At 71.7% G+C, this 56,071-nt stretch carries 47 protein-coding genes and 5 pseudogenes (1 of these 52 cut by a window edge); 30 read left to right on the plus strand and 22 right to left on the minus strand.

Annotation, left to right across the window (positions count from 1 at the left end):
* Together ACIBBH_RS25595 and ACIBBH_RS25600 are read left to right on the plus strand one after the other, a co-directional pair.
* A pseudogene (locus ACIBBH_RS25595) lies at positions 1 to 85 on the plus strand (IS5/IS1182 family transposase); the annotation flags it as partial.
* A gap of 39 nt (positions 86 to 124) precedes the next feature.
* Positions 125 to 661, plus strand: a complete 537-nt coding sequence (locus tag ACIBBH_RS25600; RefSeq protein WP_399408336.1) for a hypothetical protein — start codon at positions 125 to 127, stop codon at positions 659 to 661.
* A 505-nt stretch (positions 662 to 1,166) separates the two neighbouring features.
* On the opposite strand, the gene ACIBBH_RS25605 is transcribed toward ACIBBH_RS25600, so the two are convergent.
* Positions 1,167 to 1,361 carry a hypothetical protein gene (locus ACIBBH_RS25605; RefSeq protein ID WP_133921152.1) on the minus strand — a complete coding sequence of 65 codons (195 nt, stop codon included), beginning with the start codon at positions 1,359 to 1,361 and terminating at the stop codon, positions 1,167 to 1,169.
* A 515-nt stretch (positions 1,362 to 1,876) separates the two neighbouring features.
* Between ACIBBH_RS25605 and ACIBBH_RS25610 the strand changes: the two genes are divergently transcribed.
* On the plus strand, positions 1,877 to 3,004 hold the full coding sequence (locus ACIBBH_RS25610) for an acyltransferase family protein (protein WP_399408338.1): 1,128 nt from the start codon (positions 1,877 to 1,879) through the stop codon (positions 3,002 to 3,004).
* A 6-nt stretch (positions 3,005 to 3,010) separates the two neighbouring features.
* Here the strand turns inward: ACIBBH_RS25610 and ACIBBH_RS25615 are convergent, their stop codons facing one another.
* Together ACIBBH_RS25615 and ACIBBH_RS25620 are read right to left on the minus strand one after the other, a co-directional pair.
* Entirely contained in the window at positions 3,011 to 3,484 is a 474-nt protein-coding gene (locus tag ACIBBH_RS25615) for an HD domain-containing protein (protein WP_399408340.1), read from the minus strand.
* 65 nt (positions 3,485 to 3,549) lie between these two features.
* A complete protein-coding gene (locus ACIBBH_RS25620) occupies positions 3,550 to 4,728 on the minus strand; it encodes a PP2C family protein-serine/threonine phosphatase (protein ID WP_399408342.1) in 1,179 nt (392 codons plus the stop codon).
* 162 nt (positions 4,729 to 4,890) lie between these two features.
* On the opposite strand from ACIBBH_RS25620, the gene ACIBBH_RS25625 reads away from it, so the two are divergent.
* A complete protein-coding gene (locus ACIBBH_RS25625; RefSeq protein WP_399408343.1) occupies positions 4,891 to 6,147 on the plus strand; it encodes a GNAT family N-acetyltransferase in 1,257 nt (418 codons plus the stop codon).
* Between the two features lie 3 nt (positions 6,148 to 6,150).
* Here the strand turns inward: ACIBBH_RS25625 and ACIBBH_RS25630 are convergent, their stop codons facing one another.
* Together ACIBBH_RS25630 and ACIBBH_RS25635 are read right to left on the minus strand one after the other, a co-directional pair.
* Positions 6,151 to 6,960 carry an Fpg/Nei family DNA glycosylase gene (locus ACIBBH_RS25630; RefSeq protein ID WP_399408345.1) on the minus strand — a complete coding sequence of 270 codons (810 nt, stop codon included), beginning with the start codon at positions 6,958 to 6,960 and terminating at the stop codon, positions 6,151 to 6,153.
* Between the two features lie 160 nt (positions 6,961 to 7,120).
* Positions 7,121 to 7,609, minus strand: a complete 489-nt coding sequence (locus ACIBBH_RS25635) for a ribose-5-phosphate isomerase (protein WP_399408346.1) — start codon at positions 7,607 to 7,609, stop codon at positions 7,121 to 7,123.
* 224 nt (positions 7,610 to 7,833) lie between these two features.
* On the opposite strand from ACIBBH_RS25635, the gene ACIBBH_RS25640 reads away from it, so the two are divergent.
* The gene (locus ACIBBH_RS25640) at positions 7,834 to 9,258 is read left to right on the plus strand and encodes an amino acid permease (protein WP_399408348.1); all 1,425 of its coding nucleotides are present in this window, start codon (positions 7,834 to 7,836) and stop codon (positions 9,256 to 9,258) included.
* Between the two features lie 80 nt (positions 9,259 to 9,338).
* Here ACIBBH_RS25640 and ACIBBH_RS25645 read toward each other — a convergent pair whose 3' ends face one another.
* On the minus strand, positions 9,339 to 11,345 hold the full coding sequence (locus ACIBBH_RS25645; protein ID WP_399408349.1) for a protein kinase: 2,007 nt from the start codon (positions 11,343 to 11,345) through the stop codon (positions 9,339 to 9,341).
* Positions 11,346 to 11,597: 252 nt separating this feature from the next.
* On the opposite strand from ACIBBH_RS25645, the gene ACIBBH_RS25650 reads away from it, so the two are divergent.
* Together ACIBBH_RS25650 and ACIBBH_RS25655 are read left to right on the plus strand one after the other, a co-directional pair.
* Complete coding sequence (locus ACIBBH_RS25650; RefSeq protein ID WP_399408351.1) at positions 11,598 to 12,311, plus strand: LPXTG cell wall anchor domain-containing protein; 714 nt, start codon at positions 11,598 to 11,600, stop codon at positions 12,309 to 12,311.
* 82 nt (positions 12,312 to 12,393) lie between these two features.
* Positions 12,394 to 12,771 (plus strand): annotated as a pseudogene (locus ACIBBH_RS25655) (FAD-binding oxidoreductase); the annotation flags it as partial.
* 67 nt (positions 12,772 to 12,838) lie between these two features.
* On the opposite strand, the gene ACIBBH_RS25660 reads toward ACIBBH_RS25655, so the two are convergent.
* Entirely contained in the window at positions 12,839 to 13,417 is a 579-nt protein-coding gene (locus tag ACIBBH_RS25660) for a biotin transporter BioY (protein WP_399408352.1), read from the minus strand.
* Positions 13,418 to 13,836: 419 nt separating this feature from the next.
* Between ACIBBH_RS25660 and ACIBBH_RS25665 the strand changes: the two genes are divergently transcribed.
* The 6 genes from ACIBBH_RS25665 (at position 13,837) to ACIBBH_RS25690 (ending at position 20,197) form a co-directional block, all read left to right on the plus strand.
* Entirely contained in the window at positions 13,837 to 15,054 is a 1,218-nt protein-coding gene (locus tag ACIBBH_RS25665; protein WP_399408354.1) for an ROK family protein, read from the plus strand.
* A 214-nt stretch (positions 15,055 to 15,268) separates the two neighbouring features.
* Positions 15,269 to 16,336, plus strand: coding sequence for an ABC transporter substrate-binding protein (locus tag ACIBBH_RS25670; protein WP_399408356.1), 1,068 nt, complete (start codon positions 15,269 to 15,271; stop codon positions 16,334 to 16,336).
* Entirely contained in the window at positions 16,333 to 17,184 is an 852-nt protein-coding gene (locus ACIBBH_RS25675) for an ABC transporter permease (RefSeq protein WP_399408358.1), read from the plus strand. The genes ACIBBH_RS25670 and ACIBBH_RS25675 overlap by 4 nt, the downstream gene beginning before the upstream one ends.
* Positions 17,160 to 17,894: an ABC transporter ATP-binding protein gene (locus ACIBBH_RS25680; protein WP_399408360.1), complete on the plus strand. Its 735-nt coding sequence runs from the start codon at positions 17,160 to 17,162 to the stop codon at positions 17,892 to 17,894. The genes ACIBBH_RS25675 and ACIBBH_RS25680 overlap by 25 nt, the downstream gene beginning before the upstream one ends.
* Complete coding sequence (locus ACIBBH_RS25685; RefSeq protein WP_399408362.1) at positions 17,891 to 19,225, plus strand: LLM class flavin-dependent oxidoreductase; 1,335 nt, start codon at positions 17,891 to 17,893, stop codon at positions 19,223 to 19,225. The genes ACIBBH_RS25680 and ACIBBH_RS25685 overlap by 4 nt, the downstream gene beginning before the upstream one ends.
* Positions 19,226 to 19,291: 66 nt before the next feature.
* Positions 19,292 to 20,197 carry a TauD/TfdA dioxygenase family protein gene (locus ACIBBH_RS25690; RefSeq protein ID WP_399408364.1) on the plus strand — a complete coding sequence of 302 codons (906 nt, stop codon included), beginning with the start codon at positions 19,292 to 19,294 and terminating at the stop codon, positions 20,195 to 20,197.
* 109 nt (positions 20,198 to 20,306) lie between these two features.
* Here the strand turns inward: ACIBBH_RS25690 and ACIBBH_RS25695 are convergent, their stop codons facing one another.
* Both ACIBBH_RS25695 and ACIBBH_RS25700 read right to left on the minus strand, forming a co-directional pair.
* Positions 20,307 to 20,918, minus strand: coding sequence for a histidine phosphatase family protein (locus ACIBBH_RS25695; RefSeq protein WP_399408366.1), 612 nt, complete (start codon positions 20,916 to 20,918; stop codon positions 20,307 to 20,309).
* Complete coding sequence (locus ACIBBH_RS25700) at positions 20,915 to 22,363, minus strand: FGGY-family carbohydrate kinase (RefSeq protein WP_399408368.1); 1,449 nt, start codon at positions 22,361 to 22,363, stop codon at positions 20,915 to 20,917. The genes ACIBBH_RS25695 and ACIBBH_RS25700 overlap by 4 nt, the downstream gene beginning before the upstream one ends.
* Before the next feature lie 179 nt (positions 22,364 to 22,542).
* Here ACIBBH_RS25700 and ACIBBH_RS25705 point away from each other — a divergent pair, with 179 nt between their 5' ends.
* Genes ACIBBH_RS25705 through ACIBBH_RS25745 form a run of 9 tightly spaced genes read left to right on the plus strand, consistent with a single transcriptional unit; the run spans position 22,543 to position 31,367 of the window.
* Positions 22,543 to 23,958: an ABC transporter substrate-binding protein gene (locus ACIBBH_RS25705; protein WP_399408370.1), complete on the plus strand. Its 1,416-nt coding sequence runs from the start codon at positions 22,543 to 22,545 to the stop codon at positions 23,956 to 23,958.
* 7 nt (positions 23,959 to 23,965) lie between these two features.
* A complete protein-coding gene (locus ACIBBH_RS25710) occupies positions 23,966 to 24,853 on the plus strand; it encodes a carbohydrate ABC transporter permease (protein WP_399408373.1) in 888 nt (295 codons plus the stop codon).
* A complete protein-coding gene (locus tag ACIBBH_RS25715; RefSeq protein WP_399408375.1) occupies positions 24,850 to 25,680 on the plus strand; it encodes a carbohydrate ABC transporter permease in 831 nt (276 codons plus the stop codon). The genes ACIBBH_RS25710 and ACIBBH_RS25715 overlap by 4 nt, the downstream gene beginning before the upstream one ends.
* A complete protein-coding gene (locus ACIBBH_RS25720) occupies positions 25,677 to 26,762 on the plus strand; it encodes an ABC transporter ATP-binding protein (protein WP_399408377.1) in 1,086 nt (361 codons plus the stop codon). Before ACIBBH_RS25715 ends, ACIBBH_RS25720 begins: the two co-directional genes overlap by 4 nt.
* On the plus strand, positions 26,759 to 27,589 hold the full coding sequence (locus tag ACIBBH_RS25725; protein ID WP_399408379.1) for a DeoR/GlpR family DNA-binding transcription regulator: 831 nt from the start codon (positions 26,759 to 26,761) through the stop codon (positions 27,587 to 27,589). The genes ACIBBH_RS25720 and ACIBBH_RS25725 overlap by 4 nt, the downstream gene beginning before the upstream one ends.
* Positions 27,567 to 28,643, plus strand: a complete 1,077-nt coding sequence (locus ACIBBH_RS25730) for an ABC transporter ATP-binding protein (protein WP_399408381.1) — start codon at positions 27,567 to 27,569, stop codon at positions 28,641 to 28,643. Before ACIBBH_RS25725 ends, ACIBBH_RS25730 begins: the two co-directional genes overlap by 23 nt.
* On the plus strand, positions 28,640 to 29,674 hold the full coding sequence (locus ACIBBH_RS25735) for a 2-hydroxyacid dehydrogenase (protein WP_399408383.1): 1,035 nt from the start codon (positions 28,640 to 28,642) through the stop codon (positions 29,672 to 29,674). The genes ACIBBH_RS25730 and ACIBBH_RS25735 overlap by 4 nt, the downstream gene beginning before the upstream one ends.
* Positions 29,675 to 29,703: 29 nt before the next feature.
* The gene (locus ACIBBH_RS25740) at positions 29,704 to 31,128 is read left to right on the plus strand and encodes an FGGY family carbohydrate kinase (RefSeq protein ID WP_399408385.1); all 1,425 of its coding nucleotides are present in this window, start codon (positions 29,704 to 29,706) and stop codon (positions 31,126 to 31,128) included.
* A gap of 32 nt (positions 31,129 to 31,160) precedes the next feature.
* Positions 31,161 to 31,367, plus strand: coding sequence for a hypothetical protein (locus tag ACIBBH_RS25745; protein ID WP_399408387.1), 207 nt, complete (start codon positions 31,161 to 31,163; stop codon positions 31,365 to 31,367).
* Positions 31,368 to 31,386: 19 nt separating this feature from the next.
* Here the strand turns inward: ACIBBH_RS25745 and ACIBBH_RS25750 are convergent, their stop codons facing one another.
* Complete coding sequence (locus ACIBBH_RS25750) at positions 31,387 to 32,049, minus strand: DsbA family protein (RefSeq protein WP_399408389.1); 663 nt, start codon at positions 32,047 to 32,049, stop codon at positions 31,387 to 31,389.
* Positions 32,050 to 32,186: 137 nt separating this feature from the next.
* Between ACIBBH_RS25750 and pepN (ACIBBH_RS25755) the strand changes: the two genes are divergently transcribed.
* On the plus strand, positions 32,187 to 34,763 hold the full coding sequence (pepN, locus tag ACIBBH_RS25755) for an aminopeptidase N (RefSeq protein WP_399408391.1): 2,577 nt from the start codon (positions 32,187 to 32,189) through the stop codon (positions 34,761 to 34,763).
* A gap of 216 nt (positions 34,764 to 34,979) precedes the next feature.
* Positions 34,980 to 36,020 (plus strand): hypothetical protein, encoded by a 1,041-nt coding sequence (locus ACIBBH_RS25760; RefSeq protein WP_399408393.1) that lies wholly within the window; start codon positions 34,980 to 34,982, stop codon positions 36,018 to 36,020.
* A gap of 465 nt (positions 36,021 to 36,485) precedes the next feature.
* On the opposite strand, the gene ACIBBH_RS25765 is transcribed toward ACIBBH_RS25760, so the two are convergent.
* Positions 36,486 to 37,325 (minus strand): SDR family oxidoreductase, encoded by an 840-nt coding sequence (locus ACIBBH_RS25765; RefSeq protein ID WP_399408395.1) that lies wholly within the window; start codon positions 37,323 to 37,325, stop codon positions 36,486 to 36,488.
* A 154-nt stretch (positions 37,326 to 37,479) separates the two neighbouring features.
* Here ACIBBH_RS25765 and ACIBBH_RS25770 point away from each other — a divergent pair, with 154 nt between their 5' ends.
* Positions 37,480 to 38,025, plus strand: coding sequence for a TetR/AcrR family transcriptional regulator (locus ACIBBH_RS25770; RefSeq protein WP_399408623.1), 546 nt, complete (start codon positions 37,480 to 37,482; stop codon positions 38,023 to 38,025).
* A 7-nt stretch (positions 38,026 to 38,032) separates the two neighbouring features.
* Here ACIBBH_RS25770 and ACIBBH_RS25775 read toward each other — a convergent pair whose 3' ends face one another.
* From ACIBBH_RS25775 to ACIBBH_RS25785, 3 genes are all read right to left on the minus strand, one after another.
* On the minus strand, positions 38,033 to 39,181 hold the full coding sequence (locus tag ACIBBH_RS25775) for a serine hydrolase domain-containing protein (RefSeq protein WP_399408397.1): 1,149 nt from the start codon (positions 39,179 to 39,181) through the stop codon (positions 38,033 to 38,035).
* A gap of 98 nt (positions 39,182 to 39,279) precedes the next feature.
* Positions 39,280 to 41,037, minus strand: coding sequence for a TIGR03767 family metallophosphoesterase (locus ACIBBH_RS25780; protein ID WP_399408399.1), 1,758 nt, complete (start codon positions 41,035 to 41,037; stop codon positions 39,280 to 39,282).
* Positions 41,038 to 41,283: 246 nt separating this feature from the next.
* Entirely contained in the window at positions 41,284 to 41,754 is a 471-nt protein-coding gene (locus ACIBBH_RS25785) for an NUDIX hydrolase (protein ID WP_399408401.1), read from the minus strand.
* 244 nt (positions 41,755 to 41,998) lie between these two features.
* On the opposite strand from ACIBBH_RS25785, the gene ACIBBH_RS25790 reads away from it, so the two are divergent.
* The gene (locus ACIBBH_RS25790) at positions 41,999 to 45,298 is read left to right on the plus strand and encodes a S8 family serine peptidase (RefSeq protein ID WP_399408403.1); all 3,300 of its coding nucleotides are present in this window, start codon (positions 41,999 to 42,001) and stop codon (positions 45,296 to 45,298) included.
* Between the two features lie 51 nt (positions 45,299 to 45,349).
* Here the strand turns inward: ACIBBH_RS25790 and ACIBBH_RS25795 are convergent, their stop codons facing one another.
* Together ACIBBH_RS25795 and ACIBBH_RS25800 are read right to left on the minus strand one after the other, a co-directional pair.
* Positions 45,350 to 46,126: a hypothetical protein gene (locus tag ACIBBH_RS25795; protein WP_399408405.1), complete on the minus strand. Its 777-nt coding sequence runs from the start codon at positions 46,124 to 46,126 to the stop codon at positions 45,350 to 45,352.
* 1 nt (position 46,127) lies between these two features.
* Positions 46,128 to 46,661: an RNA polymerase sigma factor gene (locus tag ACIBBH_RS25800; RefSeq protein ID WP_399408407.1), complete on the minus strand. Its 534-nt coding sequence runs from the start codon at positions 46,659 to 46,661 to the stop codon at positions 46,128 to 46,130.
* A gap of 356 nt (positions 46,662 to 47,017) precedes the next feature.
* Between ACIBBH_RS25800 and ACIBBH_RS25805 the strand changes: the two genes are divergently transcribed.
* Positions 47,018 to 48,037: an aspartate-semialdehyde dehydrogenase gene (locus ACIBBH_RS25805; protein ID WP_399408410.1), complete on the plus strand. Its 1,020-nt coding sequence runs from the start codon at positions 47,018 to 47,020 to the stop codon at positions 48,035 to 48,037.
* Between the two features lie 111 nt (positions 48,038 to 48,148).
* On the opposite strand, the pseudogene ACIBBH_RS25810 reads toward ACIBBH_RS25805, so the two are convergent.
* Positions 48,149 to 48,366: pseudogene (locus ACIBBH_RS25810) on the minus strand (type II toxin-antitoxin system ParD family antitoxin); the annotation flags it as partial.
* 95 nt (positions 48,367 to 48,461) lie between these two features.
* Here ACIBBH_RS25810 and pepN (ACIBBH_RS25815) point away from each other — a divergent pair.
* Positions 48,462 to 51,035, plus strand: coding sequence for an aminopeptidase N (gene pepN / locus ACIBBH_RS25815; protein WP_399408412.1), 2,574 nt, complete (start codon positions 48,462 to 48,464; stop codon positions 51,033 to 51,035).
* On the opposite strand, the gene ACIBBH_RS25820 is transcribed toward pepN (ACIBBH_RS25815), so the two are convergent.
* A complete protein-coding gene (locus ACIBBH_RS25820) occupies positions 51,032 to 51,976 on the minus strand; it encodes an EamA family transporter (RefSeq protein WP_399408414.1) in 945 nt (314 codons plus the stop codon). The genes pepN (ACIBBH_RS25815) and ACIBBH_RS25820 overlap by 4 nt on opposite strands.
* A gap of 116 nt (positions 51,977 to 52,092) precedes the next feature.
* On the opposite strand from ACIBBH_RS25820, the gene ACIBBH_RS25825 reads away from it, so the two are divergent.
* A complete protein-coding gene (locus ACIBBH_RS25825) occupies positions 52,093 to 52,602 on the plus strand; it encodes a MarR family winged helix-turn-helix transcriptional regulator (protein WP_399408416.1) in 510 nt (169 codons plus the stop codon).
* Between the two features lies 1 nt (position 52,603).
* Here the strand turns inward: ACIBBH_RS25825 and ACIBBH_RS25830 are convergent.
* A pseudogene (locus ACIBBH_RS25830) lies at positions 52,604 to 52,903 on the minus strand (FAD-dependent oxidoreductase); the annotation flags it as partial.
* Here ACIBBH_RS25830 and ACIBBH_RS25835 point away from each other — a divergent pair.
* A pseudogene (locus ACIBBH_RS25835) lies at positions 52,902 to 53,380 on the plus strand (TetR/AcrR family transcriptional regulator); the annotation flags it as partial. The pseudogenes ACIBBH_RS25830 and ACIBBH_RS25835 overlap by 2 nt on opposite strands.
* A gap of 61 nt (positions 53,381 to 53,441) precedes the next feature.
* Here the strand turns inward: ACIBBH_RS25835 and ACIBBH_RS25840 are convergent.
* The 3 genes from ACIBBH_RS25840 to ACIBBH_RS25850 all read right to left on the minus strand — a co-directional run.
* On the minus strand, positions 53,442 to 53,717 hold the full coding sequence (locus ACIBBH_RS25840; protein ID WP_399408418.1) for a hypothetical protein: 276 nt from the start codon (positions 53,715 to 53,717) through the stop codon (positions 53,442 to 53,444).
* Between the two features lie 80 nt (positions 53,718 to 53,797).
* The gene (malQ, locus tag ACIBBH_RS25845) at positions 53,798 to 55,858 is read right to left on the minus strand and encodes a 4-alpha-glucanotransferase (protein ID WP_399408420.1); all 2,061 of its coding nucleotides are present in this window, start codon (positions 55,856 to 55,858) and stop codon (positions 53,798 to 53,800) included.
* A protein-coding gene (locus tag ACIBBH_RS25850; RefSeq protein WP_399408422.1) for a hypothetical protein crosses the window boundary here: on the minus strand, positions 55,859 to 56,071 show its 3' portion. 33 nt of this gene lie beyond the right edge of the window; the window shows 213 of its 246 coding nt (coding positions 34-246); its start codon lies off the right edge, out of view — the gene reads right to left on this strand; the stop codon is at positions 55,859 to 55,861.

Below are 56,071 nucleotides of genomic sequence, written 5' to 3' on the forward strand. Positions count from 1 at the left end.
CCGTTACGAGCGAAAGGCCGAGCACTTCCTGGCCTTCGTCGGCATCGCCGCAGCCCTCATCAGCTACCGCAGGCTCACCAACTGAAACGACGTCTAAGCGGACGCCTCCTGCCACGCTGTGCGCATGACCGAGACGACCCCCTACGACGTCGACCGTGCCCGATTTTCCCGTCAAGCGCTGGCACGCTTGGTGCTCTGCGACCACGCAGTGGACGTCGCTGACAGCGCGCGTGGTCTGGTCGCCACCCGCCACGATCCAGACACAGGCCCCGGGGGCCGGGTGAGTCAAGGGCTCCGCCTCATTGAACTCGCTGAACGCGCGTTGGTCTCGGCTGTGATCTATGAGCGCGAGCGGGGCACCTCTTGGGCGGATATCGCCCGATACCTGGGAGTCGATGCTTCGGAAGCTGAGGCGCGTTTCGCCGCAGATCTCACCCTCTGGGATACGGCGTTCGAGATCCCTTACCGACTCGATGACACGGGCCGTAAACGCGTACCCCAGCTACCCACGGCGGCCTATGACCCTGCCTGGGCCTGCACTCAGCTCGACCGCTGGGCCTACCTCCAGCGGCTGGGTATCGACGACGAGCGTGCGGTGAGCTCCGGTCTCGTCATGGCCGCGCCGGAGGAAGAGGGATGCCCAGGAGCGGAAGAAGGCTGAACGTGTCACCTCAGCCTTGTCGCGACAGCGTGGGGTGGCTGACACCAGTGGCTGACACCAACAAGCGCGAACAGCAGCGGTCGACGCCGGACCCCCGTGGACGATCGGCCGAGGCTCAGGCCCGGTTGGTCGACGTCGACGGTCCCCTGTGATCGACCTGATGAGGACGAGGCCGGATAGCAAAGCGTCGGAACCACGCGGAGGAGTCGGCCCCGACGACCGATGCGCGACGCTCGCCGACTGGCCTTCCAAACTAGCTACACGGGTTCGATTCCCGTTGCCCGCTCTGTACGGCCCTGGGGCCCGGTTCCGCGGAACCGGGCCCCAGGCGTTTTCACACCGCCGTCGCGGCCGGGGAGGGTGCCCGTGGCCCTGCCGGTCCGCGGGACCGGGGGCGGTCGGCCGGCAGGGCGCGCGTCGCCGGGCGGTCACCGTGGGTGAGCAACGCGGTCGGACCGGCGACGGCGGCCGGTGCAGGCGTTCGTCGGAGGTGGGCCGGGACCGGTCAGAAGCTGATGGAGTTGATCGTTTCCGCTATCGAGTTCAGGAACCGGTTGATGGACGGAGCCATCCCGGTCGAGGCCAGGAAGAAGCCGAAGAGCACCGCGACGATGGCGGGCCCGGCCTTGATGTTCCCCCCTCGGATCAGCACCACAAGGATGATCGCCAACAGCAGCACCACAGACAGTGAAATGGCCACAACTGATCCCGCCCTCGGTCGGTCCGCTCTCCCGGAACCATCGTGCCACCAACCGGCCCGCCCTATGCGGCGCGTGACGCAACGTCGGCCGCGGCGTGACCAAGTCCGGTGGACCGCACAGTAATTCGGGGACGCATCCGCACGAGGATCCACCGGGTATCCACCGGGGATCCACAAGGAATTGCACGCCATCGTTTCCCTGTCCACACATTCCGTGCGCAGGTAATTCGAATTGTTGGCACAGAGACGACCTTATGCACCAATTAGTCGGGATGAATCGGTACATCATGGGTGCGCGGCGTCCCCACGCGGTCCATTGATGTGCTCACCATCACGCGAACAGGCACGTCAACTTCGGTGAATCGGGGGTAGTCGCAACCCGATAACCAGGAAAGACGCAGGGGGTTTTACGAAATCCCGCAGCCGACGCTAGGGTGCCTGAGATGTTCGAAGCCGCCTCGTCCCCCGGCCAGCACCGAAGGCCACTCCCCCCGGCACAGTCGCCGGCGGACGGAATGCCCAGTCCGCGTACCCCCATCGGTGCGCGGCAGTCGACGCAGCAGCCGAAGCAGGCGGACAGACCGGGCAAACAGCGCGACGCGTTCTTCGACAACGCCAAGTACCTGGCGATCGTGCTCGTCGCCATGGGGCATGCCTGGGAGCCCCTGAAGGACGACAGCCGGATTCTCGAGGGCCTGTACACGGTCGTGTACACCTTCCACATGCCGGCGTTCATCATCGTCTCCGGCTTCTTCTCGCGCAGTTTCGACATGCGCCCCGACCGGCTGAAACGCCTGATCACCGGCGTCGCCGTGCCGTACATCGTGTTCGAGACCGCCTACCCGCTCTTCAAGCGGTTCGTCGACCACGCCCCCGAGCAGGAGATCAGCCTCCTCGATCCCTGGTACCTGACCTGGTTCCTGTGCGCCCTGTTCATCTGGCGGCTGACCACGCCCGTCTGGAAGCTGGTCCGCTGGCCGCTCCCGCTCTCGCTCGGCATCGCCATGCTGGCCTCCGTCACCCCGAACATCGGCGACGACCTGGACCTGCAGCGCGTCCTGCAGTTCCTGCCCTACTTCGTGCTCGGCCTGTGCATGAAGCCCGAGCACTTCCGGCTGGTGCGCCGCCGCTGGGCGCGGATCGCCGCGGTGCCGGTCTTCGCGGCGGCGCTGGCCTTCGGCTGGTGGGCGGTGCCCCGTATGAACACCGCCTGGTTCTACCACCGGGACTCGGCGCAGGAGCTGGGCGCGCCGTGGTGGTGCGGCCCGGTCATGGTGGTCGCGATGTTCGGCTGCTCGCTGCTGCTGACCGCCTGCTTCTTCGCCTGGGTGCCGGGCCGGAAGATGTGGTTCACCGCGCTGGGCGCGGGCACGCTGTACGGCTACCTGCTGCACGGATTCCTCGTCAAGTTCGGTGACTACCGGGGCTGGTTCGACCACGCCGTCCTGCACCGCCCGCCCGGCGAGATCCTGGTCACCGTCCTCGCGGCCGCCGCCGTCACGCTCCTGTGCACCGGCCCCGTACAGCGGGTGTTCCGCTTCGCCATGGAGCCCAAGATGACCTGGGCGTTCCGGCAGGACGCCACCGAACTGGCCCGCGAGCGCCGGCAGAAGGAACACGAACGCGAGAAGGTCGGCGCCTAGCCTTCGTCAGCGCCTGGCCTCGTCATTCCCCAGACCGAGAAGCGCGCGCATCCGCGCGTACTTCTCGGTCAGCCGTTTCCGGGTGGCCTCGTCCAGCACGGCCAGCCGGTCCGGGTCCGCGTTGTGGGCGAGGTCGGCCTCCTTCACCAGCAGCGCGCCGGGCGTGTCGAGAACGCGCCGCGCGTACGCCTCAGACCCCTCCCCGGCCCGCTTGGTGACCGCCAGCACGATGTCCTTCGTACGACGGCTCAGCGCGGCCCCCGCCAGCCACTCCTCGGAGAGCGCGTCGTCCTCGACCGCGTCGTGCAGCCAGCCCGCCGCGATCTGCGCCGGGTCGCCGCCGCGGGCCCGCACTCCCTCCGCGACGGCCCGCAGGTGCTCGGCGTACGGCCGCCCCGCCTTGTCCGTCTGCCCCGCGTGGGCGGCACACGCGAGTGCCTCGACCTCGGCCAGGGTGAGCGGTGTTCGCGTCTCGGTCACTCCTCCAGTGTCTCCCGGCGCGGCGCGGCCCGGGCCGGAATACCGCGAGCGCCTTTCTGCACGTGTCAGCGGGCCAGTTGGGCGGACGGGCCCTCGCGGCAGATCAGCAGCAGCGCCCTGTCGTCGTTGACGTCCTTCGCCACGGCCTCGATCAGATGCCAGGCGGCTCCGTGGAAGCCGCCGGCCACGTAGCGGTCGGCCTCGCCGGTGAGGCGGTCGATGCCCTCGACGATGTCCCGGTCGGAGGTCTCCACCAGACCGTCCGTGAACAGCATCAGCACGTCCCCCGGCCGGAGTGAGCCCTTCACCGGGTCGAACTGGGCGCCGTCGTACACACCGAGCAGCGGACCCTCGGCGGCCTTCTCCTCCCACCGCCCGCTGCCGGCGCTGAGCTGCAGCCCCGGCGGATGGCCCGCCGAGTACAGCTCGTAGTCCCCGGAGTCGAGGTCGAGCACGAGGTGGATCGAGGTCGCGAAGCCCTCGTCCCAGTCCTGTCGCAGCAGATAACCGTTCGCCGCGGGAAGGAAGGCATGCGGCGGCAGCGAACCCAGCAGCCCCCCGAACGCCCCCGACAGCAGCAGCGCACGCGACCCCGCGTCCATGCCCTTGCCGGACACGTCCGTGAGCACGACCTCCAGCGTCCGCCCGCCGTTCGTACGGGCCGCGACCACGAAGTCACCCGAGAAGGACTGCCCGCCCGCGGGCCGCAGCGCCATCTCCCGGTGCCACCCCTGCGGCAGCTTCGGCAGCTTGCTCTGCACCCGGATCCGCTCACGCAGGTCGAACAGCATCGTCCCGCCGCGCCGCCACGGCACACCCACCCGGCTGCGGAACTGCGCCGTGAGCAGCCCGAAGAACCCGCACGCGGCGACCACCAGCACCACCCCCGGCGTCACCCGGGACGGCCCCTCCGTGTACGGCCCCAGCCGCACCGACTCCACGATCAGCGCCGTGGCCGCCGCCGCGTACAGCCCGAGCAGGCTCGCCGGGCGCAGCAGCAGACCCCCCACCACGATCGGCAGCACCAGCGTGGCCGGCGAACACCACACCGAGTTGGCGAGGGTCACCGCCGCGAGCACCGGGATGGTCAGCAGCAGCCCGGCCAGCGCGATCCAGTCCGAGCCGTCCCCGCGGAAGTAGTCCACCGCGCTTCTGCGCAGGCCGACGCGAGCCCGGTGCCACTGCATCTTCCACCGTGCCGTGAAGGTCTCGGCCTTCGCGCGCCGCTCTCGTCCTGCTGCCATTAGTCCGGGACCCTATCCATCGGACCAGCCGCTTGGCACGGGAGGTCCCACTTGTCCCCCGTCCGAGGTTGAACTTCACAGTCAACTTCACAGAACGCCGTCGCGCTGCCACCCGGCGGAAATTCGCTCGCTCGTCCCGCAATGCCCTGGTACGCATGGTCCATGGGGACTGACCTGGCGACGGACGGCCGCACGACCGAGCTGCGCGTGCTGCGGCGGGACGAACTGGACACCTGGTACGACCACCTGCTCCGCGCCTTCGGTGGGGTCGCAGAGGCGGCCGAGGAGCGTGAGTTGTGGCGCTCGCTCATCGAGACGGACCGTTCCGTCGGCGCCTGGGACGGTGACGAGCTGGTCGGCACGGCCGGGGCCTTCGCGTTCCGGGTGACCGTGCCGGGTGGCGCCCTCGTGCCCGCCGCGGGCGTCACCATGGTCAGTGTGGCCGCCACGCACCGGCGGCGCGGGGTGCTCACGTCGATGATGCGGCGGCAGCTGGACGACGTACGGTCCTGGGGCTGGCCGCTGGCGGTGCTGACGGCGTCCGAACCGGCCATCTACGGGCGGTTCGGGTACGGCGCGGCGACGTACCACGTCAACGCATGGATCGACACCACCCGGGTACGGCTGTCGGTGCCGCCCGGCACGGACGACGTACGGCTGCGGTACGCGGCTCCGGCCGACGCCCTCGACGCGTGCGAGGCACTGTACGCGCGGCAGCTGCCGCTGCGGCCGGGGATGGTGGCGCGGCTGCCCGGGTGGGAGCGGCTCGGGCTGCTCGACCCGGAGAGCGAGCGGGGCGGCGCGTCACCGCTGCAGTGCGTGGTCGCCGAACGGGAGGGCGAGGTCGCGGGGTTCGCCCGCTTCCGGGTGAAGCCGGACTGGGAGCCGGCCGGGCCGAAGGGGACCGTGGTCCTGGAGGACATGGGGGCGCTGGACCCGGCGGCGCACGCCGCGGTGTGGCGGTTCCTGTTCGGCATCGACCTGACCTCGGCGATCGATGTGCGACGGCGGCCGGTGGACGAGGCGTGGCAGTACCTGGTGTCGGACGTCCGGCGGTGCGAGCTGCTGGTGCGGGACTCGCTGCACGTACGGCTGGTGGACGTGGGCGCGGCGCTTCGGGCGCGGACCTACCAGGCGCCGGTGGACGTCGTGTTCGAGGTCGAGGATACCTTCTGCCCCTGGAACTCCGGGCGCTGGCGGCTGACCGGGGACGCGAAGGGGGCGTCGTGCGGGCGTACCGAGGATGCGGCCGATCTGGGCCTGTCGGTACGGGAGTTGGGGGCGGCGTACCTCGGGGGCGTCTCGCTGGCCACGCTGGCGGCGGCCGGACGGGTACGGGAGCTGCGGCCGGGCGCGCTGGCGGAGGCGTCGCCGGCCTTCGGCTCGCCGCTGGCGCCCTGGCTGCCGCACGGGTTCTAGGGCTCAGTTCTTCTGGCAGGTCGGGCACCAGAAGAGGTTGCGGGCTGCGAGGCCGGCGGTGTGGATCTCGGTGGCGCAGATGTGGCAGGGCAGGGTGGCCCTGCGGTACACGTACACCTCGCCGCCGTGGTCGTCCACGCGGGGTGGGCGGTCCATCGCCTCCGGGGTGTGTTCGGGGCGGACGGTGTCGATGCGGTTGTTGCGGACGCCCTCGTGCATGAGCTCGACGAGGTCGGTCCAGATCGCGTCCCACTCGGCGGGGGTGATGTCCCTGCCCGCGCGGTACGGGTCGATGCGGTGCCGGAAGAGGACCTCGGCGCGGTAGACGTTGCCGACGCCCGCGATGACCTTCTGGTCCATGAGGAGGGCGGCGATCGTCGTACGGCTGCGGGAGATTCGCCGGTACGCGGTTTTCGGGTCGGCGTCCGTGCGGAGGGGGTCGGGGCCGAGGCGGGCGTGGACGGCCTGCTTCTCCTCGTCCGTGATCAGGGCGCAGGTGGTCGGGCCGCGGAGGTCGACGTACGAGGTGGCGTTGGCGAGGCGGAGGCGGACGGTGTCGGTGGGTGGGGGTGCGGGGGCGTCGCCGAAGGTGACCTTGCCGAAGAGGCCGAGGTGGATGTGGACCCAGTCGGCGTCGCGGAAGCGGAGGAAGAGGTGCTTGCCGTGGGCTTCGGTGTGGGTGAGCTCGGCGCCGGTGAGCAGTTCGGCGGCGTCGGAGAACTTGCCCTGGGGGCTGGTGACGCGGGGGGTGGTGGCGGAGAAGCGGGCGGCGTAGTCGTGCGCCAGCCGGTGAATCGTGTGCCCCTCTGGCATGGTCCGTCCCTTTCCCCGGGGCTCCGCCCCAGACCCCGCCAGGAGCTCCGCCCCTGGACCCCGGCGGGGACTGCGTCCCCTGCACCCCTCACGTGACTCCGCCCCCGCACCCCGACGGGGCTTTACCCCCTGATCAGGCCGAAGCGGGGCCGGGGGCGGGTCAGCCCTGCTGAGGGTGGTGGGCCGGGATGGGCGGCAGGTCGCCTGTCGTCTCGTAGGCCGACAGCATGTCGATGCGGCGGATGTGGCGCTCGTCGCCGGAGAAGGGGGTGCCCAGGAAGGTCTCGACGAACTTGGTCGCCTCCTCCTGGGTGTGCATGCGCGCGCCCACCGCCACGACGTTGGCGTTGTTGTGCTGGCGGCCGAGGGAGGCCGTCTCCTCGCTCCAGGCGAGGGCCGCACGGACGCCCTTGACCTTGTTCGCGGCGATCTGCTCGCCGTTGCCGGAGCCGCCGATCACGATGCCGAGGGAGTCGGGGTCCGCAGCCGTGCGCTCCGCGGCGCGCAGGCAGAAGGGCGGGTAGTCGTCCTGGGCGTCGTAGATGTGGGGGCCGCAGTCGACGGGGTCGTGACCCGCCGCCTTGAGCCATTCGACGAGGTGGTTCTTGAGTTCGAAGCCCGCATGGTCGGAGCCGAGATACACGCGCATGGGTCGAGTGTGACATGGCGGTTTCGGGGCGGCAGCCTCGGGTGCCGGGAGGGAAAGGCGTGAGCAGCACCATAGAACCTCAGGAGAACCTCAAGTAACAATCTGGATTCAAAGGTTCCCCAACTCCTCCGCCTCGGATTCACTGGTTCGGCTCGTACAAGGCCGCACAACGGCGTCCCCCCGTGTACGGGAAACCGCTCCAAAGGCGCAAAGGAAATCCGTCCATGACCCCTGGTTCCGGACTTCAGGCAGGACTCAAGAACCGGCATCTGTCGATGATCGCCATCGGCGGTGTGATCGGTGCCGGACTGTTCGTCGGCTCCAGCACCGGTATCGCCACCGCAGGCCCCGGCATCCTCCTCTCCTACGCCCTCGTCGGCACGCTCGTGGTGCTGGTGATGCGGATGCTGGGTGAGATGTCCGCCGCCAATCCCACCTCCGGCTCCTTCTCCGCGCACGCCGACCGCGCGCTCGGCCGCTGGGCCGGGTTCTCCATCGGCTGGCTGTACTGGTTCTTCTGGGTGGTGGTGCTGGCCGTCGAGGCCACCGCCGGCGCAAAGATCCTCGAGGGCTGGATGCCCACCGTCCCCCAGTGGGGCTGGGCCCTGATCGTGATGATCGTGCTCACCGCCACCAACCTGGTCTCCGTCGGCTCCTACGGCGAGTTCGAGTTCTGGTTCGCCGGGATCAAGGTCGTGGCGATCGCCGCGTTCATCGTCGTCGGCGGGCTCGCCGTCTTCGGCGTGCTGCCCGGCGTGCACAGCGACAAGGCCGGCCTCGGCAACCTCACCGGCCACGGCGGCTTCCTGCCCCACGGGCCCGGCGCCATCCTCACCGGCGTACTGCTCGTCGTCTTCTCCTTCATGGGCAGCGAGATCGCGACACTGGCGGCCGGTGAGTCGGAGGACCCGCAGAAGGCGGTCACCAAGTCCACCAACAGCATCATCTGGCGGATCGGCGTCTTCTACCTCGGCTCGATCCTCGTGGTCGTCTCCCTGCTGCCGTGGAACGACCCCTCCATCAAGAAGCAGGGCTCGTACGTCGCCGCCCTCGACTCCCTCGGCATCGCGCACGCCGGTCAGATCATGAACGTCATCGTGCTGACCTCGGTGCTGTCCTGTCTCAACTCCGGCCTCTACACCGCCTCCCGCATGGCCTTCTCGCTCGGCGAGCGCGGTGACGCGCCGAAGGCGTTCGCCCGGACGACCTCGCGCGGTGTGCCGGTGGCGGCGATCGTCGCCTCCGTCGTGTTCGGCTTCGTCGCCGTCTTCTTCAACTACAAGTTCCCGGACACGATCTTCAACTTCCTGGTCAACTCCAGTGGAGCGGTCGCCCTGTTCGTCTGGCTGGTCATCTGCTTCTCGCAGCTGCGCATGCGGAAGATCATCCAGGCCGAGGCGCCGGAGAAGCTGGTCGTGAAGATGTGGCTGTACCCGTACCTGACCTGGGCCACGGCGGGGCTGATCGTGTTCGTCCTCGGCTACATGCTGACCGACACGGCGGGCCCGAACAGCGGCCGGACGACCGTACTGCTGTCGCTGCTGGTCGCGGCGGTCGTGGTCGTGGTCGCCGTGGTGAAGGAGAAGGTGGCCGCGGATCGGCGGCCTGTGGCCGCCGTGGAGACGGAGACCGACAAGGTGTCCGTCTGAGGCACCCGGCACGCGGGCACGCGGGCACGTTCTGAAGGGGAGGGAGGCCCGCGGGCTTCCCTCCCCTCGTACGTCCGCGTTCACAACGCCGTGAAGCTGTCCTTGACCTTGCCGTACGTCTTCAGTGCCTGGGGCCCGATCTCCAGCTGGAACCAGGTGTTGACCTGGTACGACTTCCCGTTCGCGTCGAAGCCGAGCAGCAGGGCGTGCCAGGCGACCCCCTTGAGCGTGAAGGTGTACTCCCAGACCACCGCCGGGTAGCCGCGGAAGGCCGTCTCCTCCAGGCGGATCTCGGCGTAGTCCCGGCCCCGGCGTGCGTCCCGCTCCGAGGCGCGCCAGGTGTCCATCAGGTCGCCGTGGGCCAGGGAGGACTTGGCGACCAGTTCCTGGCGGCCGTCGGGGGAGGTGTAGTGCACCTCGGCGCCGGTCTTCACGTCCCGCCGCCAGCCGTCCGGCGTCCGCCAGGCGAACCCGCCGGCCTCCCGGTGCGCGCCCGGCGGGAGGCTCCGCGGTCTGGCGGTGCCCTCGACGGTGGGCGACGGGCTCGTACGGGGCGTGGGCGGTGCGGAGGCGGAGGTGCCGGCGGGCGCGGACCCGGCCTGTGTGCCGCCGCCGCCCGGCCCGCCGACCGACGTGGCGAGCAGAACCGCCGCCACCGCGGCGACGGCGACCACGCCGAGGGCGGCGAGCACCGCGGTACGGCGGTGGCCGGGGGCCGGGGCGGACGGTTCGCCGGGGGGCGGGCCGGCGGGGTGGTTGCGGCGCGGGTCCGGTGGGCCCGGGTTCGGCCGGCGCCGGGTGACGGCCTCGGCGCGGACGAGGGAGACACCGGGCCGGGCCGGGGCGCCGGGCCCCCGCCCCGCCGGGCGCAGCTCCACCGCTGCGCCCTTTCGCCCTTGGTCCACCTCGCCGACGGGGGTGACGGCCGACGGTACGTCGCTGCGGGCGGTCTCGGGCCCGGAGGCGAGTTCCCGCTCCGGGTCTGCCACCCGGGGATCCCGGGTCGCCCGCACCCGAAACGCCTCCGCGAACGCCGGTGTGGGCCGCTCCCTCGGGGGCCGGGCGAAGACAGGGGTCTCTCCCGGAGTTTCCGGACCCGGCACCGGATTCGCCGACGCCTCGGACCCGCCCGCCAACTCTCCTCCCGGCGCCTCCGCCCCCGGCTCGGGCTCCAGCCTCCTGGCCCCGGACTCCGCTTCGGCCCCGGCCGCCGAAGAGTCACCCGCGCCGTCCCCGACCGCTCCTCCCCCGCCATCCGCGGCCGGGCCCGCTCCCCCGTCCCCTGTCTCACCGCTCTCCGGCACGCCCTCCGGCACCCGAAGTGCCGGCGTAGGTGCCGGATACGCCACCGGGCGCAGGGCTGTCTCCACCTCCGTCAGGTCCGGCCTGGTCGACGGTTCCTTTTCCAGGAGGGCGGCCAGGAGGTCCCGTAACGGGCCTGCGGCGGGCGGCAGTCCGGGCTCCTCGTAGAGGACGGCGTGGAGGGTGGCGAGGGTGGTGTCGCGGTGGAAGGGGGAGCGGCCGGCCAGGGCCGCGCACAGGGTCGCGCCCAGGGACCAGACGTCGGACGGCGGCCCCTGGTGGCGGCCGGAGATGCGCTCGGGCGCCATGTAGTCGGGGGAGCCGACGAGCATGCCCACCATGGTGAGCGCCTTGGCGTCCTGGATGGCGGCGATGCCGAAGTCCGTCAGGACGACTCGGCTGCCACCGTTCTCGACCAGCACGTTGCCCGGTTTGATGTCCCGGTGCAGTACACCTCCCGCGTGCACCTGGCGCAGCGCCGCCACCAGCCCCAGCCCGATCCGTGCCGTCTCGCGCGGGCCGAGCGGACCCTCCGCCCCCGTGATCTGTTCCAGCGAGCGTCCGGCGACCAGTTCCATGACGATCCACAGGCGTTCGCCCTCGTCGACGACGTCGTAGACGCGTACGACGTTGGGATGGTCGATCCGGGCCGTGGCCCGCGCCTCCCGAAGTGTGCGTTCGCGCCGCGTACCCGTGTCCTCCGCGTCGAGCCCGTCGATCCGCATTTCCTTGACCGCGACCTGCCGGTCGAGTATTTCGTCGGCGGCCCGCCACACCCGCCCCATTCCCCCCTGGCCGATACTTTCGACCAGTCGATAACGCCCCGCCACCATCAACCCAGGAGCCCCACCGCGCCCTGCATTTCCCGTACTTCCCATATTCCCCGGCAATCCGCCGCACCCCCCTCAACGACCGCCCCAGCCGAAACACAATGGTCACACTTCGCGCCGTACCAGCATAGTGCGGAGAAATCTTGTGGTACCTCTTCAAGTACTGCGAATTCAGGCGCAGTCCAGGGGGTTGCAAGGGGGACGAACATGAGTTCTCGTCGGATGGCGGCCATCACGGGATCGCTGCTCACGGCATCTTTCTCGGCGGTGATGATCCTGCCGTGCACGGCCGTCGCGGACGACCAGGGACCGGCAAGCAGCAAGGGGGGAAAGGCCGTTGACGAGGCGCCGGCGGGTGTGGAGCTGAGCACCACGCTGCCGTCGCGGATCACGGTCGACAACAGCTCGCAAAAGACGGCGATTACCGCCACGGTGAAGAACGACGGAAGCAAGGACAGCGGCGGCATCAGGCTTTTGGTGGTCGGTTTCGACGGCCTGAAGGTCATCAATGTCCAGGGCTGCTCGGCGATCGCGGAAAAGGACCTGCCGGAAGGTTCGAACAGCGGTTTCAGCTGCCCGGTCGGCTCGCTCGCCGCCGGCAGGTCGAAGTCGTACGCGGTCGACGCCACCTACGACCTGAGCAAGGCCGGCAAAATCTGCCTGCCCGTGCAGACCACCGACGGGAAGAAGACCTTCTGGCAGCAGGGACCGGTGCCGTTCGGGACGACCAACCCGTCCCCGAACGCCCCGGCCACCCCGCTGCTGCTCGGCACCGACAACAAGCCGGTGGGCCCGGCCGGCGACCAACTGCCCAAGACCGGTGCGGACCGTGACGTGACTCCGCTCGGCGCCGCCGGTGCCGCGCTGATCGCGGCCGGCTGCGCCGGACTGTGGTGGGCGCGGCGGCGACAGGAGGGCTGAACCGGGCCGGGGACAGGACGGCCGCATTACTTGACGCGTCACTTGACGGAAGCTGTCAGGTAATGCGGCCATCCTGTGTGTCATGACCTTCCTGGACCACACCGACAGCAACGAGATCACCGAGAACACCGCGGATCTGCCCGTCCTCCGCCCCGCCGACCCCGGCTACGACGAGGAACTGTCCGGTTTCCAGACCGGGTCCGTCCAGCGGCCCGCCGCGATCGTGGCCGCCCGCTCGGCCGACGACGTGATCGCCGCCGTGCGGTACGCCGCGGCCGAGGGCCTGCCGGTCGGTGTCCGGGCCACCGGGCACGGGCTGCCCGGCGCGTCGGAGGGCGGGGTGCTCGTCACGACCCGGCGCATGGACCGGGTGACCGACGATCCCGACGCCCGCACCGTCCGCGTCCAGGCGGGCGTGCGGTGGGGGCAGGTGGTCGCGGCGGCCGGGCCGTACGGGCTGGAGAAGAGGCTCGCCGGGCTGAAGGCGCAGTACGACCCGGCGAACCTCTTCCGCGGGAACTACGAGATCACCGCTTGACGAGCTTCCAGGCGGCGGGCAGCAGGCCCATCGCCAGGGCCGCCTTCAGGGCGTCGCCGATCAGGAACGGGGTGAGGCCGAGCGCGATCGCCCGGGACGCCGAGAGGCCGGCCGCGTAGGCCAGGTAGGGCACGCCGACGGCGTAGATGACGGCCTCGCCCAGGATCATCGTGCCCGCCATGCGCCACACACCGCGGTCGGCGCCGCGGCGGGCCAGCGCGCCGACGACGGCGGAGGCGAGCAGCATGCCGAGGATGTAACCGAAGGACACGGCGCCGGAGCCGGAGGTGCCGTTCGCGAACCACGGCACCCCGGCGACGCCCGCGAGCGCGTACAGGGCGAGGGAGAGGAAGCCGCGGCGCGCGCCGAGCGCGGTGCCGACCAGCAGGGCGGCGAAGGTCTGGCCGGTCACCGGGACGGGGGAGCCGGGCACCGGGACGGAGAGCTGGGCCGCGAGACCGGTGAGCGCGGCGCCGCCCAGCACGAGCGCGGCGTCGCGGACGCGCGACGCGGGCAGGAGGTCGGCGAGGACTTCACCGGGGCGGGCTGTGGCGGTGGCGGTGCTCATGGGGTCTCCGCGAGAGATGTGGCAGGTGGGAACACCGTGACGCTATACCGGCGGCGTCGAGACGATCACCGTCGGCGCTCGACAAAGGGGGGAACGAGCTCTTGGTGGGCTCCTGACAAAGAGGGGAGGTGGTAGCGGGTGCGGCGTGATACCGATCACTGAGGCAGGGGTGCACACGGGCCGTAGGCGGACTGTGGGATCTCACCAAATGAACCCTAGTGGTCTGGTCGGATTCACCCTTCCTGCCCTACCCTTCGAGCCATGGTTGCCCAAGCCCGGTACTTCACGTCGCGTCGCTATGTCGACCTGCGACGCCAGGGCACGGCCACCTGTCGCCGCCCGGTCTGAGGCGGGCGGACCGGTTTCGGCACGCCTCAACCCACGAGTCGTGTCGGCCCGTTCCCGAGGACGGTTTTCCCATGCCCCGTACCGCGGCACCCACCCTTGTCTCCCCCCTGCCCCGCATACCCCGCATACCCCGCGCCGCCGACAGCGACCGGCGGCGGACCAGCGCCAGCGTCGTGCTGCGGTCCGTGCTGGAGCACGGGCCGGTCGCCCGCAGCACCATCGCCCGGCTGACCGGGCTGTCCCCGGCGTCGGTGACCGACTACTGCGCCCGTTTCGCCGAACTCGGGATCATCCGGGAGGCCGCCGCGCCCCGGCGGTCGAACGGGGTGGGACGGCCCCACGTGCCCGTCGACCTGGACGACTCGCGGTTCGTGGTCGGCGGGGTGCACGTCGCCGTGCCGTACACCACCGTCGCGCTCCTGGATCTGCGCGGGCGGGTGCTGGCCCGGCGCGAGGTGAAGCACGAACGCACCGAACCGGGCTGGGTGCTGGCGCGGGCCGCCGACGGTCTCGCCACGCTGCTCGCCGGGGCCCCGGGCACCCGGCCGCTCGGGATCGGGACGGCGGCCGGGGGCTGGGTGGACCGGGACTCGGGGACCATCGTCGAGCACGCGCTGCTGGGCTGGCGGGACGTGGCGGTGCGGGAGGTGCTCGGCGCGCACACGGAGCTGCCCGTCCATGTCGACGGGCACGCGCGGGCGTTGGTCAACGGGGAGCGGCTGTTCGGGCGGGCGCGGGGCAGCGGGAGCGTGCTGCATCTGTTCGTCGGCAACGTGGTCGACGCGGCCTTCGCCACCCATGACGAGGTGCACTACGGGCCGCGCTCACAGGCGGGCGCGATCGCCCATCTGCCGGTGCCGGGCGGCACGGAGCCCTGCGACTGCGGGCGCACCGGCTGCCTTCAGGCCGAGCTGAGCGAGCGGACGCTGTGCCGGCGGGCCCGGGAGGCCGGGATCGTCGACGGGACGAACCCGATGCACGTGGTCGGCGCGGCGGCCGCCGGGGACGCGGTGGCGGCGCGGCTGCTGGTGGAGCGGGCGCGGATGATCGGGCGGGCGGCGCGGCTGCTGCTGGACATGCTCAATCCGGAGACAGTGGTGGTGACCGAGGTGGGTGTCATTCACCGCGAGGACTGCCTGACCGCGTTGCGGGAGGCGGTCGGGGCGGACCGTTCCGGGGACGTCTTCCCGACGAGTTTTCCGGACTCCGTGCTGGCCGTGGCGGGTGGTTCGGTGGTCCTCGACGTGCTGTACCGGGATCCGCTGGCTGCCTCACCTGAGACTATTTAATTCAGAAACTCTGAATGTTGACAGATGTCGCTCACGCAAAGGAACATCCTGGTCATGACCTGTCGCACCCTTTGTTGCTGACGTGTTGACGCGCCCGGAGCGCGTATCTCATCCTGCGTGAATCCCCCCTTACCGGCATTACGTCGCCGGTCCGTCGAGTGGAATTCCGCCTGCTTTCCCGCCGTTTTCACTTCTGCACTCAGGGAGTTCTCCCATGTCTGCTCCGCCCTTTTCCGGTATTGACCGGCGTCTCTTTCTCACCTCCCTGCTCGGTGCCACCGCCGCGGTGGCCGGCCTGAGCGGCTGCGCGGGCAGCAGCGCCGCGGCCGACACCGAGGGCGCCTCGACCGCCCCGCTCGCCGACAAGGTCCCGTCCGGCACCAGCCTGAAGATCGCCTCCTACCAGGACGTGCAGCAGCTGGAGTTCAAGCTGGCGAAGCTGCCCGAGCTGCCCTTCACGGTGTCGAGCTGGGTGAACATCGGGGCCGGGCCGGACGTCATCAACGCCTTCCGCGCCAAGTCCCTGGACCTCGCCAACAACGCGGGCATCCCGCCGATCCAGGCCCACTACCAGGGCTTCGACGCCAAGATCGTGGCGATCAACATCACCCGCAAGCCCAACTACCTCTTCGCCACCAAGCCCGGCAGTGACATCCGCACGGTCGAGGACTTCAGGGGCAAGAAGCTCGCCTTCTCGCAGGGACAGGCCCAGGGCGTCGTGCTGCTGCGGGCGTTGAAGAAGGCGGGGCTGAAGTACGACGACGTGAAGCTGGTCCCGCTGACCAGCAACCAGTTCCTCACCGCCCTGCAGTCCGGCCAGGTGGACGTGGCCCCGCTCGCCAACAGCCAGTCACCGGCCTACCTGAAGCAGTACGGGTCCAAGGGTGCTCACACCATCGCCACCGACGTCGTCGACCTGCTCAACCTGCTGTGGGCGCCGCAGTCCGTGCTGAACGACCCCGCGAAGGCCGCCGCGATCGCCGCGTACATCCCGCAGTGGGCGCAGGGCCAGGTGTGGCAGTACGAGCACCCCGACGTCTGGAACGAGGAGTTCTACGTCAAGACGCAGAACCTGACCCTCGCCCAGGCGAGGTCGATCAGCGCGCTCGCCAACAAGCCGCTCTTCCCACCCCGTTGGGACGAGGCGATCAAGTGGGAGCAGGAGACCGCCGACCTGCTCGCCGAGGGCGGCTTCGTGAAGAAGTTCGACGTGTCCTCGCTCTTCGACCACCGCTTCGAGGGCATCGCGGCCAAGTCCGTAGCGGCGGAGTACCGGAGGTGACGGCCGTGACCACCACGGTGAGCACGACAGCGGTCGTCGCCGCCGGGGAGGAGGAGCGCCGGGTCCGCCGGCGCCGCCGCCTCTCCCCCGGCCGGCGGCTCCCCGCCGCCCGGCTGATCGGCCCCGCCCTCTTCGTCGCCCTCTGGGCGATCGCCTCCGCCGCCGGAACCCTGGACACCGGCGCCATCCCGGCTCCCTGGACCGTCCTGAAGACCACCGGCCACCTGTGGACCGACGGCACGCTGCCCACCGACGTCCTCACCTCGCTCGAGCGGGCCGCGTACGGCTTCGCGATCGGCCTGACCGCCGGAGTCGTCCTCGCGCTCGCGTCGGGACTCAGCCGGACCGGCGAGGCGCTGATCGACGGGACCGTGCAGCTCAACCGGGCGATCCCGACCCTCGGTCTGATCCCGCTGTTCATCCTCTGGCTGGGCATCGGCGAGACCTTCAAGATCGCCATCATCGCGATCGTCGTCTACATCCCGATCTACCTCAACACACACGCCGCACTGTCCGGCATCGACAGCCGCTTCGTCGAACTCGCCGAGGTCCAGGGCCTGTCGAGGTTCCGGTTCATCCGGCAGGTCGTCATCCCCGGCGCGCTGCCCGGCTTCTTCGTGGGGCTCCGGCTGGGCGTGACCGGATCCTGGCTGGGCCTGGTGGTCCTGGAGCAGATCAACGCCACCAGTGGCCTCGGCTACATGATGTTCCAGGCCCAGAACTACGGCCAGACCGACGTCATCCTCGTCGGCCTGCTGATCTACGGCGTCTTCGGCCTGGTCTCCGACAGCGTGGTCCGTCTCATCGAACGGAGGGTGCTGTCGTGGCGACGCACACTGAGCAGCTGACCCGGCCGGCCGTCCGACTCCGGAACCTGACCCGGTCGTTCGAGTCACGCACCGTCCTCGACGGCATCGACCTCGATCTGCCCGCCGGACAGTTCACCGCCCTGCTCGGGCACAGCGGGTCCGGCAAGAGCACCCTGCTGCGGGCCGTCGCGGGCCTCGACCACGGCGTCGCGGGCAGCGGGCAGCTCATCGCGCCCGAACGGGTCTCCGTCGTCTTCCAGGACTCGCGGCTGCTGCCCTGGCGCCGGGTGCTGGACAACGTCCTGCTGGGACTGGACGGCAAGGACGCCGCCGAACGCGGCCGGGCCGCCCTGGCGGAGGTGGGCCTGGGGGGCCGCGAGCGGGCCTGGCCGGGCGAGCTGTCCGGCGGCGAGGCCCAGCGCGCCGCCCTGGCCCGCTCCCTCGTGCGCGAACCCGAACTCCTGCTGGCCGACGAGCCGTTCGGTGCCCTCGACGCGCTGACCCGGATCCGGATGCACCACCTGCTCAGGCAATTGTGGGAGCGCCACCGCCCCTCGGTACTGCTCGTCACCCACGACGTGGACGAGGCGATCGTGCTCGCCGACCGGGTGCTCGTCCTCGACCAGGGCCGCATCGGACTCGACCTGACCATCGACCGCCCCCACCCGCGCTCCTACCGGGAGCCGGTACTCGGCGAATACCGAGAGCGCCTCCTCGCCGCCCTCGGCGTCACGGAGGACCACGCATGACCCGCCGGCTCCACCTGAACGCGTTCCTGATGAACACCGGCCACCACGAGGCGTCCTGGCGGCTCCCGGAGAGCGACCCGTACGCCCACGTGGAGCTGGGCCACTACGTCGGCCTGGCCCGGACCGCCGAACGCGGCACCTTCGACTCCCTGTTCCTCGCCGACGGCCCGCAGCTGTGGGGCAACCTCGCCCAGCGCCCGGCCGGCGCCCTGGAACCGCTCACCCTGCTCACCGCGCTGGCGACGGCCACCGAGCACATCGGCCTGATCGCCACCGCGTCCACCTCCTACAACTCCCCCTACAACCTCGCCCGCAAGTTCGCCTCGCTGGACATCATCAGCGGCGGCCGGGCGGGCTGGAACATCGTCACCACCGCGGGCGCCGAGGCCGCACGGAACTTCGGGCTCGCCGAAGAGCCCGCGCACGCCGAGCGCTACGCCCGGGCCGCCGAGTTCCTCGACGTCGCCCTGAAGCTCTGGGACAGCTGGGAGGACGACGCGATCGTCGCCGACAAGGCGGCCGGCGTCTGGGGCGACGACGCCAAGATCCACCCGGCCCGGCACAAGGGGACGTACTTCAGCGTCGAGGGCGCCCTCAACGTGCCCCGCTCCCCGCAGGGTTACCCGCTCCTGGTCCAGGCGGGCTCCTCCGAGGACGGCAAGAGCTTCGCGGCCCGGTACGCGGAGGCGGTGTTCACCGCCCAGCAGACCATCGAGGACGCCCAGGGCTTCTACGCCGACCTCAAGTCCCGTACCGCGCAAGCAGGAAGGGATCCCGAGCACATCAAGGTGCTGCCCGGCATCGTCCCCGTGCTCGGCTCCACGGAGGCCGAGGCGCGGGCGGGCGAGCAGGTCCTGGAGGACCACATCGTCCCCGAGCACGGCCGCGCCCGGCTGGAGAACCTGCTGCACCTGGAGCCCGGCACCCTCGACCTGGACCGGCACCTGCCGGACGACCTGCCGCCCGAGTCCGCCATCGAGGGCGCCAAGAGCCGCTACACGCTCGTCGTCGAGCTGGCCCGGCGCGAGCGGCTCACCGTGCGGCAGCTGATCGGCCGGCTCGGCGGCGGGCGCGGGCACCTCACCTTCGCCGGGACGCCCGAGCAGGTCGCCGACCAGATCGAGCGGTGGTTCACGCGGGGCGCCGCCGACGGCTTCAACATCATGCCCGCCGTCCTGCCCTCCGGCCTGGAGGCGTTCGTCGAGCACGTCGTACCGATCCTGCGCGCCAGAGGCCTGCTGCGCACCGAGTACGGCCCCCGCCAGACCCTGCGGGAGAGGTACGGCCTCCCCCGCCCCGCCAACCAATACCTCACCCCCGCCCTCGTCTGAAAGGGCCCCGGGCCCTCCGATCTTACGCATGACCAGAGCAACCACCCTTGAAAGGCAGGACACCCCATGCCCGGTATCGAGATCACCAAGGTCACCGCGAACATCGGCGCCCAGGTCTCCGGCGTCGACATCGCGGAGCCCCTCGACGAGGAGAGCGTCACCGCGATCCGCGAGGCCCTCAACGTCCACAAGGCGCTGGTCTTCGACGACGTGAACCTCGACGACGAGGGCCAGCAGGCCTTCGCCCGCCACTTCGGCGACCTGACCACCGCCCACCCGACGGTCGGCGCCGTCGACGGCGCCCCGAACGTGCTGCCCGTGGACAGCGAGCGGGGCCGCGCCAACCACTGGCACACCGACGTCACCTTCGTCCTCAACCCCCCGCAGGCCAGCACCCTGCGCTCCCTCACGATCCCGCCGTACGGCGGCGAGACCCTGATCGCCAGCTCGGCCGCCGCCTACCGCGACCTGCCCGAGCCGCTGCGCCGCCTGGCCGACACGCTGTGGGCCGAGCACACCAACGATTACGACTACGCGGTGCCGGACGAGGAGATCGACGAGGAGAAGGCCGCCCAGCGCGCCCAGTTCACGTCGATCACGTACCGCACCGTCCACCCGGTGGTCCGCGTCCACCCGCTGACCGGCGAGCGCGGGCTGTTCATCGGCGGGTTCGCACAGCGGATCGTCGGCCTGTCGGTCGGCGAGTCCCGCAAGATCCTCGACCTGCTCCAGTCGTACGTCACCCGCCCGGAGAACATCCTGCGCTGGCGCTGGTCGCCGAACCAGCTGGTCCTGTTCGACAACCGCATCACCCAGCACTACGCCATCGACAACTACGACGGACAGCCGCGCCGCCTGCACCGGGTGACCGTCGCCGGGGACGTCCCGGTCGGCATCGAGGGCAAGGAGAGCTACTCGATCGAGGGGGACGCCTCGCACTACACGCCCGTGCGGACGCCGGTCGCCGCGTAACGGGCGCGCGCCCGCTGTTCGGCCGGGCCTCCCGGATCCGGGTCTCCGCCGACCACCGGATCTCCGCCCTGCTGCGGCGACCCTGAACCAGGGCCTCTCGCAGCAGGCCCTACGGCTCGCAGGGCACGTTGAGCGACAGCAGCGAAGTGGTGTCCCCGTCGATGCGTACCTCGCTCACCGCCGCGTTCCCCAGCCGCGGGAACACCCGCCGGTACTCGGCCAACGGGATGTTCAGCAGCGAGCACAGCACCAGCCGCAGCAGGGTGTTGTGGGCGACGACGAGGACCCGCTCCCCGGGGTGGGCGGCGGCGATGCGGCGCAGGGCGGCCGTGCCCCTGGCCGCGGCGGCGCGGGGGTCCTCGGCGCCGGGGAAGGGGTGGGCGACCGGGTCGGCGCGGAAGGCCTCCGCCGCGTGCGGGGCCTCGGCCGCGAACTCGGCCAGCGTACGGCCCTCCACCGCCCCGAAGTCGCATTCCCTCAGGCCGGGATCGCGCTGCGGGGTCAGCCCGAGGGCGCGGCAGGCGGGCTCGGCGGTGACGGCCGCCCGGGACAGGGGGGAGGTCCAGATCGCGTCGACCGGATGGGCGGCGGCCCACCGCCCGAGCGCCTCGGCCTGGGCCCGGCCGGTGCCGGTCAGGGCGATGTCGCTCACCCCGGCGTAGCGGTTCTCGACGTGCCAGACGGTCTGCCCGTGTCGGGCCAGGAGGAGGGTGGTGGTCATGACGCCGAAGTATCCCGGTGCAGGCGGGCCCGCGCGTGCGCCGCGACCGGCGCGGGCAGCCAGCCCCGTGACTGAAGCGCGTCGAGGAGGCGGGCGTACGGCTCGGTGAAGCGGGCGGTGCGGCCCGGGCGGGGTTCGACGACCGTGCGGACGTGCACCATGCGGTCGGCGGCGTCCGCGAGGGTGGGCGCCGCGCCCGTGCCGTGGGCGGCCAACGCGGCCATTCCCAGCGCGGGTTCGGTCTGCTCGGGTACCCGGGCGGGGCGGCCCAGGATGTCCGCGCGGAGCTGGTTCCAGTAGGCGCTGCGGGCGGCTCCGCCGGTGAAGGTGAGGGGGCCGTCGAGGGGGGCGCCGAGGTGGTGGAGGTAGTCCAGGCAGAGGCGCTCCACGAAGCCCACGCCCTGCAGGAGGGCCGCCCACAGGTCGGCGTCCGACACCGGGTCGCCGAGCAGGAGGGCGGTGGCGGCCGGGGCGCGGAACGGGAAGCGTTCACCCGGCGCGACCAGCGGATAGGTGACCGCGTTCGACGGCTCGAAGTCGGCGGCACGGGCGTCCAGTACTGCCGGGTCGGCGCCCGGGAAACGGGCGGTCAGCACTCCCGCGCCGGCGCTGGAGGCACCGCCGGGCAGCCAGCCCCCGTCCGGGGCACGGTGGTTGTAGACCACGCCGGCGGGGTCACGGACCGGCTCGGCGGCGGCGCCCTTGAGCACCAGCGTCGTCCCGAGCACCGAGTTCCAGGCCCCGGCGCGCAACGCCCCGGACGCGATCTGCGCCGCGCACCCGTCGGTCATGCCCGCGACGACCGGCGTACCCGCTGGGATGCCGGTGGCCTCGGCGGCGGCCGGGCAGACCTCACCGAGGCGGGTGCCGGGGCGTACGACGTCGGGGAGCGCGTCCGCCGGAACGCCGGGGATCTGCGGCCAGGCGTCGCGCCGCAGGTCGTACGCCGTCTTGAGGGCGTGGCTGGAATCGGTGGGCACCGGGTGGCCGACGAGCCGGGCGTTGATCACGTCGGGCTGGTGGGCGACCTTCCCGGCACCCCCGTTCCCGAGCAGCCACAGCACCTTCGGCAGCGCCCAGGTGTCCTGCACCGCGAGCCCGGCCTCCCGCAGGCGCGCCGCCTCGGCCCCGGCCCGCCCGTCGTCGTACATCAGCGCGGGCCCGGCCGTGTCCGTCAGCAGCACGGTCCCGGAGGTGCCGCACACCGCCAGCCCGTCGACCCGGCCCACCCCGCGCAGCGCCTGCCGGGCGGTGGCGCACACCGCCTCCCACCACTCCCCCGGATCCTGCTCGTGCCGCACCCCCTCCCGCCGCCCGCGCCGCAGCGGGGCCGAGCCGCTGCCGAGGACCCTGCCGTCGGCCGTCACGAGCAGCGCGCGCACGCCCTGTGTGCCCAGGTCGATCCCGAACCACGCCTCGCCCTCAGGCCGCTCCTCGGACCCCATCCGGACCTCCCACACATCGCGATCCGTCCTGTGAACTTCCCACTCTGCACTGAGATTTCCCCGTGCACGAGGGATTGACGGCCCTCCTGCGCCGTTACACCCTCTGTTATCGAGTCGACTCGACCTGTCAACACCGGCCCGGCCCGACCGCCCACCGCTCCCCTCGACGGAGGTCACGGATGGACAGGCACGTGCACGACCGCCGACGCTTCCTCGCCCTCACCGCCGCGGCCCCGCTGCTCACCGCCTGCGGCGCGGGCTTCGGCGGCAACGACGGCGACAAGGGCGGCGGCTCGGCCGCGGACGACGTCACCGGCTCCTTCGACTGGAAGCGGGAGAAGGGCAGGACGGTCAAGGCGCTGCTGAACAAGCACCCCTACACGGACGCGCTCATCGCCGATCTGAAGTCCTTCACCGCGAAGACCGGCATCGAGGTCGAGTACGACGTCTTCCCCGAGGACAACTACTTCGACAAGCTCACCGTGGACCTCTCCAGCGGGCGTGCCTCGTACGACGTCTTCATGCTCGGCGCCTACATGGTGTGGCAGTACGGGCCACCGGGGTGGCTGGAGGACCTCGGGCCCTGGATGCGCAACTCCTCGGCCACCGGCGAGGAATGGGACCGGGCCGACTTCTTCCCCAACCTCCTCCAGGCCGACCAGTGGTCCCTGAAGGCGGGCGCGCCGCTCGGGCAGGGCGGGCAGTACGCGCTGCCGTGGGGCTGGGAGACGAACGTCGTCGCCTACAACACCGAGGTGTTCCGCAAACTGGGTCTGAAGCCCGCCGAGACCTTCGACGAACTGCGCGAACTCGCCGGGGTGATCAAGAAGAAGGCGCCGGATGCCGGCTTCGACGGCATGTACGGGATCGCCGTACGCGGCTCGCGCAGCTGGGCCACCATCCACCCCGGCTTCATGACCATGTACGCCCGCAACGGTCTCCATGACTTCACGGTCGAGGGCGGGAAGCTCACCCCCGCCATGAACACCCCGGAGGCCGTCGCCTTCACCCGGGCCTGGGCGGGCATGGTCAGGCACGGCGGCCCGCCGTCGTGGACGTCGTACTCCTGGTACCAGTGCTCCAGCGACCTCGGCGCGAAGAAGGCGGGCATGCTCTTCGACGCGGACACGGCCGCCTACTTCCAGGCCGTGAAGGGCGCCTCCCCCGCCTCCGGGAAGATCGCGTTCCACCCCGGGCCGAAGGGACCGGACGGCTCCCTCGCCACCAACATGTGGATCTGGTCGCTCGGCATGAACGCCACGAGCAAGAAGAAGAGCGCCAGTTGGCTCTTCCTGCAGTGGGCCACGGGCAAGGAGCACCTGCGCAGGGCCGCCGTCACCGGCAACCACATCGACCCCGTACGGAAGTCGATCAGCCAGGACGGCGCCTACAAGGACAAGATGAAGCACCTGCCGGGCTTCATCGAGACCTTCGAGACGGTCGTCGACCAGACGAAGATCCAGTTCACCCCGCAGGCCCAGTTCTTCGACGCCACCACCAGCTGGGCGGCGGCCCTGCAGGAGATCTACGGCGGCAAGAACGCGGGGTCGGTGCTGAACGGGCTGGCGAGCGACCTCAAGTCCAAGGTGGGGTGAGGAACGGATGGGCTGGCGGCTCACTCTCCGGCCGTACTTCCTGATCGTCCCGGCACTGCTCCTGACCTGCGGGATCCTCTACCCCTTCGGACTCGGGCTGTACTACACGCTGTTCGACTTCTCGGCGAGCAAGCCGCAGCCGGACATGGTCCGCCTCCACAACTACGAGACCGTCTTCACACAGGACGCCTTCTGGAACTCCGCCTGGGTGACCGTGCTGTACGCGGTCGGCGCGGCGGCCGTCGAGACCGTGCTCGGGGTCGCGGTCGCCCTGCTGCTGCACCGGTCCTCGCTCCTCGGCCGGGTCCTGGAGAAGATCCTGATCCTGCCCCTGATGATCGCCCCGGTGATCGCGGCGATCATGTGGAAGCTGATGCTCCAGCCGTCGGTGGGGGTGGTCAACCACCTGCTGAAACCCTTCGGTCTCGGCGGGGTCCAGTGGACCGACACCCCGACGGGGGCGCTGCTGTCGTCCATCGCCGTGGACGTGTGGGTCTACACCCCGTTCGTGGCGATCCTCGCCCTGGCCGGGCTGCGGTCCCTGCCGGTGTCCCCCTTCGAGGCGGCGGCGGTCGACGGCGCCCGCTGGTGGTACACCTTCCGGCGGCTGACCCTGCCGATGCTGTGGCCGTACGCGCTGGTCGCGGTGATCTTCCGGTTCATGGACTCGCTGAAGGTGTTCGACATCATCTACGCCCTGACGGAGGGCGGGCCGGGCGATTCGACCGTCGTGCTGCAGATCCGGGCGTACCTCGAGGCGATCCGCTTCCAGCGCTACTCCTTCGGGATCAGCTACACGATCGTGCTGTGGGCCGTGGTGTACCTCGCGGCGATGGTGCTCGTACGGCACCTGGGCCGGATCCAGCGGCGTGCGGCGGAGGTGGCGGCCAAGTGATCTCCCGGAAGCGGCTGTCGGGGTGGCTGGCGGACGCCGCCCTCATCCTCTACTTCGTCTTCGCGCTCTTCCCGGTCGCCTGGATGGTGATCCTCTCCCTGAAGCCCGCCGACCAGCTGTTCAGCACCTACTTCTCCTTCACCCCGACCCTCGGCTCCTACCGGACCGTCCTCGGCGACAACGAGGGCATCCCCTTCGTACGGTTCTTCGTCAACAGCCTGGTGGTGTCGGTGGGCGCGGTCGCGCTGTCGCTCGTCGTCGGCCTTCCGGCGGCGTACGCCTCGGCGCGCTGGCGGTTCAAGGGTTCGGAGAACCTGATGTTCACGCTGCTGTCGTTCCGGTTCGCGCCCGAACTGACGGTGATCATCCCGCTGTTCGTGCTGTACCAGAAGCTCGGGCTGTTCGACACGTACGTCGGCATGGTGTGGGTGCTGCAACTGGTCACCCTGCCGCTCATCGTGTGGATCATGCGGTCCTACTTCGCCGACCTGACCCCGGAGCTGGAGCAGGCGGCCCTGCTCGACGGCTACACCCGCAAGCAGGCGTTCTTCAAGGTCGCCCTGCCGCTGGTGAAGCCGGGCATCGCGGCCGTGTCGCTGCTGGCGTTCATCTTCGCCTGGAACAACTTCGTCTTCCCGCTCATCCTCACCTCCAACGAGGCCCAGACGGTGACCGTGGGCGCGCTGTCCTTCCTGGGCGGCGACCGGCCCAAGTACAACCTCACGGCCGCCGCCGCGCTGGTGTCGGTCGTACCGCCGCTGCTGCTGGCGCTGACGATCCAGCGGTATCTGGTGCGGGGGCTGTCGTTCGGCGCGGTGAAGTCGTGATCCGGCTGCGGGAGGTCCGTAAGACGTACGGAAGGACCACGGCCCTCGACGGTCTCGAACTGGACGTCGGGGAAGGCGAGTTCTTCTGCCTCCTCGGCCCCTCCGGCGCGGGCAAGACGACGACGCTGAAGACCGTGGCCGGTCTCGAAGAGCCCGACTCGGGCACGGTCGAGATCGAGGGCGAGGACATGCGCGCGGTGGAGCCGTACGACCGGGGCGTGGCCATGTGCTTCGAGAGTTACGCCCTCTACCCGCACCGCTCGGTGTACGACAACCTCGCCTCCCCGCTCCGCTCCCCCCGGCACCGGCTGCCCGCCGCCGAGGCCCGCGACCGGGTCGGCGCCATCGCCGAACTGCTCGGCATCAGCGCCCTGCTGGACCGGGCGGTGGGGCAGCTGTCCAACGGGCAGCGGCAGCGCGTCGCCCTCGGCCGGGTGCTGGTCCGCCCCGCGCGCGCCTTCCTCCTCGACGAACCCCTGTCCCACCTGGACGCCAAGCTGCGCCAGCAGATGCGGGCCGAGCTGAAGGCGATCGGGGCGGTGCGGCGTACGACCACGCTGTACGTCACCCACGACTCCGTGGAGGCGCTGGCCCTCGGCGACCGGATCGGGGTCATCCGGGACGGGCGGATCGTCCAGACGGGGACGCGGGAGGACATCTGGTACCGGCCGTGCGACACCGAGGTGGCGCGGGCCTTCGGGCGGCCCCGGATCAACCTGCTGCCGGGGACGGTGACCGCCGACGGCGGCTTCCGGTCGGCGGACGGGAGGGTCGTGCTGCCGCTCCCGGCGCGGGTCCCGGCCGGCACCGACGTCCTGGTCGGTCTGCGCCCCCGGGACGTCTCACTCCACGGCGACGGCCAAGAACTCACCGGCACCGTCTACGTCACCGAAGTGTTCGGCCGCTCCGTCGAGGTCACCGTCCGGCTCGGCGAGCAGCACGTGTCGCTCGTCGCGCCCCGGGCCGCCGCCACCGGACTGCGTCCCGACGATCCCGTCGGCCTGGCCGTCCGCCCTGAGAACCTGCTGCTGTTCGAGGCCGACCGGCCGGAGCGCCCGGGACGACGGATAGAGAAGCGATGAGCGGCAACAGCGCACAGCAGGGCCCCGCGGCCCGCCAGGCCGCCATGGCCGAACTCGTGCTGGCCGACGGCACGGCCACCGCGGCCGAGCTCGCCGAACGCTTCGGGGTGAGCCTGATGACCGTCCACCGGGACCTCGACGAACTCGAACGGCAGGGAATGGTGAGGAAGTTCAGGGGCGGCGTGACCGCCCAGCCGTCGGGGGTGTTCGAGTCGAACGTGCAGTACCGGCTGAAGACCATGCGGGCACAGAAGGCCGCGATCGCCAAGCACGCGCTGAGGTCGATAGAGCCCGGCATGGCGATCCTCCTCGACGACTCCACGTCCACCCTGGAGATGGCGCGCAGGCTCCGCCTCGGGGAGATCACCCCGCTCACGGTCGTCACCAACTTCCTGGAGGCCGTCAACCTCCTCGCCGATCAGCGCGGCATCCACCTGATGGCGCTCGGCGGCGACTACGACCCGCTGCACTCCTCCTTCCTCGGGGTGTCCTGCGTGGAGGCGGTGCAGCAGCTGCGGGTGGACGTGTGCTTCGCCTCGACGTCCGCCGTGCACGGCGGCTACGCCTACCACCAGGAGCAGCACATCGTCTCCGTGAAGCGGGCGATGCTCGACTCGGCCGCCCGCAACGTCCTGCTGGTCGACCACACAAAGCTGGGCCGGGTCGCCCTGCACCGGGTCGCCCCCCTCTCCCGCTTCGACCTGCTGCTGGTGGACGACGGGGCGGCCGAGGAGGCACTGCGCGACCTGGACGAGCACAAGGTGCCGTACGAGGTGTGCGCCACGAAGGCGCCGAAGGAGGGCGATGACCGCGCTGGAGCTACATGAGCTGCGCAAGACGTACCGGTCGCGGGGCCGCCCTGCGGTGGACGCGGTACGCGGGCTCGACCTGAAGCTGGAGTCCGGGGAGCTGCTCGGGCTGCTCGGACCCTCCGGCTGCGGCAAGTCCACCACCCTGCGGATGATCGCCGGCCTGGAGACGGTGACCGGCGGGGACATCCTGGTCGGCGGGGCGTCGGTGGTCCGGCGTCCCGCGCAGGACCGGAACATCGGGGTGGCGTTCGAGAACTACGCGCTGTACCCGCCGCTGACGGTGGCGGAAAACCTGGCGTTCGGGCTGAAGGCCCGCGGCGGAAGAGCCAGGAGGGACATCGCCCGCAAGGTCGCCGAGATCGCCGAGCGGGTCGATCTCACCGGCATCCTCGGCGCCCGCCCGGCCGGCCTGTCCAGCGGCCAGAAGCAGCGCGTGTCCCTGGCCCGCGCCCTGGTCCGCGAACCGGACGTCCTCCTCCTCGACGAGCCGCTCTCCCACCTGGACGCGGCCCAGCGCGACACCACCCGCCGTGAACTCAAGCGCATCCAGCGGGACCTGGGGCACACCACGATCCTGGTCACGCACGACCAGGAGGAGGCCCTCTCCCTCGCCGACCGGATCGCGGTGATGAAGGACGGCGTGGTCCAGCAGCTCGGCACCCCGTTCGAGGTGTACGACAGCCCCGCCAGCACCTTCGTCGCGGACTTCGTCGGCGAGCCCGCGATCAACCTGCTGCCCGGCATCGCCACCGACGACGGCCAGCACGCCCGCCTCTCCGCCACCGTGCGGATCGCGCTGCCGGTGCCGGTGGCCGCGGGCCGCTCGGTGGTGGTCGGCATCCGCCCCGAGGACCTGGAGCTGACCGGGGCGGAGGGCCTCCCCGCCCGCGTGGTGGCCCACGAGCCGCTCCTGGAGTCGGGCATCGCCACCCTGGCCCTCGACGGGGTGGAACGCCACCTCGTCGTCCTCACCGACCCCGAGGTGCGCCTAGCGCACGACGACCTCGTCCGGGTGACGCCCGGACTCACCCATGTCTTCGACGCCGAGACGGGAGACTCCCTGCCATGACCTCCGCCAGCAGCGTGCGTGCCGTGGCCGCCGGCGACCACTTCGTCCTGCCGTCGCTGATCGCGGAGGCGATCGCCGACGAAATCAAGGGCCCCTGCGACGTACGGGAGTTGACCCTCGGCTGGCCCCTCGAACCCTTCGGCCCGGTCGCCGAGGTGAGCGAGGCCAGCGACGCCGAGGAGGAGCTGATCGACGCGCTCGCGGACGCGGAGGTGCTGGTGACCCAGATGGGCCCGGTGACCGCACGCGTCCTCGACGCCTGCCCGGGCTTGCGGCTGGTCGTGGTCTGCCGGGGCGGCCCGGTGAACGTCAACCTGGACGCGGCCCGGCGGCACGACGTCCGGGTGTGCTTCGCGCCCGGCCGCAACGCCGCCGCCACCGCCGAGTTCACCGTCGGACTGCTCCTCGCGGCCCTGCGCCGCATCCCGCAGGCCCACGAACTCCTCGTCCGGCGAGGGAGTTGGGAGGGCGCCGCGTACTACACGTACGAGCACAGCGGCCTGGAGCTGGAGGACCTGCCGGTCGGCCTCGTCGGATACGGGGCGGTGGGCAGCCGGGTCGCGCGGGTGCTGTGCGCCTTCGGGGCACGGGTGATGGTGTACGACCCGTACGTGCGCGGGGAGGTGCACGGGCTGCGCCTGGCCTCCCTGGACGAGCTGCTGCGCCGCTCCCGGGTGATCAGCCTGCACGCCCGGCTCACCGACGAGACCCGCGGCCTGATCGGCGCCCGGGAACTGGCGCTGCTGCCGCCCGGCGCGGTGGTGGTGAACGCGGCGCGCGGCCCGCTGCTGGACGAGGACGCCCTGTGCGACGCGCTGGAGAGCGGGCGGCTGTCGGCGGCGGCCCTCGACACCTACGCGGTCGAGCCGCTGCCGCCGGACGCACGGCTGACGAAGCTGGCCGGGCGCGTCGTACTGACCCCGCACCTGGGCGGGGCCAGCCGGACGGTGGCGGAGAAGGCCGCGCGGATCGCGGCGGCGGAGGTGGGGCGCTGGGTGCGCGGGGAGCCGCTGGCTCACTGTCTGACCTGAACGGCGGGCTTTCGACTTCGGGAGGTGACATGTACGTCGGGATCGATGTGGGCACGTCCATGGTGAAGGCCGCCGCGTTCGACGACACGGGCCGCCAACTGGCCGTCGAGGCACGCCCGGTCGGCCTCGACCTGCACGGCGGGCACGTCGAGCAGGACATGGCGGAGGTGTACGCGGCGGTCGTCGCCGTACTCGGCGCGCTGACCGCGCGGGTGCCGGAGCCGGTGGAGCTGGCCGGGCTGACCGGGCAGGGCGACGGGGTGTGGCTGGTCGACGCCGAGGGCCGGCCGGTGCGGCCGGCGGCCTCCTGGATGGACGGCCGGGCACACGAGCTGCTCGACCAGTGGCTGGCGGACGGCACCTTCGAGACGGTGTTCCGGCGCACGGGCAGCGCCATGTTCCCGGGGTGCCCGGGCCCGCTGCTGGCCTGGTTCGACCAGTACGAGCCGAAGTCCCTGGACGCGGCGACGGCCGCCGTCTACTGCAAGGACATGGTCTTCCAGCGCCTGACCGGCGCGGCCCGGACGGTGACGGACGTGTCCGACGCGTCGATGCCGTTTCTCGACCCGCGCACCCGGTCGTACGACAACCGGGTCGTCGAGCTCCTGGGCCTGACCCACCGCAGGCGCCTGCTCGCCCCGGTCAGCGATCCGGTGGCGACCGGCGAGGCGCGGGAGGGTTTACCGCCCGGCACACCGCTCGCGAACGGCCCGTACGACCTCCCCGCCTGCGCGCTCGGCGCCGGAGTCACGCGGCCCGGCGACGGCCTGCTGATCGTCGGCACCTGCCTGGCCGGCCTGGTCGCCACCACCGACCTGGACCTGACCGGCGAACCGGCCGGCCTGTACATCTCCACCGACCGCCCCGGCCACTGGCTGCGCGCGATGCCCGCGATGGTGGGCACGGCGGCCCTGGACTGGGTACTGACGACGACGGGCGTCCGCCACGACGAGGTCGACTCCCTGCTGGCGGCCACCCCGCCCGGCGCCCACGGCGTCCGCGTCCTGCCCTACTTCGCGCCCTCCGGCGAGCGCGCCCCCTTCGTCGAACCCCGGCTGCGCGCCGAACTCACCGGCATCTGTCTGGAATCGACCCCCGCCGACCTGATCCGCGCGACCTGCGAGGGCATCGGCTACGCCGCCCGGCACTGCCTGGCGGCGGCGGGTCTGACGGGGACACTCGCGGTGTGCGGCGGCGGCACGCGCAGCCCCGCCTGGATGCGGCTGCTGGCGGACGTCCTGGGCCGCCCCCTGCGCGTGGTCGAGGGGGAGGTCGGCGCCCGGGGCGCGGTGCTGGCGGCCGCCGAGCGGTACGGCAACCCGCTGGACGCGGCTTCCTGGACCCGGCCGACGGCGATCGTGGAGCCGGACGCGGACCGGGCGGCGTCCTACGCCAAGGGGTACGAGGAACACCTTCAGCGGCTGGCGGAGGCGAGGGGGCGGGCCCGACACTGAGGCGCACGGTGTCCGGGGAGAGAGTGGAGCGCATGGAGTCCAAGTGGTGCCCGAGCTGCCGTGGCCCGTTGCGGCCGTTCCGTCCGCTCACCTCCGAGGAGAAGGAACACGTGCGCAAGGAGAAGCCGAGGCACGCCCCCGAGGCCTACGTCCGCTGCACCCGGGAGGGGTGCCGCCGCTACCAGCGCAGCTGGAACTGGACCGACGGCGGCTGGTTCCCCCCTCCCGAGGACGCGTGAGGCGCAAGAGCCCCGAGGCTCAGAGGTTGCTGAAGTCCGGGCCCTTGGTCCGGGTCCGCTTGATCTCGTAGAAGCCCGGAACCGAGGCGACCGCCAGGGTGCCGTCCCAGAGGCGGGCCGCCTCCTCGCCCTTGGGGGCGGGGGTGACGACGGGGCCGAAGAAGGCGATCTGCTCGCCGTCGGGCCCCGGCACCGCGATCACCGGCGTGCCGACGTCCTGGCCGACCTTCTCGATGCCCTCCTTGTGGGAGGCGCGCAGCTCGGCGTCGAACTCGAAGTCCTCCTGCTCCGCGTACTCGATCAGGTCGGCGGGCAGCCCGGCGTCCTCCAGGGCGCTTGCGACGGCCTCCAGGGTCGGGCCCTCGCCGTTGTTGTGGAAGCGGGTGCCGAGCGCGGTGTAGAGGGGACCGAGGACGTCGGCGCCGTGCTTCTGCCAGGCCGCGGTCACCACGCGCACCGGCTGCCACGCCTTGGTGGCGAGCATCTCGCGGTACTCCTCGGGCAGCTCGTCCAGCCTGTTCTCGTTCAGCACGGCCAGGCTCATGACGTGCCAGCGGACCTCGATGTCCCGGACCTTCTCCACTTCCAGCACCCACCGGGAGGTCATCCAGGCCCAGGGGCACAGCGGGTCGAACCAGAAGTCGACGGGGGTCTTGCCGGAGGCGGTCGTGGTCTCGGACATGGCTCTCCTCGGAAAACGGGTCGTTTCCTGCGGCAACACCGGGATCGCCGACCCCATTCCCACTGACCGGTGTCAGGGGCGCGTGGCAGGATCGGTCCTGTTCAGCCGTACACCCGACGATGAGGGAGTTGCCGCCCGTGCCCGGTGAGAATCTGTCCCGCGACGAGGCCCGGGAGCGGGCCGCCCTGCTGTCCGTCGACGGGTACGAGGTGTCCCTGGACCTGCGGTCCGCCGTCGGCGACGGGGACGGCGAGCCGCGCACCTTCCGCTCGGTCACCGTCATCCGCTTCCGCTGCAACGAGCCCGGCACGAGCAGTTTCGCCGACCTGATCGCCCCGGCGGTGACCTCCGTCTCCCTCAACGGCAAGGACCTCGACCCCGGCGAGGTCTTCGACGGCTCCCGGATCACCCTGGAGGACCTCGCCGCCGAGAACGAGCTGATCGTCGACGCCCGGTGCGCCTACTCCCGCACCGGCGAGGGCCTGCACCGCTTCGTCGATCCCGAGGACGGCGAGGTCTACCTCTACACCCAGTACGAGCCGGCCGACGCCCGCCGCGTCTTCGCGAACTTCGAGCAGCCGGACCTCAAGGCACCCTTCCGCTTCGAGGTGCGGGCACCCGAGGGCTGGACGGTGTGGAGCAACGGCGAGGGCGAACTCACCGACGGGGTGTGGCGTTTCGCGGAGACGAAGCCGATCTCGACGTACATCACGTGCGTGGTGGCGGGCCCGTACCACTACGTGACGGACTCGTACGAGCGTGTGTTCGAGAACGGGACGCGTCTGGAGATCCCGCTCGGCGCCCTGTGCCGCAAGGGCCTCGCCCCCTACTTCGAGGCCGACGACATCTTCCTGATCACCAAGCAGGGCCTGGACTTCTTCCACGACCACTTCGACTACCCGTACCCCTTCGGGAAGTACGACCAGGCGTTCGTCCCCGAGTACAACCTCGGCGCGATGGAGAACCCGGGGCTGGTGACCTTCCGCGAGGAGTACATCTTCCGCGGGAAGGTGACGCAGGCGTCGTACGAGAGCCGGGCCAACGTCATCCTGCACGAGATGGCGCACATGTGGTTCGGCGACCTGGTCACCATGGAGTGGTGGGACGACCTGTGGCTGAAGGAGTCCTTCGCGGACTTCATGGGCGCGTTCTCCCTGGTCGGCGCCACCCGCTTCAAGAACGGCTGGATCACCTTCGCCAACCGGCGCAAGGCCTGGGCCTACCGCGCCGACCAGCTGCCCTCCACGCACCCCGTCACCGCCGACATCCGCGACCTGCAGGACGCCAAGCTCAACTTCGACGGCATCACGTACGCGAAGGGGGCTTCCGTACTGAAGCAACTGGTCGCGTACGCCGGCCAGGACGCCTTCCTGGAGGGCGCCCGCCGCTACTTCAAGCGCAACGCGTACGGCAACACGCGCCTCGGCGACCTGCTGTCGGTCCTGGAGGAGACCAGCGGCCGGGACATGGCGACCTGGTCGCGCTCCTGGCTCCAGACGGCCGGGGTCAACTCGCTGACCCCGCAGGTGCTGCTGGACGCGGAGGGCCGGGTCGCCGAGCTGGCCGTCCTCCAGGAGGCCCCCGAGTCACACCCCGAGCTGCGCCCGCACCGGGTGGCGGTGGGTCTGTACCGCCGTACGCCTCAGGGCGCGGTGGAACGGTACGCGCGCGTGGAGACGGACGTCGAGGGCGCGCGGACCGTGGTGACGGAGCTGGCGGGTGCCGAGCCACCGGAGCTCGTACTCGTCAACGACGACGACCTCACGTACTGCAAGATCCGCTTCGACGAGACCTCCCTGGTGACGCTGCGTGAGCACCTGGGCGCGGTGACGGACCCGCTGGCCCGCGCCCTGTGCTGGTCGGCGCTGTGGAACATGACCCGGGACGCGCTGCTCCCGGCGCGGGACTTCATCGACCTGGTGCTGCGGTTCGCGGGCCGCGAGTCCGAGATCGGCGTGGTCCAGATGCTGCACGCGTGGGCCAACTCGGCGCTGGTCCACTACGCGGCCCCCGACTGGCGGGCCACGGGTGAACGCCTGCTCACGGCCGGTGCCCTGAGCGAGCTGCGGGCGGCCGCCCCGGGCAGCGAGCACCAGCTGGCGTGGGCACGCTTCTTCGCGGCGGTGGCCTCGGCCGAGGACGACCTGGGGCTGCTGAAGGGCCTGCTGGACGGCACCGCCAGGATCGACGGGCTGGAGGTGGACCAGGAGCTGCGCTGGGCGTTCCTGGAGCCGCTCGCCGCGCACGGCGTCGCGGACGAGTCCGTACTGGCGGCCGAACTGGCCCGCGACGACACGGCCTCCGGCAAGCGCCACCAGGTGCGCTGCCTGGCCGCCCGCCCGTCGGCGGCGGTGAAGGCGCAGGCGTGGGCGCAGGTCGTGGAGTCCGACACGCTGTCGAACGCCCTGGTGGAGGCCACCATCGCGGGCTTCGCCCAGCCCTCGCAGCGGGAGCTGACGGCGCCGTACACGCAGAAGTACTTCGCGGCGATCGAGCGGGTGTGGACGCAGCGGTCCATCCAGATCGGCATGGACGTGGTCCGGGGCCTGTTCCCGTCCTTGCAGGACTCGCCGGAGACGCTGGCGGCGACGGACGCGTGGCTGGAGGCCCACTCGGACGCGGCGCCGGCGCTGCGGAGGCTGGTGCTGGAGGCGCGGGACGATCTGGCGCGGGGGTTGCGGGGGCAGGCGTGTGATGCGGAGGCGGGCGCGTGAATCGGCGGACCCTTGGCCTGAGATCGGGTGACCGGTGACCGTTACGGAATTCAGGCAATAGGAGCCGTAACCCCTGGTCCCCACCCGATCGGACCAGGGGTTTTCCATGCCTACTCGGCATCCGAACACGCGTCCTTTAGCGCTGCCTTGTCCGCATTTGTCGACGAGCGTGTAACAGCGGTTAGAGGACGGATCCGACGCGGGAATCGGGTCGGCATGACGCACAACACCCCGCTCTCCCCCCGCCCCCTGCACCACGTCTCCGAGGTGCACCACCGCGTGATGACCATCGCCCAGCTCCGCTCCCACGGCGTCACGACCGCCGAACTGAACGGACAGTGCCGCCCCGGCGGTCCCTGGCAGCAGCTCCTCCCCGGCGTCACCCTGCTCCACCCCGGCCCGCCGACCAGCGAGGAGCGTCTGCACGCGGCACTGCTGTACGCGGCGCGGGAGTCGGGCCCGGCCGGCGTCCCCACCCAGCCCGGCGCGGACACCCCCCGCCCCCAGGCCTACCCCGAAGTCATGATCACGGGCCTGGCCGCCCTGACCCTGTACGGCTTCGCCTCCACCCCGCCCCTGCTGTCCCTGGAGCGCGTCGACGTCCTGGTCCCCCGCCTGCGCCGCCTGCGCTCCACCGGCTACGTCCACATCATCCGCACGCCCGGCCTGCCGGCCCCCCGCCAGGTGACGGGCCTGCCGGTGGCACCGGTGCCGCGCGCCCTGGCGGACGCGGTGGCCGGACTGTCGGACGCGGGCGTGGTACGCCGGCTGCTGACGGAGGCGGTACGGGCGGGCCACTGCGAACCCGCCGCAGTGGTACGGGAGTTGACTCAGGCGAAGCTGCTCTCCCGTCCGCATGTGGTGAACGCGGTGGACTCGCTGCTGGCGGAGGGGCGGGCCATCGCTGAGGACCGCCTGTACCGGATGGTGCGCGAGTACGGCCTCCCGGACCCGCTCTGGAACGTCGACCTGCGCCTCCCCGGCGGCCCCCACCTCGGCGGCCTGGACGCGTACTGGCCCGAGCAGGCGGTGGCACTGGAACTCGACACGCGGGCCCCCCGGCAGGAGGAGGACGCCGCGTGGTCCGAGTACGCCCGCAAGCGCGAACACCTCGAACGCCTCGGCATCACGGTCGTCCACATCACCCCGAGGAAGCTCCGCGACTCGCTCGAACAGCAGGCGACGGTCGTCCGCACGGCCCTGATGGCCTCAGCGGACCGCGACCCCGCCGCGTACGTCCTCGTAATGCCCCGATAGTGAGGGACCGGAGCGGCATCAGGAGGGGAGAGGAGGGGCCACCGGGATCCACATCCCGGGCGACCCCTCCTCACAGGTGCGCGTGCGACGGTGACCCCCTTGGGGGGAGAACGCCGCCGCCTGTGGGGAAGTGGCCGGGGGGCCGAGGTGGGCCTTTCCTTGCGTGGGCTGCGTTGCGGGCCGGGGCCCGGGGCCGCGGTCGCGCAGCACGTCGGGAGGCTTTGGCGACGATCGGCGAGTGGGGGGTGCGGTACGCGTCCGGCGGGTGGCGGCACGCCGGTGGGCTTGGCGGCGGACGGCCGGTGGATGGACGGGCGGGCGGGCGGCTCAGGGGAAACGGGCGTCACACCAGCCTCCGACGACGCCGGCCCGCCGGAGGCGACCTCCACATCGGCCCGCGGCGCCTCGTGTCGGAGTCGGCTCCGTTGCACCCGCGCACGTGTCACACCGGCGCCACACCCCACCTCACCGGAACGCCCCCGCATTGCGCACCGCCCATTCGGCAAAGGTCCGCGGGGCCCGCCCCAGCACCCGCTCCACGTCCGGCCTGACCTGCCGCTCCTCCGGCGTGGGGTCGCCCAGGACCGCCAGCGTGCCCCGCACCACCGGCAGCGGCATGAAGGCCGCCATCTGCGCCTCCGCCTCCTCCCGCGTCTGCTCCACGAAGCGCACCGGCTCCCCCAGCGCCTCCGCGATCGCCGCCGCCCGCTCGCGCGGGGTCGTGGGCGCGGGGCCGGTCAGGGTGTAGGTCGCCCCGGCGTGGACGGGTCCCTCCGACCGGAGGACCGCCGCGCCGACCGCCGCCACGTCGTCGGGGTCGACGAAGGGCAGACCCACGTCCGCGAAGGGCGCGGCGGCGGTGCGGTGGCGGCGTACGGGCTCGGCCCAGGCGAAGGCGTTGGAGGCCAGGCCGCCGGAGCGCAGGATCGTCCACTGCAGCCCCGATTCCCGTACGGCCGCCTCGAAGCGGGCGGCGTGTGCGTACACCTGCGGGCGGGTGCCGGCGCCCAGGCTGGAGAGGAGGACCAGTCCGCGTACGCCCGCCGCCTTGGCCGCGCCCACGATGCCCTCCGGGTCCTCCCCGGCCACCAGCAGGAACAGGGCCCGCGCGCCTTCCAGTGCGGGGCGCAGGCTCTCCGCCTCGCCCAGGTCGGCGGCGACCGCCCGTACTCCCGGCGGGACGTCCGCCTCGGTGATCCGGCGAGCCACGCCGGTCACCCGCTCCCCCGTCCCCTCTCCCGCCTCCGCCAGCAGCCGTACCAGTGTCCGGCCGACGTTGCCCGTTGCGCCCGTTACGACGATCACGGCAGCTCCCCTGTCAGTTAGTTAGTTGGCTGACTAAGTTCTGGTGCGACGACCGTAGCACAGTCCGGCGCCTATAGTCAGTCGGGTGACTGACTCACAGAGTGCGAGAGTGAACGCGAGAGTGGAAGCCGCCGGGGCAAAGCGGCGGCGGCTGATGGCCGCCGCGGCCGAGGTGGTGCACCGGCAGGGCGTGGAGCGGACCACCATCGCCGACATCGCGCGCGCCGCCGACGTGCCGACGGGGAACGTCTACTACTACTTCAGGACCAAGGACGATCTCGTCGCGGCCGCCCTCGCCGAGCACTCCCGCCGACTCGACGCCATCATCGGGGAGTTGGATCAGGTCCCTGATCCGCGCGAGCGCCTCAAGGCCCTGGTGCGGGGCTGGGTGGAGCAGCGCGACCTCGCCGCCCGCTTCGGCTGCCCCACCGGGACACTGGCCGCGGAACTGGACAAGCGGGACGACGGCGGGCTGGACACGGAGGCCGGGAAGGTCATCCGGCGGCTCCTCGACTGGGTGCAGCGGCAGTTCCGGGAGCTGGGGCTGCCCGACCCGGACGGGCTCGCGCTGACGCTGGTGGGCGCCTACCAGGGCATGTCACTGCTCACCAACGCCCTGCGCGACCCGGAGATCATGGCGAAGGAGGGAGCCCGGCTGACCGACTGGCTGGACTCCCTCCCTCCTCAGGGACAGGGCTGACGGCGGCTCACTTGCCGCAGTACTCCCCCTCGATCACCGCTTCGCTGTCACCGGTCCAGTCCGCGTTGAAGTTGAACGCCAGCGCGTGGCGGCCGTCCGCCGTCGTGGTCGCCGCGGACGTGGAGCCGTGGATGCCGCCATTGTGGCCCCAGACGTGGACGCCGCAGGAGAGGGTCTGGTCCATGAGGCCGAGGCCGTAGCCGGAGTTGGGGATACCGTCGGCCTTCACCGTCGTCTTCATCTCCTTCAGCTGCTCGGGCGGGAGGAGGCTGCCGCGCAGGAGGGCACGGTAGAAGCGGGTCAGGTCGGCGGAGTCGGAGATCATCTCGCCCGCGGAGGAGGCCAGGGAGGGGTTCAGCCTGGTCACGTCGTACGTGGGGCCCGTCGTCGTCTCGGCCAGCTTCCCGTAGGCGCGGCTGCTCGGGCTCGGGAGCGTGACCCTGGTGCCGGGGACCGACGTGGCCGTCAGCTTCAGCGGTTCGATGATGCGGTGGGTGATCTCCTCGGCGTAGGAGCGGCCCGTCACGCTCTGGATCACCATGCCGGCCAGCACGTAGTTGGTGTTGGAGTAGCTCCAGGAGGTGCCCGGCGCGAAGTCCGGCTTGTGGCGCATGGCGACGGCCACCAGCTGCTTCGGGGTGAGGGTGTCGTAGCGGTGCCGGAAGAAGCCGTCCTTCAGGAAGTACGTGCGGCCGAAGTCCTCGTCCGCCGTGTAGTTGTAGATGCCGCTGGTGTGGTTCAGCAGCTGGCGGACGGTGATCTGCCGGCCGTCGTGGCCGTGGCCGTGGACCACGCCCGGCAGCCACTTCTCCACCTTGTCGTCCAGGGACAGGCGGCCCTCCCCCTCCAGCTGGAGAAGGACGGTGGAGACGAAGGTCTTGGTGATGCTGCCGACTCGGTAGCGGTCGTCGGCCGAACGCGGCGTGCCCGCGCGAAGGTTGCCGACCCCGGCCGTGGTGGACCAGGTGCCGTGCGTGTCCTTCGCCGTGGCGGTCACTCCGGGAACGCCGGCCTTGACCGCCGCCTCGACGGCCCGGCGGGTGGCGGAGTGGCCGGCGGCTCCTTCGGCGGGAGCGGCCGCCGTGGCCGGCTCCGCCAGGGTCGCCGCCAGCACCAGGGCCGCCGTCGCTCCCGTCAGTGTCGTACGTACGCGCATGTCTTCCCCCAGCTGAGCTGTGCTGTTGAGCTCGGTCGCCGGGAGGGACACTACGCCGTGCGCGGAGGTTGCCTCGCGGTGGGCCGGTTGGGTGCGTTTCAGCCCTTCTTCAGTACCAGCTCCGTGTTCCGGTCGGCCGCGTTGCCCGCGAGGGCCTTGTTGGCGCCGGGGGCGTTGTAGGAGAGCTCGCGGTAGAGGGCGGCCAGGCCCGTCTGGGAGAGGTCGGTGTAGTCCGTGCGGTGGGGGGCGGCGGACTCGACGAGGGTGGTGAAGACGGAGAGGGTGCCGTCCTTGTTGTCGACCAGCTCGATGACGCGGGCGAGCTGGGGGTGGTCGACGTGGGAGGCGGTGGATATCTCCCAGAAGGAGCGGTTGCCGGAGGCGGAGTGGGGGGTGACGACGTTCTTGTGGATGTGGCCGTTCACCCAGGCGAGGACGCCTGCGTGGCGGGCGAGGACGGACACCACCTCGGCGCCGTTGTGGCGGCGCTCGGAGGGGCGGGCCGGGTCGGGGCGGGTGTTGGTCATCGTCTTGCTGGTGTGGTGGCCGAAGACGACGGCGTAGGAGTCCTTGTTGTCGGTGAGGGTCTTGTCCAGCCACTTCAGCTGGGCGGTGCCGATGGAGCCCTCGTAGTGGCCGCCGGGGTCGGTGGTGTCCAGGCTGATGCCGATGACGTCGTCGGAGACACGGAAGGCGTAGTACTGGGTGCCCGCGTCCACGTTGGCCGAGGAGTAGCCGTGGCCGACCGGGCCGAGGCCCTGGTGGGCGGGGTCCAGGTGGGCCTTGAGGTAGTCGGCCGGGGTGTAGGGGGCGCGCATGTCGTCCGGGGTGACCGAGCGCATGGAGCGTGCGTGGGCCTTGAGGAAGTCGCGGTACTGGACGCCCTTGGGGTCCCTGGCGTTCTTGATGGCGTCCTGGAGCTTCTTGGCCTCGGCGGCGGACACGCTCAGCAGCTTCCTGCCGCCGATGGCCGCTTCGGCGAGGTAGGGGTCGCCGTGCGAGCCGTAGCAGCCCAGCGGCAGGGAGTCGTGGTTGCCGACGGTGGAGTACCAGGGCAGGTTGAGGCCGGGGCTGCGGGCCTCGCGGACGGCGGCGGCCAGGTACCCCTTCAGGTGCGGGAAGCCGAGCGTCTTGTCGTTGTCGCGGAGGGTGGAGTCGGGCTGCCAGTAGAGCTTCAGGCCGCTGTTCTGGGCACCCTCGTAGTGCTTGGGGTCACCGGAATTGGGGGTGATCCGGCCGCCGCTCATCACCTTCATGAACCACTCCAGTTCGGAGTGGGCGTTGTTGTCGGTGTTGTCGCCGGTGGCCATGACGAAGTGGAGCGGGGCGCCGGTGACGGGGGCGCCCCGCAGCGCGTTGACCCGCTCGACGAGCGAGATGGCGCCCTGCACGGTCAGCGCCTCGTGCGGGCGCCAGGCGTGCGGGTCGGTGGAGCGCAGGAACTCCAGCCGCAGCGGGTGCTGGACGTCCATCAGGTGCAGGTCGGTGAACTGCACGAACGCGGCCAGCGCCGTGCGGCGGTCGGCGCGCCCGGACTTGGGCGCGGCCAGGTCGCTTCTCACGACGCGCTTCCAGCCGGGGCCGTCGCCGAGGCGGCGGTAGCCGGAGCTGTCGCGGGGTGCGGCGACGCTCGCGACGGTCGTGCCCCTGGTGTACGGGGCGAGGGCTGCTGCGGGGGCCTTGCGGGAGTGGGCGACCGGCGCCTGAGAGGTCGTCGGTGCGGTGGCGGCCTGGCTGTCGTCCGGGCGCAGGGCGTATCCGACGCCCGCGGAGAGCGAGACCGCTCCGGCGGTGGCCAGGACGGTACGGCGGTTGACCCCCGGAGCGGAGGCGGCGACAGAGCGTATGCGCGGCATGGCGCGATCTCCCCGAGTGCGAACTGCGTCGGCAGTGGTCGCGGGCGGTCGCTGCCGCGAACGTCCCGCTCACTCTGGATCGTTGGCACCGGGGATGACCTGCGCGTGAACGAGACGGCAACGGGCAGCGCCGATCACCGTACGTGGATCACGGCGTACCGGGGTCGGTCATGGAGCGGTCCGCGGGTGGCCGGGGGGCGGTTACTCCTCGTTCATCTGCCGGGGTAGGGGACGGGCTCCGGCCCGTCACTCCGCCCCGTCCGCCCCGCCCGCCACCCGTCCCGCCGCCGGGCGTTCGCGCCACAGGCGCAGGGCGACATCGATCAGGCGCACCCGGGTCAGGCCGGGTACCGCGGACAGGTCCTGCCATGCGGCCAGATCGGTGGAGCCGTCGATCTCGTTGCGGAGTTCACCGCCGGTGACTCGGCCCTCGTAGATGATCCGTACGCCGTGGTGGTCGGTCGGGGCGCGCAGGCCCCGGCGGCGGAATATGCGGCGTGAGGAGTCCACGCCGAGGAGACCGGTCACCTCGATCTGGTAGCCGGTCTCCTCGGTCAGCTCCCGGCGGACGGTGTCGTACGGGTCCTCGCCGTGCTCCATGCCGCCGCCGGGCAGGACCCATTCGGGCGTGCCGTCGGGGGCCGGTGAGCGGGCGAGCAGGATCTGTCCGTCGCGGACACACACGGCGTAGGCCGCCACCCTCAGCTTCTGTCGCATGCGCGGACGTTACCCGCGCCGCTGAAGGGCTGCCCGGGGAACCAGGCGAAGCGTCCCGCCATTACGTCCGCTCGAAGGAAAACTAGCCGGATACCACGTTATTTCGGTACTTGTCCGAGCAGATCACATCGCGGGTTTTCCCCATACATCGATATCGATTCGGTCAACGGTCCCCAAGAGCCTGCCCCTTGGGCAAGGCTGTGCGCTCGTCCGGCTCTGGAGTCTCTACTTACAAGGGATGCCGATGACTCACACCCCCGAGCGCGATCCGATACCCGGCCCGAGACGCCTGGCCCGCATAGCCGTGGCCGTGGGCGTGGTGGCCGCTCTCTCCGCGGCCGGGCCGATACCCCTGGCCCTCGCCGCGGACGCGCCGCCCGCCACGGCCGACCCCGCCGTCAAGCCGGCCCACGACAAGCTCGGCGCCGACGACACCGGCCTCCTGGCCGACGCCAAGGCGGCCGGCGCCAAGAACGTCACGATGATGATCGCGACCGCCCCGGGGCAGACCGAGCAGGTCGCCGGTGAGCTGGACGCGGTCAAGGGCGGCTCGGTGGGCCGAACGTACGACAAGCTCGGGTACGTCCGCGCCACCGTGCCGACCGGCAAGGCGGACTCGGCCATCGCCGCCGCCGAGAAGCTGTCCTCGGTGCACGCCATCGACCTGCGGCAGGAGATCCAGCTCGACGACCCGACGCCGAGCGCGGACACCGCCGAGTCGAGCGCGGCGACCGGGACTTACTCCGGCCCCGGCAGGAACACCCCGGCCGAGAACCCGTACAACCCCTCCTTCGAGACGGGCGCCGTCGACTTCGTGCGGGACCACCCCAAGGCAGACGGCCGGGGCGTCACCATCGGCATCCTCGACTCCGGCGTGGACCTCGGGCACCCGGCGCTGCAGAAGACCACCACCGGCGAGCGGAAGATCGTCGACTGGGTGACGGCGACCGACCCGATCGTCGACAGCGACCAGACCTGGCGTCCGATGGTGACGGCCGTGTCCGGGCCCAGTTTCGGCTATGGCGGCAGGACCTGGACGGCGCCGGCGGGCTCCTACCAGGTGAGCACCTTCAAGGAGTCGTACACCACCGGCGGCGACGCGGCGGGCGACGCCAACCGGGACGGGGACACCACCGACTCCTGGGGCGTGCTGTACGACCCGGCGAACGGCACGGTCCGCGTCGACCTGAACGACAACTACGACTTCAGCGACGACACGCCGATGAAGCCGTACAAGGACGGCTATCAGACCGGCTACTTCGGGACGGACAACCCGGCCACCGACGTCGCCGAGCGGCAGCCGTTCGTCGTGCAGATCCGCAAGGACGTGCCGATGGACCCCTACGGCGGGTCCTGGGTCGGCAAGAAGGCGGACTTCGTCAACATCGGCGTGATCGAGTCCGAGCACGGCACCCATGTCGCCGGCATCACCGCCGCCAACGGCCTGTTCGGCGGCAGGATGAACGGCGCGGCCCCGGGCGCGAAGATCGTCTCCTCCCGCGCCTGCACCTGGACCGGCGGCTGCACCAACGTCGCGCTCACCGAGGGCATGATCGACCTCGTCGCCGACCGGGGCGTCGACATCGTCAACATGTCCATCGGCGGCCTCCCGGCGCTGAACGACGGCAACAACGCCCGCGCCGAGCTGTACACGCGGCTGATCGACACCTACGGCGTGCAGCTGGTGATCTCGGCCGGCAACTCCGGTCCCGGCGCCAACACCATCGGCGACCCGGGCCTCGCCGACAAGGTCATCTCGGTCGGCGCGGGCATCTCCAAGGCGACCTGGGCCGCCAACTACGGCTCGCAGGTGGAGAAGAAGTACGCGCTCCTGCCCTTCTCCTCGCGCGGCCCGCGTGAGGACGGCGGCTTCACGCCGACCCTCGTCGCCCCCGGCGCCGCGATCAACACCACCCAGACCTGGCTGCCCGGCTCCCCGGTCGCCGAGGCGGGCTACTCCCTCCCGGCCGGCTACTCCATGCTCCAGGGCACCTCGATGGCCTCCCCGCAGGCGGCGGGCGCGAGCGCGCTGCTGCTGAGCGCCGCCGAGCAGAAGGGCATCGAGCTGACGCCCGCCACCCTGCGCACGGCGCTGACCTCGACGGCCGACCACATCAAGGGTGTGCAGGCGTACGAGGAGGGCGCGGGCCGGATCAACATCGTGGACGCGTGGGAGTCCATCAGGGACGACGCCACCGCCCACGACTACGCCGTCGAGGCCCCGGTCGACACCGCGATCGACTACGCCCTGAAGACTCCGGGTCACGGCACCGGCCTGTACGACCGCGAGGGCGGCCTGAAGGCCGGGGAGAAGAAGACGTACGACGTCACGATCACCCGTACCTCCGGCCCGGACCGGGCGGTCCGGCACGAGTTGCACTTCGAGAACAACGCCGGTGACACCTTCCGGATCGTCGGCGACGACGTGGTCGGGCTGCCGCTGAACCAGCCGGTGACCGTCAAGGTCCGGGCGGCGCCGAGGTCGGCGGGCATCAAGAGCGCGATCCTCGAACTCGACGACCCGAAGACGGAGGGGATCGACCGGCAGATCCTCACCACCGTCGTGGTGTCGGCCCCGGCCGAGTACACGTTCTCCGCGTCGGGTTCGGTGCAGCGCAACAGCTCGCGGTCGTACTTCGTGACCGTGCCCGAGGGCGCCACGTCGCTGGAGGTCGCGATCGGCGGGCTGAAGGACAAGAGCCAGACGCGGTTCATCGCCGTCCACCCGTACGGCACTCCGGTCGACAACACCTCGACGCCGTACTGCTACAACAACTACCTCGACGGCAACGGCTGCAAGCCCGACGTCCGTTCGTACGCCGGCCCGCAGGCCGGCGTCTGGGAGATCGAGGTCGAGTCGCGCCGCACCTCGCCGCTGCTCGACAACCCGTACAAGCTGGATCTCACCGTCCTCGGCGCGGACTTCGACCCGGCGACCGTGACCGTCCCCGAAGCCGAGGTCGGCACCCCGGCCACCGCCTCCTGGAAGGTGACGAACAAGTACGCCGCGCTGGACGGCAAGCTGGTGGGCGGCCCGCTCGGCTCCTCGAAGACGGCACGGCCCGCCATCAAGGAGGGCGAGACCCAGACCACCACGGTGACGGTTCCCGAGGGCGCCAAGTCGCTGGACGTGGCCATCGGCGACGTCTCCGACACGGCCGCCGACCTGGACCTGACGGTGTACGACGCGAGCGGCAAGCAGGTCGCGCAGTCCGCGGACGGCGACTCGGAGGAGGCGGTCTCCGTCGCCTCGCCCGCCGCGGGTACGTACACCGTCCGGGTCGTGGGCTACTCGGTGCCGTCCGGCTCCACCGACTACGACTACCGGGACGTGTTCTTCTCCTCCGCGCTCGGCACCGTCACGGTCGACGACGCGACGCCGGTGAAGCTCGGCACGGGTGACTCGGCCACGGTGAGCGGCCAGGTCACGGCCGCTGCCGAGGCCCCCGAGGGGCGTGAGTTCTTCGGGCAGGTGCAGCTGGTCAACGCGCGCGGCACGGTCGCGGGCGTGGGCAGCGTGCAGATCGAGAAGGTCACCCCGTAGCGGCCGGTACGGCTGTGGGGGCGGGCGTCCTGGCGGTCGCCCGCCCCCTGGTCATTCGCAGGTGCGGGTGCCGGCCTTGGTCAGCTCCTCGGCGAGGGCGGTGCGCTCCCTGGTGATCTCGGCGGTGTCGGTGAGCCAGATGTCGGGGTTCGTGGCGCCCTTCTGGACACCGGCGAGGACGTGCTGGCCCTTCTCCGGCTCGGGAACGGACTCCCGCTCCACCAGGAAGCTGACCTCCGCCTCGCCCTTCTCGGGGACGTAGGAGCGGGTCACACGCAGGGTGACGCGGTCCTCGTCGGTGCCCGCGTTCCGCCGGACCTTCGTCACGTCGCCCTCGACGAGGAGGCGGGCGCAGCCGAGGGCGGGCCCACGGGCGCTGCTCTCGGACGTCACCGACTTGTCGGCGGAGCCGCCCGAGCTCTCGTTCACGCCGCTGTTCGCAGCGACGAGCCAGCCCAGGCCCAGCACGGCGAGGGCCACGGCGGCGGTGACGAGCGTGCCGAAGGACACGGCGCGGACGCCGGGGTGGCGGTACCAGCGCTCCCGGGGCCGAGTGGGTTGCGGTACGGGGCGGCTCTTCGGCACCGGGCCGGCCAGTGTGTCGCCGAGGATTCCCAACTGCTCCCGCAGCAGCGCCACATCGGCGGTGACCGCCCTGTGTTCGGCCATGAAGGAGGTGTCGGCACGGGCCTCGCCGGACAGCGTCCGCTCCGTGAGTACGGCCATGAGCGCGTCCAGGCCGTCAGCGTCGTGAACCTCGGGACCCTCGGGGCCCTCGTAGCCGTCGGAGCCGTCGTAGCCGTCGTAGCCGTCGTGTTCGGCGGTCACGTCACACCACCTCGTCCTCGTGCAGGCGGGCGCGCAGGGCCCGTACCGCCGTGTGCAGCCTGCTCTTGACCGTGCCCTCGGGGATGCCGAGCTCCTCGGCGATCCCGCGCACCGGCAGGTCGGCGTAGAAGCGCAGGACGAGGATCTGGCGCTGGGCGTCGGGCAGGTCGTCCAGGCCCCGGGCGACGGCGAGGGAGAGCAGGCTGGTCTCCTCGCCGGAGGGATGTTCCGCCTGCCGGAGAGAGGCCAGGCGTTCGCCGAGGCGTTCCTGGCGGCGCTTGGCTCGGTGCCAGTCCATGGCGAGGTTGGAGGCGACGACCGCCGCCCACGCGGACACGTCACGCGGCGCCTCCCTGCCGTTCGCGGCCCGCTCCAGCAACCGCAGGCGGACCTGCTGCACCCCGTCCGGCAGGTCCGCCTGCGGTACGCCGCCCAGCGCGAGCACCGCCCGCACCCGGCGTTCCTGTGCCGCGTCCAGCGGGTCGTCCCCTCCGTGGTCCGCCCCCTGGCCGCGGCGGGCCTTTCTGCGCAGCACAGCCGCTCCTCCCCTCGCCGCGTTTCCCCTATGACGCCGGGGCGGGGGGAAACGTTCGGCGGGGTGCGGTCCCTTTTCCACGGCACGGGCAGAGGCGTACGTCACACCGCTGTGTGGGCGACGCGACGGTGGGCAGGGGCGGAGCAGCACAGCTTGCGGCGCGGAGCGCCCGTCGGGGAAGTTTCTCCAGCTCAGCGCGGTGCGGACGGCAGGACCGCAACCGGCCGCAGGATGATCGCGTCCCATCCCTCGGGCACGCCCGGCAAAGGATTGGACACGCGGGCCGGTGGCCACCGCATGATGGAAAGGCCCCGGCCACGCAGGGGACACCCGCAAGTCACGGTAAAGGAGTCGCAGTGAGGGTCGGAATCGTCGGAGCCACCGGTCAGGTCGGCACGGTCATGCGCAGGATCCTCACGGAGCGCGACTTCCCGGTCACCGAGCTGCGCCTGTTCGCCTCGGCCCGCTCGGCCGGGACGGTGCTGGACGGGGTGACGGTGGAGGACGCGTCCACCGCCGACTACACCGGCCTCGACATCGTGCTGTTCTCCGCGGGCGGCGCGACCTCCAAGGCGCTGGCCGAGAAGGTCGCCGGGCAGGGCGCCGTGGTGATCGACAACTCCTCGGCGTGGCGCAGGGACCCGGACGTGCCGCTGGTGGTGTCCGAGGTGAACCCGCACGCGGCCGTGAACCGGCCCAAGGGCATCATCGCCAACCCGAACTGCACGACGATGGCCGCCATGCCGGTGCTGAAGCCGCTGCACGCGGAGGCGGGCCTGGAGGCGCTGGTCGTCGCCACCTACCAGGCGGTCTCCGGCTCCGGCCTCGCGGGTGTGGCGGAACTGCACGGGCAGGCGCAGAAGGTGATCGCCGACGCCGACAAGCTCACGCACGACGGGGAGGCGATCGACTTCCCCGAGCCGCAGGTCTACAAGCGCCCGATCGCCTTCAACGTGCTGCCGCTGGCCGGCTCGATCGTCGACGACGGCCTGAACGAGACCGATGAGGAGCAGAAGCTCCGCAACGAGTCCCGCAAGATCCTGGAGATCCCCGCGCTGAAGGTCTCCGGCACCTGCGTGCGCGTGCCGGTCTTCTCCGGCCACTCCCTCCAGGTCAACGCCCGCTTCGCCCGCCCGATCAGCGTGGAGCGCGCGACCGAGCTGCTCGGGGCCGCCCCGGGCGTCGCCCTCACCGACATCCCGACCCCGCTCCAGGCGGCCGGCAAGGACCCGTCGTACGTCGGCCGTATCCGCCGCGACGAGACGGTGGACAACGGCCTGGCCCTGTTCATCTCCAACGACAACCTCCGCAAGGGCGCCGCGCTGAACGCGGTGCAGATCGCGGAGCTGGTGGCGGCGGAGCTGGGCGGCAAGTAACGCGCACGCGGAAGGGGCGGTCACCGCGAGCCGGTGGCCGCCCCTCGCCGTCTCCGCTCTCAGAGCGCCAGGTGTCGCCGGAGCGCGGCGTCGATCTCCATCACCGCGCCCATCGGTCAGCCCGTCTCCGCTGCAACCGTCCCAGAACTCGGCGTCCTCGCCGGCGTCCCACTCGGCGAAGGCTTCCGTGTACTCGGCCTCCAGCTGGGCCGCCTCAGCAAGTCGATGGCGGCGTGTATCACGGCCGACCGCGACTCCGCTTCCGTTCTGGTCGCGTACTCGTCAACGAAGGCGACATCCTCCTGTGGCAGGCTCACACTGATCTTCATACTGCTACCAACGGTATGCACTGGTTGGCCACCGCACACACGAAGGCCGCTCATGGAAGGATGACCCAACCCACACATAACGAGGAGATGACCGCGTGCCTGGCACAAACCTGACTCGCGAAGAGGCGCAGCAGCGGGCGAAGCTGCTCACCGTTGACTCGTACGAGATCGATCTCGACCTCTCCGGCGCGCAGGAGGGCGGTACCTACCGGTCCGTGACCACGGTGCGCTTCGACGTGGCGGAGAACGGCGCCGAGTCGTTCATCGACCTGGTGGCGCCGGCCGTGCACGAGGTGACGCTGAACGGCGACCCCCTCGACCCCGCCGAGCTCTTCAAAGACTCCCGGATCGCCCTCCCGGGGCTGCTGGAGGGCCGCAACGTCCTGCGTGTCGTCGCCGACTGCGCGTACACCAACACCGGCGAGGGCCTGCACCGCTTCGTCGACCCGGTCGACGACCAGGCATACCTCTACACCCAGTTCGAGGTCCCGGACGCCCGCCGGGTCTTCGCCTCCTTCGAGCAGCCGGACCTGAAGGCCACCTTCCAGTTCACCGTGAAGGCGCCCGACGGCTGGACCGTCATTTCCAACTCGCCGACGCCCGAGCCGAAGGGCAACGTCTGGACGTTCGAGCCGACCCCGCGCATCTCGACGTACGTCACCGCGCTGATCGTCGGGCCGTACCACTCCGTGCACAGCGTGTACGAGAAGGACGGGCAGTCCGTCCCGCTCGGCATCTACTGCCGCCCCTCCCTCGCGGAGTTCCTCGACTCGGACGCGATCTTCGAGGTGACCCGGCAGGGCTTCGACTGGTTCCAGGAGAAGTTCGACTACCAGTACCCGTTCAAGAAGTACGACCAGCTGTTCGTGCCGGAGTTCAACGCGGGCGCGATGGAGAACGCGGGCGCGGTGACCATCCGGGACCAGTACGTCTTCCGGTCGAAGGTGACGGACGCGGCGTACGAGGTGCGGGCGGAGACCATCCTGCACGAGCTGGCGCACATGTGGTTCGGCGACCTGGTCACCATGGAGTGGTGGAACGACCTGTGGCTGAACGAGTCGTTCGCCACCTACACCTCCATCGCCTGCCAGGCGTCCGCGCCCGGGAGCCGGTGGCCGCACGCGTGGACCACGTTCGCCAACTCCATGAAGACGTGGGCCTACCGGCAGGACCAGCTGCCCTCCACCCACCCGATCATGGCGGAGATCAACGACCTGGACGACGTGCTCGTCAACTTCGACGGCATCACGTACGCCAAGGGCGCGTCCGTGCTGAAGCAGCTGGTCGCGTACGTCGGCGAGGACGAGTTCTTCCGGGGCGTGCAGACCTACTTCAAGCGGCACGCGTTCGGCAACACGCGGCTGTCCGACCTGCTCGGCGCCCTGGAGGAGACCTCCGGGCGGGACCTGAAGACCTGGTCGAAGAAGTGGCTGGAGACCGCGGGGATCAACATCCTGCGGCCGGTGATCGAGACGGACGCGGAGGGTGTCATCACCTCCTTCGCCATCCGGCAGGAGGCCCCGGCGCTGCCCGCCGGCGCGAAGGGCGAGCCAACACTCCGGCCGCACCGGATCGCCGTCGGCCTGTACGACCTCGACGCGGCCGGCAAGCTCGTGCGCGGTGAGCGCCTGGAACTGGACGCGGACGGTGAGCTGACGGCCGTACCGCAGCTGGCCGGCCGGCGCCGCCCGGCGGTGGTCCTGCTCAACGACGACGACCTGTCGTACGCCAAGGTCCGCCTGGACGAGCAGTCCCTCGCCTTCGTCACCGAGCACCTCGGCGACTTCGAGTCCTCGCTGCCGCGCGCCCTGTGCTGGGCGTCGGCGTGGGACATGACGAGGGACGCGGAGCTCGCCACCCGCGACTACCTGTCCCTGGTGCTGTCCGGCATCGCCAAGGAGTCGGACATCGGCGTCGTGCAGTCGCTGCAGCGGCAGGTGAAGCTGGCCATCGAGCTGTACGCCGCCCCGGCCGGCCGCGAGGCTCTGCTCACCCGCTGGACGGACGCCACGCTGGCCCACCTGCGCGCGGCCGAGCCGGGCAGCGACCACCAGCTGGCGTGGGCGCGGGCGTTCGCGGCGGCCGCCCGTACGCCGGAGCAGCTGGACCTGCTGGAGGCCCTGCTGGACGGCAGCCAGACCATCGAGGGCCTGGCCGTGGACACGGAGCTGCGGTGGGCGTTCGTGGAACGGCTCGCCGCGGTCGGCCGGTTCGACGAGGCGGAGATCGCGGGCGAGTACGAGCGGGACAGGACGGCCGCCGGTGAGCGGCACGCGGCGACCGCGCGGGCGGCCCGGCCGACGGCGGAGGCCAAGGCGGAGGCCTGGGCGTCGGTCATCGAGTCCGACAAGCTGCCGAACGCCGTGCAGGAGGCCGTCATCGGCGGCTTCGTCCAGACCGGCCAGCGGGAGCTGCTGGCGCCCTACGCGGACAGGTACTTCGAGGTCCTCAAGGACATCTGGGACTCGCGTTCGCACGAGATCGCCCAGCAGATCGTGATCGGCCTCTACCCGTCGATCCAGGTCTCGCAGGACACCCTGGACAGGACGGATGCCTGGCTGGCCTCCGCCGAGCCGGCCGCGGCCCTGCGCCGACTGGTCTCGGAGTCCCGGGCGGGCGTGGAGCGCGCCCTGAAGGCGCAGGCGGCGGACGCGGCTGCCGCCGGTTAGTCCTTCGCGGTACGTACGCCGACGGGGCGCCCGGCAGCACGCCGGGCGTCCCTTCGCGTCACCGGATGGCCGAGCGGCCGGGCGGGGCGCGTCCCGAGCTGCCCCGCCGCCGTCGCTCCGGACGCCAGCGCCATGCCCGCCAGCTGGACCGGCGTCAGCGCCTGGCCGAGGGCGGCCCAGCCGACGACGGCCGCGGTCAGCGGGGACAGCGGGCCCAGGAAGGTGACCTGGGTGGCGCTGAGGCGGCCGATGCCGCGGAACCACAGCCAGTAGGCGATCGCCGTGTTGGCCAGGGCGAGGTGGACGTAACCGCCGATCGCCCGGCCGTCGAGGGCGGGCGGCGCGCCCTCGACGAGGAGGGCGACGGGCGCGATGAGCAGGCCGCCCGCGGTGAGCTGCCAGCCGGTGAGGGCGAGCGGGCCGACGCCGTCGGGGCGGCCCCAGCGCTTGGTCAGCACGGTGCCGGTGGACATCGAGGCGGTGGAGGCGAGGGCCGCGAGCACACCGACGGGGTCGAGCGCGCCGGCCGCCTTGAGCACGACCAGGCTGACGCCGAAGGCCGCCGCGACTCCGGTGAGCAGCGTGCGGGCGGTGGGCCGCTGCCCGAGCAGCGGCGCCGAGAGGCCGACGACGAACAGCGGGCCGACCGAGCCCACGACGGCGGCCATACCGCCGGGCAGCCGGTAGGCGGACAGGAACAGCAGCGGGAAGAAGGCCCCGATGTTCAGCGCGCCGAGCACGGCGGCCTTCCACCACCAGGCGCCGCGCGGCAGGACCCGGCCCACGACGAGGAGGAGCAGTCCGGCGGGCAGGGCGCGCATCAGGCCGGTGAACAGGGGGCGGTCGGGCGGGAGGAACTCGGTGGTGACGGCGTAGGTCGTGCCCCAGGAGACGGGGGCGAGGGCGGTGAGGGCGATGAGCGCCGGGCGACTGGCGGCCATGGGAGGCCCCTTCGGAAGACACGGTTATTGACTCAGCGGAATTTAGCTTAGCGATAAGCTACTTAGCGTCAAGCAAGTTTCTTGCGAGCGACCAGGACTCGGCGGATACTCCCCGCATGAGCGCACAGCACAGGGACGCCGTCGACGCGATCATCGACCAGTGGGCGGCCGTGCGGCCCGACCTCGACACCGCCGCGATGGAGGTCTTCGGCCGGATCTTCCGGCTGTCGCGCGCGATGGGCGACCGGATGGAGAAGGCGTACGAGCCCTACGGCATCTCGCGCGGCGAGTTCGACGTGCTGGCAACCCTGCGCCGCTCCGGCGAGCCCTACACCCTCTCCCCGCGCCAGCTCTCGGCCACGCTCATGCTCACCACCGGCGGAATGACCGGCCGTCTCGACAAGCTGGAGCGGGCCGGGCTGCTGCGCCGCTCCCCCGACCCGCACGACCGGCGCGGCCTGCACGTGACCCTGACCGACAAGGGAATGCGACTGATCGACGAGGCGGTCGGCGCGGGTCTGGCCGAACAGACGGCCGCCCTCTCCGCCCTGAACGACGAACAGGCCGGCCACCTGGCCGACCTGTTGCGGGAGTTGCTCGCGGGGGCTACGGCGCCCCGGTCGTAGGTCACCCCACGTGGGCGGCGAGCGCCGCCTCGATCGCCGCCGGGTCGGCCGCGTCCGCCGCCCAGGCCACGTATCCGTCGGGGCGCACCAGCAGCGCCGTACGGCGGTCGCTCGCCCAGCGGGCCACGGCCAGCCGGTCCGCGCGCCCGCGCCCGTCCTCGTACGCCTCCGCAGTGATCAGTACGAACCGGCCGCCGCGCAGGGCCCCGTACAGGCGGCCGCCGCCGGCCAGGCGGACGTCCGGGACGCGGGTGCCGGTGAGGCGGTGCGAACCCTTGGGCGCGGCGCAGTCGTAGCCCACCATCCGCGCGATCGCCAGGGACGCGCACATCGATCCGTCGATGGTGATGCGGTACTACGGCAACAAGGGGGCCTGTTCGCGGCGGCCGTGGCGCTCGACCTGCGGCTGCCGGACCTGGCCGCCGTGCCGCGCGAGGAGACCGGGCGGGCGCTCGTGACCCACTTCCTCGGCCTGTGGGAGGAGAACGAGGAGCTCACCGCCGTCCTCCGGGTCGGCGTCACCAACGAGGCCGGGGCCGAGCGCATGCAGGGCATCTTCCGGGACCAGCTGCTGCCCGTGGCCCTGCAGGCCTGTCCCGACCCCGAGCAGGCCCCGGCGCGGGCCGCGCTGTGCGCCTCGCAGCTGCTGGGGCTGGCGCTCACCCGCTACGTGCTGCGCTTCGGGCCGGCCGTGGCGCTGACCCGCGAGGAAATCGTGGCGTGGCTCGCGCCGACCGTGCAGCGGTATCTGACCGCGCCGGAGCCCGCCGCGGGGTGAGCGCCAGGAAACACGTCGAGGGCGCCGGCCGCGCCGGCGCCCTCGACGAGAGGTTCGAACGTCAGGCCTTGGCCTTCGCCCTGACGTTGATGTTGGAGCTGGTGTCGTCCTTCCTGTCGTGGGACTTGTCCAGCATCATGACCAGGCCCGCGATGACACCGAACAGCACCAGCGGGGCGGCGACGTAGAGGCCCAGCGTCTGGGCGACGTTGAGGCCCTTGCCGGGGTCGTCGCCGTCGTCGGGGGTCAGCGCGAGCGCGGGGGACGACATGAGCAGCATCATCAGCGTCGTACCGGCGGCCAGGACGCCGGCGCGCAGGGCGTTCTTCTTGTCCACCCTGCAAAAGTAGCGAACGCCGGAAGGGGTCGCGCGCCCGGGGTGCCGTAGGAGACGCCCGCCGCGATGTCCGCGCCGCATCACTCCCTCAGCACCTCCAGCAACGCCCGCACTCTCGGTGACCCCGTCAGCTCCTCCAGCGTCACGGCTCTGCCCTCCGCGTCCGCGATCGGCAGGCGCCAGTTCGGGTACTGGTCCCAGGTGCCGGGGAGGTTCTGCGGGCGGCGGTCGCCGATGCCGTCGGGGAGCCAGACGCCGATCATGCGGGCGGGGGTGCGCAGCAGGAAGCGGTGGACGGCCTGGATTCCGGCCTCATCCGCCTCTGCCGCGGAGGCCGCGGGCCCGAGCAGGCCGAGCCGGCCCAGCACGGCGAGCCACTCCTGCGTGTCGGCGGTGGCCTCCGCGCGCTCCTGAGCCAGCGGGCGGGTCAGCAGGCCGAGGGAGTCGCGCAGCTCGACGTGTTCGCCGGTGAGGCGGGCGGCGGTGGGCGGCAGGTCGTGGGTGGTGGCGGTGGCCAGGCAGTCGGCACGCCAGCTCTCGGGCGGCAGGGGGCGGCCGTCGCCCGCCCAGTCCCGCTCGAACCACAGCACCGACGTTCCGAGCACCCCGCGCCGCTGGAGCGTCTCGCGCACGCCGGGCTCCACGGTGCCCAGGTCCTCGCCGATCACCACGGCCCCCGCCCGGGAGGCCTCCAGCGCGAGCAGGGCGAGCATGGCCTCGGCGTCGTAGCGGACGTACGTGCCCTCCGTGGGCGGCTGTCCCTGCGGCACCCACCACAGCCGGAACAGGCCCATGACGTGGTCGATGCGCAGCGCGCCCGCGTAACGGAACAGGGCGCGCAGCAGACGGCGGTAGGGGGCGTGGCCGGAGGCGGCCAGGCGGTCGGGGCGCCAGGGCGGCAGGCCCCAGTCCTGGCCGCGGGCGTTGAAGGCGTCCGGCGGGGCGCCCACCGACATCCCGGCGGCGAAGTAGTCCCGCTGCGCCCACGCGTCGGCGCCGCCGGGGTGCACGCCGACCGCGAGGTCGTGGACGATCCCGACCGGCATGCCCGCCTCGCGGGCGGCGCGCTGGGCGGCGGTGAGCTGGTCGTCGGTGAGCCAGGCGAGCCAGGAGTGGAAGTCGACGCGGTCGGCGAGGCCGGCGCGGGCGCGGGCGGTCTCGGGCGAGCGGGGGTCGCGCAGTCCGGCGGGCCAGCGCTGCCAGTCGGAGCCGTGCGTCTCGGCGAGGGCGTACCAGGTGGCGTGGTCCTGAAGGGCCTCGCCCTGCTCGGCGCGGAAGGCGGCGTACGCGGCCCGCCGGGCGGGGCCCAGGGGCACCGCCCGGACCAGTTCCAGCGCCTCCCGCTTCAGCTCCCACACCGCGTCCCGGTCGATCAGCGCGCCCTTGTCGAGCACCGAGGCGCGCAGCCGTCCGGCCCGTTCCAGGAGCGCGCCGAGGCGCTCGCGGTCCTCGGCGTACGCGTACTCGGGGACGTCCTCGACCCGCAGGTGGACGGGGTCGGGGAAGCGGCGGGAGGAGGGCCGGTACGGGGAGGGGTCGGTGGGGGCGCCCGGTACGGCCGCGTGCAGCGGGTTGACCTGGACGAATCCGGCGCCCGCCGTGCGTCCGGCCCAGCCGGCCAGTTCGGCGAGGTCACCGAGGTCGCCCATGCCCCAGGAGCGGGAGGAGAGGAGGGAGTACAGCTGGACGAGGAGTCCGTACGAGCGTCCGGTGGGCGTGGGCAGCCGGGGCGGGGCCACGATCAGGTGGGCTTCGGCCGTACGTCCGCCGGGGGCGGTGGCGGTCACGCGGTGGACGCCCGCCGGGAGCCCGTCGGCGGCGGCCCGGGTCTCGCCCTGCTCGGTGTCGATCCGCAGCCGGGTACCGGGGGGCAGGGCGGCGAGGGCGGCGGGGCCCTCGGCGGCGTCGGTCCAGTGGACCAGGGTCGGCGGCAGCAGGCGCTCGCGCAGCTCCCGTTCCCGGCCGGCGAGGGCGGCTCGGGTGGCCTCGGGGGTGGCCGCGTCGACGCCGAGCGCGGCCAGCACGGCGACCACGGCACCGGCGGAGGCCGCGACCGTGCGGTCCGGGGACGGGCTGTAGGAGGTGGCGACACCGTGCAGGTCCGCGAGTCGGGACAGCTCCTCGTCGAGGGGTGCGGCCATCTACAGCCCCGGGCCGTAGGAGTCCGGGGTCGGGTCGGACTCGCTGGTCAGCGGGGCGGCGTCGGCGAGAGGCGGTTCACTTGTCAGCGGCTCGGCGTCGCGCAGGGGCGGTTCACTCGTCAGCGGGGCCTCGGCGCAGCTGCCCTCCGCGCTGAAGACGCAGGCGTGGAGCTCCTGGGTGTCGGGGGACAGCTCCGCCACGGGTTTGGACGG

Origin of the sequence: Streptomyces sp. NPDC051636 (assembly GCF_044453765.1) — a bacterium.
GTDB lineage: Bacteria > Actinomycetota > Actinomycetes > Streptomycetales > Streptomycetaceae > Streptomyces.

What these genes read in the sequence shown, in the direction of transcription:
- ACIBBH_RS25600 (WP_399408336.1), top strand. Translation starts at nt 125, where the DNA reads ATGACCGAGACGACCCCCTACGACGTCGACCGTGCCCGATTTTCCCGT.
- ACIBBH_RS25610 (WP_399408338.1), top strand. Translation starts at nt 1,877, where the DNA reads ATGCCCAGTCCGCGTACCCCCATCGGTGCGCGGCAGTCGACGCAGCAG.
- ACIBBH_RS25620 (WP_399408342.1), bottom strand. Translation starts at nt 4,728, where the DNA reads ATGGCAGCAGGACGAGAGCGGCGCGCGAAGGCCGAGACCTTCACGGCA.
- ACIBBH_RS25625 (WP_399408343.1), top strand. Translation starts at nt 4,891, where the DNA reads ATGGGGACTGACCTGGCGACGGACGGCCGCACGACCGAGCTGCGCGTG.
- ACIBBH_RS25630 (WP_399408345.1), bottom strand. Translation starts at nt 6,960, where the DNA reads ATGCCAGAGGGGCACACGATTCACCGGCTGGCGCACGACTACGCCGCC.
- ACIBBH_RS25635 (WP_399408346.1), bottom strand. Translation starts at nt 7,609, where the DNA reads ATGCGCGTGTATCTCGGCTCCGACCATGCGGGCTTCGAACTCAAGAAC.
- ACIBBH_RS25640 (WP_399408348.1), top strand. Translation starts at nt 7,834, where the DNA reads ATGACCCCTGGTTCCGGACTTCAGGCAGGACTCAAGAACCGGCATCTG.
- ACIBBH_RS25645 (WP_399408349.1), bottom strand. Translation starts at nt 11,345, where the DNA reads ATGGGGCGGGTGTGGCGGGCCGCCGACGAAATACTCGACCGGCAGGTC.
- ACIBBH_RS25650 (WP_399408351.1), top strand. Translation starts at nt 11,598, where the DNA reads ATGAGTTCTCGTCGGATGGCGGCCATCACGGGATCGCTGCTCACGGCA.
- ACIBBH_RS25660 (WP_399408352.1), bottom strand. Translation starts at nt 13,417, where the DNA reads ATGAGCACCGCCACCGCCACAGCCCGCCCCGGTGAAGTCCTCGCCGAC.
- ACIBBH_RS25665 (WP_399408354.1), top strand. Translation starts at nt 13,837, where the DNA reads ATGCCCCGTACCGCGGCACCCACCCTTGTCTCCCCCCTGCCCCGCATA.
- ACIBBH_RS25670 (WP_399408356.1), top strand. Translation starts at nt 15,269, where the DNA reads ATGTCTGCTCCGCCCTTTTCCGGTATTGACCGGCGTCTCTTTCTCACC.
- ACIBBH_RS25685 (WP_399408362.1), top strand. Translation starts at nt 17,891, where the DNA reads ATGACCCGCCGGCTCCACCTGAACGCGTTCCTGATGAACACCGGCCAC.
- ACIBBH_RS25690 (WP_399408364.1), top strand. Translation starts at nt 19,292, where the DNA reads ATGCCCGGTATCGAGATCACCAAGGTCACCGCGAACATCGGCGCCCAG.
- ACIBBH_RS25695 (WP_399408366.1), bottom strand. Translation starts at nt 20,918, where the DNA reads ATGACCACCACCCTCCTCCTGGCCCGACACGGGCAGACCGTCTGGCAC.
- ACIBBH_RS25700 (WP_399408368.1), bottom strand. Translation starts at nt 22,363, where the DNA reads ATGGGGTCCGAGGAGCGGCCTGAGGGCGAGGCGTGGTTCGGGATCGAC.
- ACIBBH_RS25705 (WP_399408370.1), top strand. Translation starts at nt 22,543, where the DNA reads ATGGACAGGCACGTGCACGACCGCCGACGCTTCCTCGCCCTCACCGCC.
- ACIBBH_RS25710 (WP_399408373.1), top strand. Translation starts at nt 23,966, where the DNA reads ATGGGCTGGCGGCTCACTCTCCGGCCGTACTTCCTGATCGTCCCGGCA.
- ACIBBH_RS25725 (WP_399408379.1), top strand. Translation starts at nt 26,759, where the DNA reads ATGAGCGGCAACAGCGCACAGCAGGGCCCCGCGGCCCGCCAGGCCGCC.
- ACIBBH_RS25730 (WP_399408381.1), top strand. Translation starts at nt 27,567, where the DNA reads ATGACCGCGCTGGAGCTACATGAGCTGCGCAAGACGTACCGGTCGCGG.
- ACIBBH_RS25735 (WP_399408383.1), top strand. Translation starts at nt 28,640, where the DNA reads ATGACCTCCGCCAGCAGCGTGCGTGCCGTGGCCGCCGGCGACCACTTC.
- ACIBBH_RS25740 (WP_399408385.1), top strand. Translation starts at nt 29,704, where the DNA reads ATGTACGTCGGGATCGATGTGGGCACGTCCATGGTGAAGGCCGCCGCG.
- ACIBBH_RS25745 (WP_399408387.1), top strand. Translation starts at nt 31,161, where the DNA reads ATGGAGTCCAAGTGGTGCCCGAGCTGCCGTGGCCCGTTGCGGCCGTTC.
- ACIBBH_RS25750 (WP_399408389.1), bottom strand. Translation starts at nt 32,049, where the DNA reads ATGTCCGAGACCACGACCGCCTCCGGCAAGACCCCCGTCGACTTCTGG.
- ACIBBH_RS25760 (WP_399408393.1), top strand. Translation starts at nt 34,980, where the DNA reads ATGACGCACAACACCCCGCTCTCCCCCCGCCCCCTGCACCACGTCTCC.
- ACIBBH_RS25770 (WP_399408623.1), top strand. Translation starts at nt 37,480, where the DNA reads ATGGCCGCCGCGGCCGAGGTGGTGCACCGGCAGGGCGTGGAGCGGACC.
- ACIBBH_RS25775 (WP_399408397.1), bottom strand. Translation starts at nt 39,181, where the DNA reads ATGCGCGTACGTACGACACTGACGGGAGCGACGGCGGCCCTGGTGCTG.
- ACIBBH_RS25780 (WP_399408399.1), bottom strand. Translation starts at nt 41,037, where the DNA reads ATGCCGCGCATACGCTCTGTCGCCGCCTCCGCTCCGGGGGTCAACCGC.
- ACIBBH_RS25785 (WP_399408401.1), bottom strand. Translation starts at nt 41,754, where the DNA reads ATGCGACAGAAGCTGAGGGTGGCGGCCTACGCCGTGTGTGTCCGCGAC.
- ACIBBH_RS25790 (WP_399408403.1), top strand. Translation starts at nt 41,999, where the DNA reads ATGACTCACACCCCCGAGCGCGATCCGATACCCGGCCCGAGACGCCTG.
- ACIBBH_RS25820 (WP_399408414.1), bottom strand. Translation starts at nt 51,976, where the DNA reads ATGGCCGCCAGTCGCCCGGCGCTCATCGCCCTCACCGCCCTCGCCCCC.
- ACIBBH_RS25825 (WP_399408416.1), top strand. Translation starts at nt 52,093, where the DNA reads ATGAGCGCACAGCACAGGGACGCCGTCGACGCGATCATCGACCAGTGG.
- malQ (WP_399408420.1), bottom strand. Translation starts at nt 55,858, where the DNA reads ATGGCCGCACCCCTCGACGAGGAGCTGTCCCGACTCGCGGACCTGCAC.